This window comes from Pseudoalteromonas nigrifaciens (genome assembly GCF_002221505.1).
Taxonomy (GTDB): domain Bacteria; phylum Pseudomonadota; class Gammaproteobacteria; order Enterobacterales; family Alteromonadaceae; genus Pseudoalteromonas; species Pseudoalteromonas nigrifaciens.
The window spans coordinates 634,385-679,846 of the sequence record NZ_CP011037.1; the positions used below are offsets into that span (position 1 = coordinate 634,385).

Annotated in this window: 39 protein-coding genes (1 of these 39 running past the window's edge); 24 read left to right on the top strand and 15 right to left on the bottom strand. The window is 37.8% G+C overall.

Translation table 11 applies throughout. The features are described 5' to 3' along the window. From PNIG_RS19380 to PNIG_RS19395, 4 genes are all read left to right on the top strand, one after another. Window positions 1–1,074, top strand: the 3' portion of a protein-coding gene (locus PNIG_RS19380) for a tetratricopeptide repeat protein (RefSeq protein WP_089369296.1). Its footprint begins 252 nt before the window's first position; 1,074 of the gene's 1,326 nt are visible here — the last part of the coding sequence; its start codon lies off the left edge, out of view; the stop codon is at window positions 1,072–1,074. A gap of 309 nt (window positions 1,075–1,383) precedes the next feature. After that, on the top strand, window positions 1,384–2,991 hold the full coding sequence (locus PNIG_RS19385) for a hypothetical protein (RefSeq protein WP_089369297.1): 1,608 nt from the start codon (window positions 1,384–1,386) through the stop codon (window positions 2,989–2,991). A 72-nt stretch (window positions 2,992–3,063) separates the two neighbouring features. Beyond that, window positions 3,064–5,787, top strand: coding sequence for a TonB-dependent receptor domain-containing protein (locus PNIG_RS19390; RefSeq protein WP_089369298.1), 2,724 nt, complete (start codon window positions 3,064–3,066; stop codon window positions 5,785–5,787). A gap of 274 nt (window positions 5,788–6,061) precedes the next feature. Continuing rightward, entirely contained in the window at window positions 6,062–6,409 is a 348-nt protein-coding gene (locus PNIG_RS19395; RefSeq protein ID WP_089369299.1) for a hypothetical protein, read from the top strand. 275 nt (window positions 6,410–6,684) lie between these two features. Here PNIG_RS19395 and PNIG_RS20235 read toward each other — a convergent pair whose 3' ends face one another. Next, a complete protein-coding gene (locus tag PNIG_RS20235; protein WP_231618002.1) occupies window positions 6,685–6,882 on the bottom strand; it encodes a hypothetical protein in 198 nt (65 codons plus the stop codon). A gap of 267 nt (window positions 6,883–7,149) precedes the next feature. Here PNIG_RS20235 and asd point away from each other — a divergent pair, with 267 nt between their 5' ends. After that, window positions 7,150–8,289 carry an aspartate-semialdehyde dehydrogenase gene (asd, locus tag PNIG_RS19405; RefSeq protein ID WP_089369300.1) on the top strand — a complete coding sequence of 380 codons (1,140 nt, stop codon included), beginning with the start codon at window positions 7,150–7,152 and terminating at the stop codon, window positions 8,287–8,289. Window positions 8,290–8,440: 151 nt separating this feature from the next. Here asd and PNIG_RS19410 read toward each other — a convergent pair whose 3' ends face one another. Next, window positions 8,441–9,250: an ion transporter gene (locus PNIG_RS19410; RefSeq protein WP_172459253.1), complete on the bottom strand. Its 810-nt coding sequence runs from the start codon at window positions 9,248–9,250 to the stop codon at window positions 8,441–8,443. Window positions 9,251–9,330: 80 nt separating this feature from the next. On the opposite strand from PNIG_RS19410, the gene PNIG_RS19415 reads away from it, so the two are divergent. The 5 genes from PNIG_RS19415 (at window position 9,331) to PNIG_RS19435 (ending at window position 11,353) form a co-directional block, all read left to right on the top strand. Further along, window positions 9,331–9,543: a hypothetical protein gene (locus PNIG_RS19415; protein ID WP_011330154.1), complete on the top strand. Its 213-nt coding sequence runs from the start codon at window positions 9,331–9,333 to the stop codon at window positions 9,541–9,543. A 96-nt stretch (window positions 9,544–9,639) separates the two neighbouring features. Continuing rightward, the gene (locus PNIG_RS19420; RefSeq protein ID WP_011330155.1) at window positions 9,640–9,921 is read left to right on the top strand and encodes a hypothetical protein; all 282 of its coding nucleotides are present in this window, start codon (window positions 9,640–9,642) and stop codon (window positions 9,919–9,921) included. A 69-nt stretch (window positions 9,922–9,990) separates the two neighbouring features. Then, a complete protein-coding gene (locus PNIG_RS19425; RefSeq protein ID WP_011330156.1) occupies window positions 9,991–10,182 on the top strand; it encodes a YwbE family protein in 192 nt (63 codons plus the stop codon). After that, entirely contained in the window at window positions 10,182–10,700 is a 519-nt protein-coding gene (locus PNIG_RS19430; protein WP_086999126.1) for a DUF4240 domain-containing protein, read from the top strand. The genes PNIG_RS19425 and PNIG_RS19430 overlap by 1 nt, the downstream gene beginning before the upstream one ends. 191 nt (window positions 10,701–10,891) lie before the next feature. After that, a complete protein-coding gene (locus tag PNIG_RS19435; protein WP_089369301.1) occupies window positions 10,892–11,353 on the top strand; it encodes a hypothetical protein in 462 nt (153 codons plus the stop codon). An 18-nt stretch (window positions 11,354–11,371) separates the two neighbouring features. Here PNIG_RS19435 and PNIG_RS19440 read toward each other — a convergent pair whose 3' ends face one another. From PNIG_RS19440 to PNIG_RS19450, 3 genes are all read right to left on the bottom strand, one after another. After that, on the bottom strand, window positions 11,372–12,631 hold the full coding sequence (locus PNIG_RS19440; protein ID WP_089369302.1) for a Y-family DNA polymerase: 1,260 nt from the start codon (window positions 12,629–12,631) through the stop codon (window positions 11,372–11,374). Next, the gene (gene umuD, locus PNIG_RS19445; RefSeq protein ID WP_086999133.1) at window positions 12,619–13,032 is read right to left on the bottom strand and encodes a translesion error-prone DNA polymerase V autoproteolytic subunit; all 414 of its coding nucleotides are present in this window, start codon (window positions 13,030–13,032) and stop codon (window positions 12,619–12,621) included. Before umuD ends, PNIG_RS19440 begins: the two co-directional genes overlap by 13 nt. Window positions 13,033–13,114: 82 nt before the next feature. Beyond that, window positions 13,115–13,534: a MarR family winged helix-turn-helix transcriptional regulator gene (locus PNIG_RS19450; RefSeq protein WP_086999137.1), complete on the bottom strand. Its 420-nt coding sequence runs from the start codon at window positions 13,532–13,534 to the stop codon at window positions 13,115–13,117. Between the two features lie 120 nt (window positions 13,535–13,654). On the opposite strand from PNIG_RS19450, the gene PNIG_RS19455 reads away from it, so the two are divergent. The 3 genes from PNIG_RS19455 to PNIG_RS19465 all read left to right on the top strand — a co-directional run bounded on the left by PNIG_RS19455 (window position 13,655) and on the right by PNIG_RS19465 (window position 16,806). Continuing rightward, window positions 13,655–14,398, top strand: coding sequence for a siderophore-interacting protein (locus tag PNIG_RS19455; RefSeq protein WP_089369303.1), 744 nt, complete (start codon window positions 13,655–13,657; stop codon window positions 14,396–14,398). Between the two features lie 128 nt (window positions 14,399–14,526). Then, entirely contained in the window at window positions 14,527–15,516 is a 990-nt protein-coding gene (locus tag PNIG_RS19460) for an LLM class flavin-dependent oxidoreductase (RefSeq protein ID WP_089369338.1), read from the top strand. 270 nt (window positions 15,517–15,786) lie between these two features. Beyond that, a complete protein-coding gene (locus tag PNIG_RS19465) occupies window positions 15,787–16,806 on the top strand; it encodes a patatin-like phospholipase family protein (protein WP_089369304.1) in 1,020 nt (339 codons plus the stop codon). 93 nt (window positions 16,807–16,899) lie between these two features. Here PNIG_RS19465 and PNIG_RS19470 read toward each other — a convergent pair whose 3' ends face one another. After that, entirely contained in the window at window positions 16,900–17,331 is a 432-nt protein-coding gene (locus PNIG_RS19470) for an Lrp/AsnC family transcriptional regulator (RefSeq protein ID WP_089369305.1), read from the bottom strand. Between the two features lie 168 nt (window positions 17,332–17,499). Between PNIG_RS19470 and PNIG_RS19475 the strand changes: the two genes are divergently transcribed. From PNIG_RS19475 to PNIG_RS19490, 4 genes are all read left to right on the top strand, one after another. After that, on the top strand, window positions 17,500–18,570 hold the full coding sequence (locus PNIG_RS19475; protein ID WP_089369306.1) for an ornithine cyclodeaminase: 1,071 nt from the start codon (window positions 17,500–17,502) through the stop codon (window positions 18,568–18,570). Further along, on the top strand, window positions 18,567–19,478 hold the full coding sequence (ctlX, locus tag PNIG_RS19480) for a citrulline utilization hydrolase CtlX (RefSeq protein WP_089369307.1): 912 nt from the start codon (window positions 18,567–18,569) through the stop codon (window positions 19,476–19,478). The genes PNIG_RS19475 and ctlX overlap by 4 nt, the downstream gene beginning before the upstream one ends. A 112-nt stretch (window positions 19,479–19,590) precedes the next feature. After that, window positions 19,591–20,997 carry an alanine/glycine:cation symporter family protein gene (locus PNIG_RS19485; protein ID WP_011330168.1) on the top strand — a complete coding sequence of 469 codons (1,407 nt, stop codon included), beginning with the start codon at window positions 19,591–19,593 and terminating at the stop codon, window positions 20,995–20,997. 183 nt (window positions 20,998–21,180) lie between these two features. Next, window positions 21,181–22,224 (top strand): patatin-like phospholipase family protein, encoded by a 1,044-nt coding sequence (locus PNIG_RS19490; RefSeq protein ID WP_089369308.1) that lies wholly within the window; start codon window positions 21,181–21,183, stop codon window positions 22,222–22,224. Window positions 22,225–22,365: 141 nt separating this feature from the next. On the opposite strand, the gene PNIG_RS19495 is transcribed toward PNIG_RS19490, so the two are convergent. The 4 genes from PNIG_RS19495 to PNIG_RS19510 form a co-directional block, all read right to left on the bottom strand. Continuing rightward, window positions 22,366–23,982, bottom strand: coding sequence for a glycerol-3-phosphate dehydrogenase/oxidase (locus PNIG_RS19495; RefSeq protein WP_008468086.1), 1,617 nt, complete (start codon window positions 23,980–23,982; stop codon window positions 22,366–22,368). A 122-nt stretch (window positions 23,983–24,104) separates the two neighbouring features. After that, on the bottom strand, window positions 24,105–25,001 hold the full coding sequence (locus PNIG_RS19500; RefSeq protein ID WP_089369309.1) for a fructose bisphosphate aldolase: 897 nt from the start codon (window positions 24,999–25,001) through the stop codon (window positions 24,105–24,107). Between the two features lie 111 nt (window positions 25,002–25,112). Continuing rightward, window positions 25,113–26,081 carry a class 1 fructose-bisphosphatase gene (locus tag PNIG_RS19505; RefSeq protein WP_033103173.1) on the bottom strand — a complete coding sequence of 323 codons (969 nt, stop codon included), beginning with the start codon at window positions 26,079–26,081 and terminating at the stop codon, window positions 25,113–25,115. A 289-nt stretch (window positions 26,082–26,370) separates the two neighbouring features. After that, complete coding sequence (locus PNIG_RS19510; protein WP_011330173.1) at window positions 26,371–27,132, bottom strand: DeoR/GlpR family transcriptional regulator; 762 nt, start codon at window positions 27,130–27,132, stop codon at window positions 26,371–26,373. A gap of 186 nt (window positions 27,133–27,318) precedes the next feature. On the opposite strand from PNIG_RS19510, the gene glpK reads away from it, so the two are divergent. Then, window positions 27,319–28,803 (top strand): glycerol kinase GlpK, encoded by a 1,485-nt coding sequence (gene glpK, locus PNIG_RS19515; RefSeq protein ID WP_089369310.1) that lies wholly within the window; start codon window positions 27,319–27,321, stop codon window positions 28,801–28,803. Window positions 28,804–29,074: 271 nt separating this feature from the next. Then, a complete protein-coding gene (locus PNIG_RS19520) occupies window positions 29,075–29,806 on the top strand; it encodes an MIP/aquaporin family protein (RefSeq protein WP_089369311.1) in 732 nt (243 codons plus the stop codon). A 175-nt stretch (window positions 29,807–29,981) separates the two neighbouring features. Here PNIG_RS19520 and PNIG_RS19525 read toward each other — a convergent pair whose 3' ends face one another. Beyond that, a complete protein-coding gene (locus tag PNIG_RS19525) occupies window positions 29,982–30,545 on the bottom strand; it encodes a lipid-binding SYLF domain-containing protein (RefSeq protein ID WP_089369312.1) in 564 nt (187 codons plus the stop codon). A gap of 138 nt (window positions 30,546–30,683) precedes the next feature. Between PNIG_RS19525 and PNIG_RS19530 the strand changes: the two genes are divergently transcribed. After that, the gene (locus PNIG_RS19530; protein WP_011330177.1) at window positions 30,684–31,895 is read left to right on the top strand and encodes a tyrosine-type recombinase/integrase; all 1,212 of its coding nucleotides are present in this window, start codon (window positions 30,684–30,686) and stop codon (window positions 31,893–31,895) included. Further along, window positions 31,895–33,088: a cation:proton antiporter gene (locus PNIG_RS19535; protein ID WP_089369313.1), complete on the top strand. Its 1,194-nt coding sequence runs from the start codon at window positions 31,895–31,897 to the stop codon at window positions 33,086–33,088. The genes PNIG_RS19530 and PNIG_RS19535 overlap by 1 nt, the downstream gene beginning before the upstream one ends. Window positions 33,089–33,149: 61 nt before the next feature. On the opposite strand, the gene ydiJ is transcribed toward PNIG_RS19535, so the two are convergent. Next, the gene (gene ydiJ / locus PNIG_RS19540; protein ID WP_089369314.1) at window positions 33,150–36,206 is read right to left on the bottom strand and encodes a D-2-hydroxyglutarate dehydrogenase YdiJ; all 3,057 of its coding nucleotides are present in this window, start codon (window positions 36,204–36,206) and stop codon (window positions 33,150–33,152) included. Window positions 36,207–36,353: 147 nt separating this feature from the next. Between ydiJ and PNIG_RS19545 the strand changes: the two genes are divergently transcribed. After that, on the top strand, window positions 36,354–36,563 hold the full coding sequence (locus PNIG_RS19545; RefSeq protein WP_089369315.1) for a PGPGW domain-containing protein: 210 nt from the start codon (window positions 36,354–36,356) through the stop codon (window positions 36,561–36,563). 66 nt (window positions 36,564–36,629) lie between these two features. On the opposite strand, the gene ppsA is transcribed toward PNIG_RS19545, so the two are convergent. Continuing rightward, window positions 36,630–39,005, bottom strand: a complete 2,376-nt coding sequence (ppsA, locus tag PNIG_RS19550) for a phosphoenolpyruvate synthase (protein ID WP_089369316.1) — start codon at window positions 39,003–39,005, stop codon at window positions 36,630–36,632. Window positions 39,006–39,318: 313 nt separating this feature from the next. Here ppsA and ppsR point away from each other — a divergent pair, with 313 nt between their 5' ends. Further along, complete coding sequence (gene ppsR / locus PNIG_RS19555) at window positions 39,319–40,128, top strand: posphoenolpyruvate synthetase regulatory kinase/phosphorylase PpsR (protein WP_011330181.1); 810 nt, start codon at window positions 39,319–39,321, stop codon at window positions 40,126–40,128. An 82-nt stretch (window positions 40,129–40,210) separates the two neighbouring features. Here ppsR and PNIG_RS19560 read toward each other — a convergent pair whose 3' ends face one another. Beyond that, window positions 40,211–41,560, bottom strand: coding sequence for a class II 3-deoxy-7-phosphoheptulonate synthase (locus tag PNIG_RS19560; protein ID WP_172459254.1), 1,350 nt, complete (start codon window positions 41,558–41,560; stop codon window positions 40,211–40,213). A 1,140-nt stretch (window positions 41,561–42,700) separates the two neighbouring features. Here PNIG_RS19560 and PNIG_RS19565 point away from each other — a divergent pair. Next, a complete protein-coding gene (locus PNIG_RS19565; RefSeq protein WP_089369317.1) occupies window positions 42,701–43,576 on the top strand; it encodes a DNA replication terminus site-binding protein in 876 nt (291 codons plus the stop codon). Window positions 43,577–43,634: 58 nt separating this feature from the next. Here PNIG_RS19565 and PNIG_RS19570 read toward each other — a convergent pair whose 3' ends face one another. Continuing rightward, window positions 43,635–44,849, bottom strand: a complete 1,215-nt coding sequence (locus PNIG_RS19570) for a hypothetical protein (RefSeq protein WP_011330184.1) — start codon at window positions 44,847–44,849, stop codon at window positions 43,635–43,637. Between the last annotated feature and the right edge of the window lie 613 nt (window positions 44,850–45,462).

A 45,462-nucleotide genomic window follows, 5' to 3' on the forward strand; every position in this document is an offset into this window, starting at 1 on the left:
CAAGATCGCGCATCAAGCATGAACTCCTACGAAATTGCAATGATGCATAACTTTTATGGCTTTATTTATTACAACGAAAACGATTTACCCAAAGCAATAGCCGCGTTTGAAAAAGTAGTCGCTGAGGAGGGTATTCCAGAAACATTACGTTTAAGCACTACGTTTAGTTTGGCTCAATTGGCAATGGCTAACAGTGACTACAACAAAGTAATTACGTTTTTAGACCAATGGGATGCTATTAATACAAAAGATAAGCCAGAGAGCTACTATGTGTTAAGAGCGCAAACCTATTATCAGCTAAAAGACTACCAGCAAGGCCTTAACTATATAACGCAAGCTATTACACTAAGTGACAGCGAAGGCAAAGTACCAAAAGAGAACTGGCTAGTATTACAGCGTGCTATGTACTACTCACTTAATCAAACTGATAAAGTAGTAAAGGTACTAGAGCGCATGGTTAAGCTGTATAACAAACCAGAATACTGGGTGCAGTTAGCAGGTATGTATGGTGAAACAGGTCAAGAAAAACAACAACTAGCAATTATTGAAGCGGCATATCAGCAAGGCTTTTTAACCTCCAAGTCAGATTTACGCCAATTAGCCCAGGTGTATTTATACAATGGCTTGGCTTATAAAGCAGCCATAGTGATGAGTAAAGCAATTGAGGCAGGAATAGCAGAGCAAACCGCTAAAAACTATGCCTTTGTAGCTGAAGCCATGATCCAAGCTAAAGAAGATGCGCAATCGATTAAATACTTTGTAAAAGCGGCGCAGTTATCAAGCAGTGGTAACTACGATCAGCGCTTAGCACAAGTGTATGTAAATACAGAGCAATATGAAGAAGCTGCCGACTCTGCGCGTAAAGCACTTGATAAAGGCAACCTTGATTTTGAATCAAACGCATTTGTAGCTTTGGGCATGGCACAGTTCAATTTACAAAACTTTGATGCCTCTATTTTAGCGTTTGAACAAGCGCAAATACATAAAAAGTCGCAGCGCTTAGCCAAGCAATGGATTAAATATGTAAAGCGCGAAAAAATACATGCTGAAACCCTAAAAACAGCATTACTTTAATGTTTTACTTTTGCGCTAGGTGCTAAATTAATAGCGCATAAAAACAGTTTATAATCGCAACGCCAAACCGCACTAATATTAATTTAGTGCGGTTTTTTTACTTCTGTAAAGTTAACCATATGAATATATTTAATTTATTATTGTCACATAGTGTTTATTAAAATGTAACGGCACTGTCATATCTCTCCCGTATTGTACTCCTATTCGATAACTCAAGTGACCTTAATGCATGAGTGTCGTGCCTTAAAGTGACTTAAGTTATTACTTAATGCGCTAACAAAATAATTAAATACTTTAACGGAGTGAACAATGAAATTATCTGGCTTATTTACGGTTAGTCTAGTGGCTACTGCAATGACTTTAGCAGGCTGTGGCGGTGGTGATATTAACGTTACACCGACTACAGTTGATAACAGTGTAGACAATTCAGTGACTAACCCAGGTGGTGATAATGGTGGCGATACAATAAGTTGTGCCACATACACATTAGATGGAGCTACATTTACGGGTGAAGCAGAAGGCATTAACTGTTTATACAGCCAAGCATTTGCAAGTAATGCAAAAGAAATTACAAGCTCTTTTGTTATCCCTGCGCTAGACGATGGCGGTGCCCATGTATTTGAAGGTGCTTTATTTATTGGTGACGATGTAGACACATCTACTGGCGCCACTATTGATGTTAATGGCCCAACATTGTCTATTGAAGCAGGCGCTACCATTGCGTTTACCAAGCCAGAGAGTTTTATTCGTATTGCTCGCGGTGCAAATATTGAAGCAATTGGTGAAGTAGATAAGCCAATTATTTTCACAAGCATTAAAGAAGTTGATGGTGATGATTCTACCACCGCTCAAATTGGGGATTGGGGTGGTGTTCAGGTAAATGGACGTGGTCATTCTATTCGTTGTACAGCAACAGCTGCGGCACAAGACATGTGTAACCACTCAGCTGAAGGTATTGTATCTTATTACGGTGGTAATGATCCGCAAGATAGTAGCGGTATTCTAAAGCATATTGTTATTAAGTATGCAGGATTTGGTGTTGAAGGTGATGAGCTAAATGGTTTAACACTAAATGCTGTTGGCTCAGGCACAACAATTGATTATGTCCATGTACATAATGGTTTTGATGATGGTATAGAGCTCTTTGGTGGTAGTGTTAACCTTAAACACATCGTTGTTACTGATACAGGCGATGATGGTATTGACTGGGATGAGGGTTGGAAAGGCTATGGACAGTACATTCTTGTCCGTTCAAATGAATATGGAAATCATGGTTTTGAAACAGATGGCGCAAAAGTTGATCCATTATCTGCAGACGCACAAGATTTAGTAACGACTGTTTCTAATCCAACTATTGCTAATGCAACCGTTGTTACTACTGGTGACCAAGGTGCTGAAGGGCGTCGTACTGGTGCCGGTATGGAAATGAAAGAATGGGGTAAAGCGCAATTAGCTAATATGCTGTTTGTAAACTCATCATCTGTAGATGGTGCTGGCTGTTTTGATTTATATAATGAAAAAGATAAATCAGGAGATGCTGGTGTGCATACCAATGCAAACAACGGTGATATCGCATTTATGAGTTCAATATTTGCGTGTGGTAAGAATTTTGAAGACGTAAATACTCCTTTAACAGGCGCGTTAGCAAGCTTTGATATCAATACCTGGTTTACTGGTGGCGAAAATAACCAGCTGATTGGTTTTGCTGATTTTGCAAATGTGCTTGGTGCTGATGGTGTTTCAACTGCAGCAACTATTACAGATTCACAAGGTACTGCGGTAGCTACAACAGCTAAAGACATGAGTGAGGTTGACTCTTTCTTTACTAACGCAGGCTACATTGGTGCACTTAAAGAAGGTGAATCAAGTGAATGGGCTGATTTTGTAGCTGCATCTTTACAACGCGCTAGTAATTAATCTAGACCGGCTCTAATTATAAGGCGCTCTGGCGCCTTTTTTAAGGGAATTTTAGGTTTAGAGGATATAAATATGAAACATCAAAAGCAGTTTAAAACTAATCTAATAACGTTATCTCTGCTCTCCCTTTTTTCTTCATTTAATTCTTTTGCTGAACAGGCACAAGAAATAATCAATGAAGAAGCGATAGAAGAAGTTGTTGCAACAGGTACACGCCTTAAAGGCAGTGCTAGTGCCGTAATTGATGAACGTAAAAACCAGGCATTTGTTGCTGATATAATGGGTTCAGAGCAAATATCTAGAACAGGTGATAGCGATGCCGCTTCTGCACTTCGCCGTGTTACAGGCTTATCGTTAGTTAACGATAAGTTTATTTATGTACGCGGTTTAGGTGAGCGTTACTCAAGCGTGCGTTTAAATGGCGCGGTTGTTCCAAGCCCAGATCTGACTCGAAATGTAATTCCACTTGATATTTTCCCATCAAGTATTATTGAATCTTTAGCTGTTCAAAAAGCCTATTCGCCTAATATGCCTGCGGCTTTTGGTGGTGGTGACGTTAATATCAGGACGAAAAGCATTCCAAGTGATACTTTATTTAAAGTTGAGATTGGTGCTAGCTATAAAGATACAAACGATGAAGGCTACACATACAATGGCGGCAGTGACGACTGGTTAGGTAAAGATGATGGTACACGCGCATTACCTGGAGCCGTTAAAACGGCGCTAAATACCTATATCAATGGCTTGTCTGATATCTCATACAGAAATATAAGAGATGTCGAGTCAAGACGTCAGGGGACTGATATTGGTCAAGCAGCTGCAATAGACTTAAATAAAAGTTTATCAAAAGCACTACCAAGAGATTTTGGCTTAGAAAAAGAAAGCTTAAACCCTGATGCAGACATTAAAGCTGTTTATGGCGACCGATTTGATAACTTATTTGGCCTAGACGGATCTTTTGGTTTCTTAGCATCAGTTGCTTATGAAAATGAATGGTCTAATGCAGAGAAGTTTAGCGCAGTACTTTCTTCTGTTGACGCATCTGAATATGAATGTTCAAAAGATGATTTTACTTGTTACTCTGCCACAGAGAAAGAAGTATCAACCAAGCATAATATAAAATTAAATAGCTCTCTAAATTTAGGTTATAAAATTGGCGGCCATGATTTAACAGCTACCTATATGATGCTACGAGATACTGAAGATGAAGCTTCTGTTTCGCTTTACCAAGAGCCTTCAAAGTCATTAAGCATTGATGCTGGGCAATTACAGCGAAGCCACTTAACCTCTTTTGAGGAACGGGAACTTGAAATACTTCAACTTCGTGGAATGCACAATTTAGAGTGGAGTTTTCTTGAAGGTGTCGGTGTAGATTGGCAATACACTGATTCAACAGCGACGACGAGTATACCCGGCGAGCTTGAAGTAACGGTGCGTGATGAGTACGCCGATGGCGAATATCAACGTACTTTTTATAATGGTAGCTTAGGTGGCAACCCTTATTTGTATCGATTTGTTGAGCTAGAAGACGATGTTGAAAACTGGGGCGTTAATATTAATAAAGTTTTTTACTTTGAGAACGCCGAAGTTGAAATCGCGGGTGGCGGCTATTTTGTTGAAAAAACGCGTGATTACCGCACAGACTTTTTTAACTATCGTTTTAGCCAAACACAGTCTTTAGATTTAGCACAAAGTGAAGAAGAAGCACTGTCAATTGGTAGTTTCTTTGCAAATGATGCTGTGATCGATTCAACGGATTTAGAGTTATTGTTTCAAGAACCTACAGCCGATGATTACTTAGCAGCGCAAATGATTGATGCTTATTATGGCTCTTTTGATATCACTTTTGCTCAAGATTGGCGTTTAAGTGGTGGTGTGCGTTACGAGGATTTCCGCCAAGTTGCCCTCGCTTTTTCTCGCTCAGCATTCGATCCTGCTTTATTGGCAGATAAATTAAGTGCAGATGCAATAAAACAAGCAAGTGTGATGGAAGATGAGTATTTTACTTCATTATCCATGACATACAGTCAGCAGTCGTACCAGGTTCGTTTTGGCTATGGCAGCACGGTTGTTCGTCCTGACTTGCGTGAGTTAAGCCCTGTTCAATTCCAAGATCCGTTGACCGGTTATCGAACGCTTGGTAATCCATTCTTAGAATCTAGTTACCTAGATAACTTTGATGCACGTATCGAATTTTATATGGACAATGGTGATAACTACTCAGTTGGCGCATTCTATAAAGATATAGATAACCCAATCGAAGCATTATTAACCGAAAGTGACGGCCGTTTTACGCTGCAGTTTGACAATGCAGATACAGCCTATGTTTACGGTATAGAAGCAGAATGGTTAACTGAGTTGCATAGTGATTTATTAGGAGGTGCTTTTTTTACTTCTGGTAATTTAACAGTAAGTGATTCAGAAGTTGAAATTGCACAAGAGCAGCGCGCTGACCTTACTAATCTAAAGCGACGCATGACTGGCCACTCAAAGTATGTTGCCAACTTACAATTGAATTACGATTCGCATGATGGCATGCACCAAGCTTCAGTTATTTATAACGTATTTGGTGACCGTATTTTAGCTGCGGGTGTTAACAATTTTGATGACGCTTACGAACAACCTTTAAACTCGTTAGACATGGTTTATAGTTACTACCCAACGTTCAATACTACATTAACACTTAAAGTGAAAAATATGTTGGGACAAAACTTTGAAGTAGAACAAAATGATGTGCTAATTCGTTCTCAAGAAACGCCTAGAGAGCTGAGTTTAAGCTTTAGCTATGAGTTTTAAACCCCTTGAACGACTAAAATAAGCCGTTACAACCTAGCCCTGCCATATGTAGGGCTTTTTACTACCTCAGTTTTAAACGCAGTTATAGTTTAATATTGATTATATAAATGATGTTTTTATATCTCTTTTAACTTAAACATTATTCACTTCATACACACACTCTCTCTAAATCATTTAACTTTAATAACTCTTTAACAAATAACACATAATTGTTGTTTATATTTAACAGGCTGTAATTAAGTTTTATAATTTTATTTTAAAAGGAATAATATCCATGAATTTAATAAGAAAGGTTATTAGCTCAGTTGTTATAGTTGGTTCTTTTGGTTTTGCGAATGATGCTCTAGCTGCAAGATCATGTTCTGTTATTGTTGATGATATCCAGCTAAATCATTCTCAGGTAATTGTGAAAACAACTAATAGTATTACTCACATGGCTAATGACAAGTTAACTTTAGCTTATCAAGACACTCAATTTGGCCAGATCTTAGAAAAGCTTGCTGAAGCAAAAAGTTTAGAAACGCCTGTAAAAATTTATATACTTGAGGAGTTTAATGGTGATGATGCGCGCAGTTGTAGTGATAGCGTTACTGACTATATAGGATCAGTTCATCGCTTCTAATGTACTAAATTGTTTGTAGCCCCATAATTAGTATAGGGCTACAATTTTATATACTACTGACACTTTATAGTTGCATAAAGTTGATAGCATTGGTTTTTACTACCAGTGCTTTTCATTGTCCATAATTGGTTATACCAATCAAAGTTACCATAAGCGCTTTCATCCTCTCCGCAGGTAATTGTGCTTCCAGAAATTTCTTGATTGTGACCACGCTCTTCACAAAATTGATTTCCATTTGTAGAACCCACAAAAAACAGCTCTAAGCGCCCATTTATTCAAACCTTTGGTGCGTAATAGGTTGTTGCAGTATTTACCAATATGCCTTGTTGCTGTTCCATATTTATTTCTGCGCGCTCAAAGGATACTTTTTCATTTTCTTTTAGCGTTACTGTGCTTGCTGAAAGCGTAGTATCTGCAAATACATTAAGTGATACTGAACTTAAAGTAAGTAGAGCAAGAGTGAATGTCTTCATTATCTTTTCCTTAGTTAAATGTAGAATTACACAAAACATCTTTATTCAATGTGTCTATTAAGCGTGGTAAATATAAGTTTCAACAAGGTTAAGCTTTTATTAAAGTTTAAAATAAGCACTGCATGCCTTTGCATTTTTTACACTATGAAAAAAATTTGAGTTCTACTTTATTCACTAGTTTTAGCCGTCTACGAGTGTTAGTTTAGCGTTAATGAAAATTAAATCTCACGCAATGAATTTAATTTTTAATGTATTAAGGCATCTTTTATGAATCAAATAATGGAACTCACAATGAAAAAAGTAGGATTAGTCGGTTGGCGTGGCATGGTTGGCTCTGTGTTATTAGAGCGTATGAAGCAACAAAGTGATTTTGCACTTATCGACACCACCTTTTTCACCACCTCACAAGCGGGCCAATTAGGCCCAGATATTGCGGGCGAAGCAAAGCCGTTACTCGATGCCAGCAATATTACCGAACTGGCTAAAATGGACATTATTGTTACCTGCCAAGGTGGCGATTACACCAATGCGGTTTATCCACAATTGCGCGAGTCGGGTTGGGATGGTTATTGGATAGATGCAGCGTCGGCACTGCGTATGGCTAACGACAGCATTATAGTACTCGATCCGGTCAATAAAGACGTTATTGAGCAAGGTTTATCACAAGGTGTTAAAACCTTTGTAGGCGGTAACTGTACGGTTTCTCTTATGTTGCTTGCACTGGGCGGTTTATTTGAGCAAGACTTAATAGAATGGGTAAGCCCCATGACCTACCAAGCCGCGTCGGGCGCGGGTGCGCGCAACATGAAAGAGTTAATTGCACAAATGGGCGCAATTCATCAAAGTGTTGCCGAGCAACTTGCAAATCCAAGTGCTGCTATTTTAGAAATAGATAAAATAGTCAGTGAAAAAATGGCCTCGAACCAATTGCCACAGGATCAGTTTGGTGTGCCACTCGCGGGAAGTTTAATTCCGTGGATTGATGTGCCTATGCCAAGTGGTCAAAGTAAAGAAGAGTGGAAAGCGCAAGTTGAAGCGAATAAAATTTTAGGCTCGGCTAAACAACCTATTCCAATAGATGGTTTATGTGTACGTATTGGTGCTATGCGTTGTCATTCACAAGCAATGACTATTAAATTACGCGAAGATATTAGCGTTGCCAAAATAGAGCAAATTTTAGAATCGCATAACGAGTGGGTAAACGTTATTCCTAATGAGCGCGATATTAGCACTACCGACTTAACCCCAGTTAAGGTCACCGGTACACTGAGCATTCCAATTGGGCGTATTCGTAAATTAGCCATGGGGCCTAAATATATTAGCGCCTTTACCGTTGGCGATCAGCTGTTATGGGGTGCTGCAGAGCCGCTACGTCGTATGCTTCGCATAATTGTTGACAGCGAATAATAGCAATTTAATGTAACCGTATAAACGCTCACATTGTTTTATAAAAAGGGTTAGCCATCGGCTAACCCTTTTTTATTTTAAATGCTAAATTAATTATTCTTCAACTTAGGGCTATTAAGCTGGTGGCTGTGAATAATTAATAGCCTTTTTATTAATACTCTTTTTCTTTGAGTAGTGATTTTAGATCAGCAATTTGTGCTTGCAAGGCGTTTACTTGCCCTTGTGTCGCGGGCAGTGAATCGTTATCGGCCAGCTCATCGCGGGCATTTTTATGCTCTTGCGACATCACTTCTAAAATGGCGCCAACCATCATATTTAAAAATACAAACGCGGTTAAAAATATAAAGGTTAAGTAGTAAATCCAGCTAAGTTTATAAACTAGCATGGTTTCGTACATTACGTCGGTCCAATCTTCAAACGTGGCAATTCTGAACAAGGTCAACATAGATATTGATACATCACCCCACAATACTGGGTTTATATGTGCAAACATCATACTGCCTATAGCGGCGTAAATATAAAAAATAACAAACATCAGCAGGGCTATGTAACCCATTTGCGGAATAGCTTTAAGTAAAGCGTTAACTAATAAACGCAGCTCGGGGACCATAGACACCAGCCGCAATACACGAAATATTCGCAATAGGCGTGCAATTAGCATACTTGAGCCAGCCGCGGGGTATAAGCTACCTAGTACAATAAGGGTGTCGAAAATATTCCAACCTTTGGAAAAAAAATCTTTGATACCTTTACTGGCAATAAAGCGAATTACGAGCTCAATTAAAAAGAACGCCGTAATGCCTATATCCATCCAGTTAAGGACAATTTCTACCGTTGGCGGAAGTGAATAGGTGTGAGCACCTACGGTAAGAGCAGAAACAACAATTACAGCAATAACAAATGATTGAAATAGTTTGCTTTTATCTATACGCTGAAACTGCTTTTGCAACTGCGGCAACATCATAATAAGTCCTGTACAAAGTAAGGTTTTTTGAGGCGCTTAATATACAGTTTTTACCTTCTAAAGTGTAAGGAATTTTAATGATTATCAATAAACTAAACGCGAGTTTACTGTTTGTAGCCGGTTTGAGTTTGCTCGCTGGCTGCAGCTCTGATGCACGCTTTCATGAAATACAATCTGCACGTCTTGATGAGTGTAACTACAAAGCAGACAAAGAATATTACGAATGCCTTAAATTACAAGAGGCTAATTTTGAAGAGTTTAAAAAACAACGAGCCGAAAACACTCAGTAACGCTTATTTAATCACTCTTATTAAATAACGGCTATTAAGCGTTATTACTATTTAATTTCAAATATTAATAAATTAAGAGGCTATGGCTAACACATTATGACAAAAACTCAAAAACAGCGTGATAAACAAATACGCCAAGTACTGACAATTGCCTGTGAAAATATAAAACAAACCGATTTTGGCTTTGCTTATTTAACACATACCGTTGATTTAAATAACGAAGCTAACACCTTAAAAGTTCAATGCTATTTTAACGATGACCTAGCGTATCAAAAAAGCGAGTTACATTTTGACGCGCTTAAAAATGAGATCACACAACAGCTTGCAACAATTGGTTTGGCTATTAAAGCAGCGAACATTTCGTTTTTAGTCGATTAACCTTTGTTAGGTTGGTTTGTGTATGCTTGAAGGCTATAATTGGCCAAATTTTTTTTTAGAGTATAAATTATGGCTGTTCCTACTCGTTCGCAAATCTCCCCTGGTACAAAAGTAAATATCGTATTAAAAGAAGATCAACGCAGTGGCACATTAACGCAAGGTGTGGTTGAGCGTTTATTAACAAAGTCACCAAACCATCCTCATGGTATTAAAGTACGTTTAGACGATGGCCAAGTAGGCCGAGTGAAAGAGATCTTATAATGAGCACTTTAACAGAACAGGCTTTTTGGGATTTAGTAACCGCCCCCGATTTAGGGCTCGATCCGCAAAATGTGAGTGATAACTTAAAGCTTAAACTGCACGATTTAACCGATCAGCAGTTAATTGAGTTTGATAAATTCTTTGGTATTTGTATGCGTAAATGCTACACCTGGGATTTATTTGGCGCAGCATTTGTAATGGCCGGTTGTAACGACGAATATGGTTTTAGTGAGTTTAGATGCTGGTTAATATCGCGCGGCGCAGACGTGTTCGAAAACGCTTTACTAAACCCAGATTCAATTGCCGCCTGTACGCCTGTGTATCATGTTAACGAGCAGCCTTATCCGTACATTGATGAATACGACTTAATTGCTGGTTTACTTTACGAGGAGCGTAACGATGACGAACTGCCATTTATTCCCTCAGGAAGTGACGAGCCAAGAGGCAAACGCTTTAAAGACAAAGCTAAGTTTTTAAAGCAAAGCTATCCGCTGTTATTTGCTAAGTACTGGCAGTAATATTTTCACGCCCTAATCGTTTTATTTTTTACTGCGTATAAAAACGCTTAGGGTGTGTAGCGCCTTTTTAAAGCAATACGACTTCTCTCCTTTTAAAGTAAATCTCTGTTATAGTTATAAAAGTTATAAAAATTAAGCAACCAAGCATTTCGCTATTATTTAACCCACTAATTCGAGGATACAACCACTTAATGAAATACTTAACACTTGCTTTATTAGCTATTGCTTTTACCAGCGCTCATGCAGTTGCAACCCCAAGTAATAAAAGCCGTTTTATTCCGCTTTTAAAAACAAAACTGGGTGCCTATGAGGTGGTGTCGGCTAATTCAGCGTTATGCGTTAATAGCCAATTGAGTTTAGTAAATCCAGATAATGAAGATGCCGGTTTTACTTTAGGTGAGCAAATTATTTTTGACTCATTACATAACGGAACACAAACGGTTAAAAAGCCCGATTTTTGTTTTGTTACTAGCTCATTAAAATACAAAATCGACGGCATTGAAAACGGCTTAAGAATGAGTCGCTGCGAAAATCCAGCTAACGAAAAAATAATTAGCCAAAGCATTTACTTTTTAGCTAACGACACACTTAAATATACTTTAAGCCAGCCAAGCGTTGCATGCACTTTTAAAAAAGTGCCCGACAGTCAGTAACGCATAGGTAAGCTATACTTACTCACAATATATTTTGGGTATATCACGCCAGCGCGTGGTGTACTGCGGGGATAAAAAATTCCTGTTCATATGCCAACCTTCATTTAATTTACTGCTTGCTAAACTTAGCATTCCTTTACCATAGCGTTTATTTATTGCATCAAGACAATTCATTAATGGTGGATTGTCGGTGCGTTTATTAAATAAATCGTCTTGTTGAAATTGCTGCGCAATAAGCTCTAAAGCACCTACACCACATTTATAATAGCGAATACCCGGCTGGTATATTTGCTCAAACACTTGCGATACAGCACTAGCCATTACGCAGGTGTCGTTAGTGGGGCTGGCAAATGTATACATATACGACTTTTTATAAAAAACGTTTTCGTGAGACGAGCTCGCCGCAAAAATATAAAGTTGTTTGGTAAGCGATTTTTGCTTTCTTAATTTACTAGCAACCACAGTAACGTGATTAATTAACGCGGTTTTAAGTGCCGTTGGCTCGTATATACGCTCACCAAAGCTTCGGGTCGAAAATATCTCGCGCTTATCTTGGCGTACGTCGTCCCAATTTAAGCAAGGTATGCCATTAAGCTCATTTACAGTGCGCTCTACCACCACACTAAATGCACGGCGCATACTGTTAGGGTTTTGCTGCGCTAATTGCCATGCAGTGTGTATGTTCATTACTTTTAATTTTTTGGCTAAACGCTTACCAATACCCCATATATCTTGGCAACTCATTCTTTGTAAAATAGCTTTACGGCTTGCTTCGCAGTTAATAACAGCAACGCCATTAAATCCGGATAATTTTTTAGCGGCATGGTTTGCCGCTTTTGCTAAAGTAGCCGTAGAGCCAAAGCCAACACCAACGGGGAGCTTAGTTTCGCGCCATACGGTGCGCCTAATAGTGTGCCCGTATGCAAACCAGTCATTAATAATAGGGGGGTAACCGTTAAAGTGTAAAAATGATTCGTCGATACTGTATACGTGTTGCACGTCGCAAAAGCGGCCAATAACGTTCATCATTTTGTCGCTTAAATCTGCATATAATTCATAATTACTAGAGCGAATTACTACGTTATTTTGCGCAAGTAACTGCTTAACTTTAAAGTAAGGCGCAAATTTAGGAATGTTTAAACGCCGAGCAATGGGGCACACCGCGCATATGCAACCGTCGTTATTGGTAAGCACTACCACAGGTTTTGAGCGAATAGCCGGGTCGAATACTTTTTCGGCACTGGCATAAAAAGCCACTGCGTCTACTAGGGCATACATAGCTGTAACTCAGGGCTTTGGCGATGCAGACGAATTGAGCGTGTAACTACGCCCTCAAGCTGAAACTCATCGCAGGATGTTAGTTGTACTGGTTTATACAAAGGTGATGCTGAGAGCAGCCGGGCATTGGTTTTATCAAGTAGCTTACACACAAATAAGCCATTTAAATTAGCAACTATAACGTCGCCATTTTTAGCCTGTTCTGCGCGGTCTACTATTAGCAAGTCGCCTTCAAAAATACCCACATCTTGCATTGAACTGCCAGAGGCAACGCCAATAAAAGTGGCGTCGGGGTGCTTTATTAATAGCTCATCAAGCGATACACCAAGCTCGCTATATGGCGCAGCAGGCGATTCAAACCCGCACACACCCGCTTCTATATAAATGGGAATAACAAACATAAAGATCAACCAAAACGCATATGCTGTACAAGTATACAGTATATGCGTTTTGTTTTACTTTTGCCAAGTAATGAATGAAAGATCACTGCATGTTTTTGATCATTGTTTGTGCGGTATTTAAGAAGTCGTTGATTTGCGTCGAGTTTAAATTTTTACACATTTGCTCGTTAACCTGGCGCTCGGCACTTAGTAATTTGTTAAAAAGCGCAGTGCCAGAGGCAGTAAAAGAAACAATAAAACAGCGTTTATCGTGCTCACTGGCACATTTGTTGATTAAATTTAACGCTAAAAGTTCTTTAATTAAACGGGCAATTTGTGCTTTGTCGCGTTGAGTTTGGGTCACAATATCGTTAGCAGTACACTGCGGCGTTGCTGCAATAATATGCAAGCAACGCACATGCATAGCGTTTAAACCAAGGTCGTTTGCATTAATCGCATCACGCGTTGTTACGCGGTAGCTTTGCATTAGCATAAAGAGTGTATTAGGCAGAGATGATTTCATAGTAGTTACCAAGTAGTTGACAATGTCAATTAAATTGCTATAGTTGATTTTATCAACCAATGGGGCGTTGTGCAAATGTTGCTGCATGCAATTTAAACTTTTTGTAAAACGAGGTAATACATGAGTAGACAAATACGCAAAGCACAGGTGCTAAGTACGAAGCAAATTACACCGCACTTACAACGCATTGTGGTGGGCTCTGATGAATTTAAAGATCTTACGCCAAGTTACATAGGCCACTATGTAAAAGTGTTACTGCCCCATAATGGTGAACTCGATTTAAACATAAAAACGGCGCTTATGCGCTCCTATACAATTAACCATGTTAATGAGCAAACGGGGGCGCTCACGCTCGACTTTGTAATTAATATGCACCAAGGTCCTGCTACAAATTGGGCGCAAACAGCAAAAGTGGGAGACAGCTTAGCCATAGCTGGCCCGGGCCCTAAAAAGCTCGATAATTTTAGCCATTCGCACTACGTACTCCTTGGCGACTTAACCTCAGTTAATGCAGTGAAAGGTTATGCTCAGCAGTTACCGCATAGCGCGAAAATTGATATGTTTATTCATGCTCCTAGCAAGCAAGACATTATTAGTTTAGATACGCCGCGCACTGTAAATTGGCTAGTTACCAATAGCCCAGATGAAAGCATGCTAACGGCATTAAACAATTTAAAAGTAGGCGCACAACCTCCAATTGTTTTTATGGCGCTAGAGGCAGGCTTAGTGCGCAAAGTAAAAACTAAACTTAATGAGCTATACGCCATACCACGTGCGCATATTGTGGCATCGGGTTATTGGAAAAAAGGGTTAAATTCAGAGAGCTATAAACAGCAACGCCAACAAGCGGCACAACCCGCTTAAATATGTTCAGGTTATTTAGTGTTTAGCATTTTTTGTATCTTGAATTACAGGTAACGCACACCCATCTCTAGTTTTTATGCTTGTGGTTATAGCACACCATAAGCATGCCATTTATAGGAGCTGCTATTTTGTTATATAATATTCCTTTTTCGTTATTAGAGCTTGCCCCGATGCCCAAAGGGGCAACGGTATCCGAAACGCTACATAAAAGTACTAAATACGCTCAAAGAGCCGACGAGCTAGGTTTTAATCGCTTTTGGTTAGCAGAGCACCATAATATGCCAGGCATTATATGTGCAGCTACCTCTATTTTAGTGGGCCATATAGCCAGTAAAACCGATCGTATACGTGTAGGTTCGGGGGGGATTATGCTGCCAAATCACTCGCCATTAGTTGTAGCCGAACAATTTGGTACATTAGAGAGCTTATACCCAGGGCGTATTGATTTAGGGCTTGGCCGTGCACCAGGAAGCGATCCTATTACGAGTAGAGCTTTAAACTCAGACATGAGCCGAGCAGAGCGCTTCCCTCAAGAAGTAACCGAACTGCAAACCTTATTAGGGCCGTATAATGGCACTCACCCAATACGCGCTATACCCGGTGAGGACACCAATATACCTATTTGGTTATTAGGCTCAAGCTTGTTTAGCGCGCAACTGGCAGCGCAAAAAGGGTTACCGTATGTGTTTGCAGGGCACTTTGCTCCGCGCTTTTTGTACGATGCCATAGAGCTGTATAAGCGCGAATTTAAACCTTCAAAGGTGCTTGATAAGCCATACATAATGCTGGCATTACCGCTGGTGGCTGCCGATACCGACGAAGAAGCACAATACCTATCGACCACTTCGCAACAACGGGTACTTGCGTTAATGCGTGGCAGCGAATTATGGCTGCAACCACCTGTTGACTCTATGGATGGCCTATGGAGTGAGCAAGAACGCGTACAAGTGGAAAACTTTTTAAGTTTAAGTGTAATAGGTGGGCATGTAAGTATAAGACACAAGTTAGAAATGATAGTAAAAGAGCTGGGCGTTGATGAATTTATATTTACCAACGATTTATACGACAGCGAAAAACGCCATAGAGCTATCGAAATTTTAATGGAATTAAAACGTTAAGTTTCATTTAGTTAAGCAGGCGTACACCTTGCGCCTGCTATATTATAAGCGAAATCTAAACTAGTTTTGCTTATAGGCAACATCAATCTGTATTTTGGGAACTCATCTAAGCCACTCCCAAATAACAGCAAATAAATTACCCTAGCGCATTCGCTTTAAGCGATTAAACTAATAGATTTAATCAAATTTTATAGTGATTAATTACCCACTATAATTAAAACCACAAAACGTTATAACCCTATAACGCTACTTTTTACAGAAAGGTGCACCGTGAACTCGCTAAATAATGTAATCCCTAATTCAGTTAACAAAGCTGCGCAGCCAAAAATTGCGCTGATTGCTGAAGGTGGCGGACAGCGAGGTATATTTACAGCCGGTGTACTCGATGCGTGGTTAGAGCAAGACTACGACCCATTTGATTTATTTATTGGTACTTCTGCGGGCTCGCAAAACTTAACTAGTTTTTTAGCAAGGCAAAAAGGCTATGCAAAGCGTTTGATCAGAGGGCTGTCGCGTAATAAAAACTTTTTTCAATTAGGCCGTGGTTTAATTGGTAAGCACATAATGGACTTAGACTGGTACTTTGATAAAACCACTGAGGTGAATCGGAGTTTAGATTTTAAAACAGCCAAAAATAACTTAGGGGATCGTGAACTGCTTATTACAGCAACTAACTCACGAGATCGCAAACCGTACTTTTTAGCGCCTACAGGCGAGAGCAAGCAATGGCGTGAGCTATTAAAAGCATCAAGTGCGTTACCATTTTTGTATAAGCAAGGTGTAAAACTAACACCTTGGATGAATACTTTAGCAGCTAACGAAGCCGAGCTTGCCTTAGAGCAAGTAGAGCCAGCAGTAGCCGACTTTTACTTAGATGGCGGCCTTGCAGCACCTTTACCTGTACGTGAAGCCTATAACCGAGGCGCACGTAAAATAGTGGTGATCCGCACGGTCGATATTAACTTTCAAGTACAATCGGCATGGGTAAATAAACTAAGAGCATTTGTGTGCGCGTCAGGCTATTGTCCTAAAACCATAGATTATTTACTACAGCACGAACAAGCATACCAAGAAGAGTTGGAGTTTATTGCAAACCCACCAGAGGATGTTGAAATTATACAAATTTTTGCAACCGAAAAACTGCATAGCAAATTACTTGGCAGTTCAGATAACGATTTACGTTTTGATCACAAACTTGGTTTACAGGCAGGGCGTGCTTATTTAGCAGAGCAAAACCCGCAAATTTGGGATCATAGCCATAATCAAGCATTGCAGTACTGTTATAACTAAATATAACTAAATTAAGGGGGTTATTTACTCAATTGAATTGAGGTAATAAATAACCTCTTTGCTGGCGTATGTAATGCACGCCAGCATTTTATTTTAAGTAGACGAAAGCAAAATACTGGTTTCGCTATTTAAAATACCGTCTATTTCCCTTACTTGCCTAAGCACCCCATCAAATTCACTTAAGTTAGCAGCTTGAATTTCGGCTACTAAATCCCATGCACCGTTAGTGGTGTGCAATTTAGTTAGCTCAGGAATACCGCGCATCGTTTTTATAACTTGCGAGGTCGACTTACCTACCACTTCTACCATCATAATTGCTCTGACTGCTTCGGTTTCAATGTGCTGATGTACACGCACGGTAAAACCTAAAATTGCCCCTGATGAAAGTAATCTGTCTAACCTATTTTGTACTGTGCCCCGCGACACGTTTAATGTAGTGGCTAAGGTTGAAATAGAAGCGCGGCCGTCTTTTCTAAGTTCGGCTATTAATGCTTTGTCGAGGACGTCGTAAATATAGGGAGTCATAGGGTACGCCATAGGTAAATTTTGATCAAAATACTAAATTTAATCATTACTGCCTAGCAAAATGATAAAAAACAATGCTATTTGTATAACTAATTGCCATTTTAACTGGCGCACCAGAGCGATAAACTGCCTATAAATAATTGCACACACTTACTTATAGAGGTTTTAATGACGCATTTTATAGCACAGCCAAAACAAGGCGTTCCTTTTGTTAGCGTACAAACAATGGCACAGCTTATAAATAAACTCGGCATAGAAAATGTTTTACAACAGCTAACAAAGCGACTAGAAACAGACTTTGCTCGTTGGCAGCAGTTTGATAAATCCCCGCGTTATGCAGCGCATTCACCAGAGGGCGTAATAGAGCTTATGCCAGTGAGCGATGGCGAACTATTTAGCTGTAAGTATGTAAATGGGCATCCTAAAAATACCTTTAGAGAGCTGCAAACCGTTGCTGCATTTGGTATTTTAGCCGATGTAGATAGCGGTTATCCGGTTATGATCAGCGAAATGTGCCTACTTACCGCACTAAGAACTGCAGCCACTTCAGCATTAGTCGCCAAATATTTAGCCCCTGAAAATGCAACCACACTAACGCTAATTGGTAACGGTGCGCAGTCTGAGTTTCAGGCGTTGGCATTTAAAAGTGTACTGGGTATTACTCATATTCGTTTATACGATATAGACCCAAGTGCGTCGCAAAAAGCCTTTAATAACCTCACTGCCTATGGCTTAAACGTCACTATTTGTAACAGTGCTGCAGAGGCTGTAAAAGGCGCGCACATAATAACAACCTGCACTGCGGATAAAACCAATGCCACAATTTTAACCAGCGAGATGATCCCACAAGGCGTGCATATAAATGCCATTGGTGGCGACTGCCCAGGTAAAACAGAGTTAGATGCAAAGCTGTTGGAACGCGCCGCTGTATTTGTAGAGTACGAGCCACAAACACGCATTGAAGGTGAAATTCAACAAATGAGTGCAGATTTTGCTGTAACCGAATTTCATCAAGTTATTAATGGGCAAGCTTGCGGGCGTGAAAGCCAGCAACAACTAACTATTTTTGATGGCGTGGGCTTTGCCAGCGAAGACTTTACGGCATTAGCGTTTATTCGCGATCAGCTCATTGCAACGGGGCAGTACAGTTTGCTTGATTTAATTACCCAGCAAGCCGATCCGCGTAATTTGTTTTCGGTTTTAACCACTGAGCATACGCAGCAAGAGAGTGTGGCATAAGTATGGTAAACCAAGCCCCTAATAGTATTGTGATGGTTCGCCCACATCATTTTACCTCTAACCCGCAAACTATGCGTGATAACACATTTCAGCGAAGTTGTTTAACAACAGATCAAAGCTTACATGCGTATAACGAAGTAACCAATGCAGTAGAAGTGTTAAAGCAAGAAGGGATCCTCGTTCACCTTTTTGAAGACCAGCATAAAGATACGCCCGACTCGGTATTTCCTAATAATTGGTTTACTACTCACCAAAATGGCGAAATACTAACCTATCCAATGTACGCAAAAAGCAGAAGAGCAGAATATCGCAAAGATATTATTGATTTTTTAACGGATCAATATAAAGTGTCTTCAGTGACTGATTATTCATTTTTAGCGAAAGAAAATTCATTCTTAGAAGGCACTGGTTCACTGGTTATTGATCATCAATATAAGTTTGCTTATGCGGTTGAATCAAAGCGAACGACACAGTCAGTTGTTAACACAGTATGCGAGCAATTAAAGCTAACCCCGGTGGTTTTTAATGCCTACGATATGCAAGGCACAGCGGTTTACCATACCAATGTATTAATGTGTGTTGCTACAGAGTTTGCCATGATTGGCTTAGACATGGTGCCAAACGAACAGCGCAGGCAGCTAGTAAGCCATTTATTGCAAAGCTATCATCAAGTCATTGAGTTATCGGGCGATCAAATTAATAACTTTTGCGGCAATGCCATTGAGTTACAGGGTAAAAGCGGACGGATTTTAGCGTTATCAGCAACGGCTTTTAAAGCACTTACTGCAGCGCAAATTAAGGTAATAGAAAAAAGTGCCAAATTGGTGCCTTTACCTATTCCTACCATTGAATCTGCTGGTGGCTCAGTAAGGTGTATGATCGCTGGCATTCATTTACCAACAAAGTAAATGTATAAAATTTAATAGTATAAGGCAGTGTTACTGCCTTTATTATTTTATAACGTATATTTGTGTCGCTTGCAGTGCCTATTTAAATAAGAAATATAACAAGGAATTAGCAATGTTCGATACCGTAGTAAAAAGTGTAAATGGTATTTTATGGGGAGAGGGCCAAGTCCTCATTTACATTTTATTGTTTGCTGGTATTTGGTTTTCGGTGCGTTTAAAAGCCATTCAAATACTTAAATTTAAACATATGTTTAGTTTACTAAAAGGCAGCAGCAAATGTAAAAAAGGCGACATATCATCATTTCAAGCGCTGTGTACTGGTTTATGTGCGCGGGTAGGCACGGGTAACTTAGCAGGTGTTGCCGTTGCTATATCATTGGGTGGCAGTGGTGCCATTTTTTGGATGTGGGTTATTGCCATATTAGGCATGGCCACAGGCTTTGCCGAAAGTGTATTAGGTCAAGTATATAAAGTGCGCGACAGCCAAGGCGAGTTTAGAGGCGGCCCTGCGTATTATATTCAACAAGGATTAGGCAATCGAGCCTTCGCTATTACTTTTGCACTGTGCTTATTTTTAGGTTACGGCTTTACCTTTAGCGCCATGCAAACCAACACCATTACCGATGCACTTAATTTTGCCTTCGAAATTCCAACCTTTTACTCTGGATTAGTGATCACTGTGTTAGCCGGCTCTATTATTGTGGGTGGTTTTAAAGCAATCGCTCGCTTTGCTGAGCGCGTAGTACCGGTAATGGGCATAGTGTTTGTGCTTGTTGCAGTTATTATTACTTTAATAAACTTCACCCAAGTGCCTGCTATGCTTAAAGATATATTTTTATCAGCATTTGGGCTGCAAGAAGCAGGTGCAGGCGCGATGGGCGCAGCAATAAAAAATGGTATTCAACGTGGCCTTTATTCAAACGAAGCGGGCGCGGGCAGTGTGCCACATGCTTCAGCCAGTGCAAGCCCACTGCCTAATCATCCGGTAACACAGGGCTACATTCAAATGTTAGGGGTGTTTTTCGACACCATAGTATTGTGTAGTTGTACTGCGGTTATTATTTTACTTGCCGATATAGACATAAGCGGCGAAATGGAAGGTATACGTTTAACGCAAAGCGCCATGACCGCTCATTTAGCGCAAGGGGGTGTGTACTTTGTAGCAGCCGCCATTACCTTGTTTGCCTTTACGTCTGTAGTAGCCAACTACGCTTACGCAGAAAGTAACTTGCACTTATTTAAACTCGATAACAAAATGGGCCGTGGTATTTATACTTTGCTTTATTTATCAATGATGTTGTGGGGCGCGTCGGCCACATTAAAGCAAGTATGGGATTTAGCCGATATTGCTTTAGGTTTAATGACAGTGGTTAACGTTATCGCTATTATATTGCTAACCCCAACAATATTAGCAGTTACTCGCGATTATCATACGCAACGCGAAAAAGGCTTAGAGCCCGAATTTAAAGTAAATGATGTAAAAGTACAGGGTAAATGCGAAACCGGCATTTGGGACTAGTTAACGTATATTAAGTCACTTTTAGCATTAATAAACGGTTTTATGGCAGCATAAAATCGTTTTTATTTTTGCATAACTATTCTATTTTTAGCCTGGTTATATACAAAGTAATTAACAAGTATATGCCATTAAATAGAAATAAGCAGCGCAATTAAACACAGATTTTATAGGCTAAATTTTTAGATGATCAACATTTACGCAGGTAAAACTGCTGCAAAAATAATAAACGAACAGGGGCTTAAACCCGAATTATTCAGCTCATTTTTAGGTGCCAGCGGCGGGCCAAAATGGTTTACCTTGTTTGGCTTAGACAAGTATATATTTGGTGAGTTTTTTAAAAACCATAGCCAATCGCTTAACTTAATTGGTTCATCGGCCGGTGCATTTCGCTCAGCGTGTTTTGCCCAAAACGATCCGGTTGCAGCAATTGAACGTTTAGCCACATCGTATTCGCAAACGCGCTATTCTAGTAATAAACCTACCCCCGCAGAAATAACATTAAAAGCCCGCGCACTGCTTGAAGATGTTTTTGGCAATAATGGCGTGGCCGAAATTATAAACAACCCCGTATTTAAAGCACATTTTATAGTGGCAAAATCGAATGGATTTATAGCCAGTGAAAATAAATTATTACAGCTTATGGGTTTATCAAAAAGTTATATGCTTAATCGAGTAAACCGAAAATATTTAGGATCGCAATATGAGCGTTTTATATTTGGCCCCGCAACAAGCGACTTATCAATTACCGACAGCTATAATTTTAAAACACAAAAAATAGCGCTTAACCAAAATAATTTAAAAGATGCATTACTTGCATCGGGTTCTATACCTTTAGTTATGCAAGGGATTAAAAATATTGCAGGAACACCCGCAGGCATGTATCGCGATGGCGGAATTATTGACTACCACTTTGATTTAAAAATTAACAACCCAGGACTCATTTTATATCCACACTTTAATAGCGACCCAAAAGCAGGGTGGTTTGATAAAAATTTAAAACGTAAAGTATCACCACTTAATTACGATAACGTGGTGATGATCACGCCATCAAAAGAATTTATAGCAGGCTTACCCTACGGGAAAATTCCAGATAGAAATGATTTTACAGATCTAGATGCCGACACACGTATTAAATATTGGAATACAGTATTTAGTGAAACAGAAAGATTAGCAGAGGCGTTTGATGAGAAGTTATATAATAATTTTAAAATAATACCAGTTGAATAAATAGCCAGTTTTGCTGATGCAATGAAGCATTTATTGTTATATAAAAGGGCTAGTTTACATCGCGATTATATAGTGATGTAAATTAGCCCTATGGTTGGTTTTGATTGCTGTGTATTTAAATAAAATCACGGAATCGATGGGTTATTGGGATATTTCCTCTATATATTCTTGAAGCCTGGCTTGCGCATTTTCTTCACCAAATAGAATATGACATACCTCTTGTAGCCCCGGATCAGAGAGGATATCTTCTTTACGTACAACCAGTGATATTTTAGAGCGGCGACGTAAAAAATCACTTAGTTTAGTTACCATTTCTCGTTCGGCAGCATGTTCAATTTCAACACGTAAATACTCTGAATTTTTAATTAGAAGCTCAGCTTTTTCAGGAACTTCTCGAATTTTTTCTAACATGTTAATTGCATTTCTTCCGTAACGTCTCCAAAAGCGTTTGCTGAGTACTTCAGTAGATGTTTTGGGAGTTAAGCCGTCTAAATTCATTAGCTTAGCACGATGCATAAATTCATTTTTGACAGTATCGTCAGGCTCGCCGTACCATTTGTAATCCTCGTAAGGAAGGTTAATACCAAGCTTTTTGATTAACTCAGCAACTTCATCACCGACATTGATACAATCAGTTAATTTCCCACCAAATATAGAAAGGTATTTTTTCTCATAGTTAGTGTCGATTGCGTGTTTGCGCGATAATTGCACCCAGTCAGCCTTACCATTACCATCTTTTTTAATTGCTAATGGCCTTACACCACATCGTTCAGCTATTATATCGTCTTTTGTGAGCTGTTTATCCAGTTCTAGTAACTTGTTCGCATTATCTAACACAAACTTTCTATCTTCATCAGTAACATGCGAATGTGGGCTTTCAACTTGTGTATCAGTTGTACCAATACAAGTTTTAGGTCCCATAGGGATCACGAAGAATAGTCTGCCATCGTCAGCAAAAAATGTAAGTACTTTATTACTGCTAGTAATTTTATCAACAATAAGGTGAATACCTTTTGAAAATAAATGGTGATGTGCTGTAGTTTGACTGTTAGTAATATTAATAGGATCAACAAAAGGGCCTGCGGCGTTTATAATTACTTTAGAACGTATCGAAAATTGTTCTTTCGTTATTTCGTCCATTGCATTTGTTGTCCAAATATCATCTGTACGGTTTGAGCCTTGTGCACTTACATAGTTAGCACCGATACAGCCATGGCTCATACTAGAGCGAATAAAGTTAAAAACAAACCGGGCATCGTTGTCTAATAAAAAGCTGTCTGAATACTCAAAACCGGCTTCTACATTTGTAGTGTTGACGACTGGCTCTAATGATTTAATTTTTTTTGCATTAAGGTAGCGAGGCGATTGTGTAAAAAATCGGCCCATAAACCAATAGACGATTGTTCCTAAATAGACAAAGAAAGCTGGGAATCTAAAGCCTTTTTGAATACTGGTAAAAAAACGAATTTCTTTAACTGTCGATGGGTAGCTGCGCATTAAATGGTTTCTACTTTTACATAGTTTATTTACCAAGTTATATTCATGGCTTTCTAAATACTTTATGCCGCCCCAGGCCAAGTTAGATGAGTTTGAACTAGTGAAACCAGCGAAATCTCCTTTATCGATTAATGCAACTTTGGCGCCTTTTGCAGCTAATGCTGCAGCTGATACTGCACCATTAATACCCCCTCCAATTATCAATACATCGAATATATCTTGAGGAAGTTTTTTTATATTATTCTTTCTCAGTTGGCTCATTTTTTGGATTACCTATTATTAATTACTAGCCTTTTATATCTACTTGGTTAGGTTATTTTCGTACAAGCTAGAGCTATAAAAGATTACGTATAAAGTTTTTATGCTTATGAAAGTTGGATTACTTATAATTTATATATTGAAGCTTCATAAATGGCTTCTATAGAATTATTTAATTTTTCATCAAACTTTTTATCAGACATGTCATGATGTAGGCCAATCAATAATGCTCTTGAAAAACTAGCAATAATACCAGTATTTCTTTTTAGCTTTTCATTGGCTTGTGTAATAGAGTAACCACCAGATAGAGCAACTAATTTTAAAACTTTTGGGTGTGTTGCAAGATCTTTATATAAATTAGGCACTTCAGGTAACGTGAGTTTTAATATTACTTGCTGTCCATCTTCAAGGTTATTCAGCTCTTCAATAATTACATCATGCAACATGAGTTCTGCAGATTGCTTTTCTTCGCAATAAATATCAACTTCAGGCTCAATAATAGGCATTAGCCCTGAATTTATTACCTCTTTTGCAATTTCAAATTGCTGTTTAACAACATTTTGGATACCAATACGACTAGCTTGTTTTATAACAGACCGCATTTTTGTGCCAAAAACAAAATTAGTATCAACCGTTAGTATTGAACCAAGGTTTTTAATGGGTTTCATTAACTGTACACCGTCAGATTCAGGCATTAAACCTTCATCTATTTTTAAAAATGGTACAATTTCTTTATGTTTCCACAAATATTCAGCTGTTGGAATATTTTCAATGTAACGATTTAAAGTATCTTTAAATAGAATTGCGCCCAATATTTTTTGTGAATTAAATGGACTACTTGAAATTATTCGTGCTCGCATAGAATGTATATATTTAAACATCTCCTCATCAGATGAAATCTCACTAGATGAGATACCATACTGCTCTAAAGCTTTTGGTGAACTCCCACCACTTTGATCTAGTGCAGCTATAAAGCCTTGATTATTTTTTATTTTTTCTAGCATGTTAAGTCTTATTGACATGATTTTAACCTTTAAATAATTGAAAGCAGATATGTTTCTTAACAAAAGTAAAGTTAGATACAATTTCTATATAAATACAGATGTCACTCTTAAAGTAATAATGTATGTTTTTTATTTTCCTAAAGCATACTTTTCTATAAGTAGAACTTCATTCTTAGAACCAATAAATACAGGGATCCGTTGATGTATACTTGAAGGCACAGTGTCTAAAATAGAAGTAGTCCCATTACTTGCTAAACCATTTGCTTGCTCTACTAAAAATGCAATTGGGTTTGCTTCATAAAGTAATCTTAATTTACCGTATTTAAAGTTTTTTTCTTCAGGGTACCCAAATATACCTCCCTTACATAGAATTCTATGCATATCACCTACCATGGCTCCCAACCATCTCATATTAAAGTTTTTCTTTCGGATACCATCGGTACCAAGCTGTAAATCAACAATATATTTTTGTACATTTTCAGGCCACTTAAACTGGTTTGATAAATTAAATGAAAATTCATTCGTATCTTCTGGAATGTTTAAATTAGGATGTGTGAGCATAAAGTTATTATTTGAGGGATCTAATGTATAAATATGTGTTCCTGAACCTGTTGATAAGGCGAGCATAAGCGATGGGCCATATAGAACATAGCCTGCAGCGATAATTGATCTTCCTGTAGAAAAAAAGTCTTCTTCACTAACTTCTGTTTGGGCAGGAGAAGCTGAAGATATAGAAAAAATAGTACCTAATGAACCATTTACATCAGTATTAGATGAACCATCTAATGGGTCGAAACAAATAAGGTATTTGCCAAAACTATTACATAATATAATGTCTTCTACTTCTTCAGATGCGACAGCTCTAACCTGCTTATTCTTTTTTAGAGATTCAATCAAAATATTATTAGCGATAACATCTAACTTCTTTTGTACCTCTCCTTGTACATTGTGATCAGGCAATGAGCCAAGCACATCAGATAATGCACCATGATTAATACGAGTAGCTATTTCTGTGCATGCACCAACTATGCTTTGGATCAGCAGTGTGAGTGTTTTTGGAACGTTATCCTGCTCTAATTGTGTATATAGGTTTTTCATTGGTGCCTTATCGATAACATTAATACTAAAGAGTAATACATGGTTTTAATTTGCTTTTATGTTCATTTTTAAAAGTACCACTTATTTGCGAACATTTGCAAACATTAAAGTACATAAAAGAAAATAAATTCTGGTATACAGGAGTGAAATAGAGGAGGGAATTACAAAGTTATATATTAATTTAACCAATTTATTATTTAATTATTAAGTACATTAACAACGAAATTCATGGTATCTACTTGAAATTATTTGAATTGTTCTGTATGTATTAGATGGTTTTGATTGACTACTATCGTGCTATATGAAGCTTAACGTCATGTTCGGAAAGTAAGGTTAGAATACTCTTAGGTGGTTTAGCATCAGTAATAAAGTCATCTGCTTGACTAATGTTACCTAAACGAACCATAGCGCACCTACCAAATTTTGAATTATCAGCGGCGAGTAAAACTTTACGTGAATTTTTGATGATTGCTTGAGCAACACGAACTTCACGATAATCGAAATCAAGTAGAGAACCATTTTCTTCTATCCCACTTATGCCGATAATGCCGAAGTCCATACGAAACTGATTGATAAAATCTTCAGTTGTTTCACCAATAATACCACCATCTCTATGTCTAACTTCTCCTCCTGCTATAAGAACTGAAAAATCCTTTTTAACGCCTAATATAGCAGCAACATTTAAATTGTTAGTTACAACTTTAAGGTTTTCATGCGATAGAAGTGCTTTAGCTATAGTCTCAGTCGTTGTTCCTATATTTATAAATAAAGAAGAACCATTTGGTATCATACTAACTAAATGTTGCGCTATTTTTTGTTTAGCTTCTAAATCCATGATTTTTCTAGTTTGATACGCCATATTTTGAATGCTTGAGACTACACTAGCGCCTCCATGATGACGCCTTAATTTGTTTAACTTTGCAAGATGGGTAAGGTCGCGTCTTATCGTCTGTGGAGTGACTTTATAGTGCTCAACTAATTCTTCAATAGAAATGGAATCTCTTTCTTTTAATAGTTTTAATATAGATTCGTGTCTCTGATCTTGGGTCATTTTTATTTAGCATAATTTTAATTTTAATTAGTAAACTATTATAAGTGAAAAAGAAGTAAATGAGAATTTTATAGAAATTATTTCATTAAATAATTGTATATAAAAGTTTGATATTTGTTGTATGTTACATTTAATTCATGTAATAGTACAAAAACGAAAATAACCGAATGTTAAAGTGTAAAAATAATGAATAATTATATCCTTTCAATTGATCAAGGTACGACTAGCTCTCGCAGTGTTTTATTCGATTTAAATGGCAAAGTTGCATATATAGAACAACAAGAATTTGAACAACATTTTCCAAAAGATGGTTATGTTGAGCATAAGCCTGAGGACATATGGGAGTCTGTTCTTCATACCATTAATGCTGTTATGAAGAACCTAGATCCTGAGCATGATAAAGTTATTGCTATTGGTATTACTAATCAACGCGAAACTACAATCGTTTGGGATAAAGTAACCGGTGAACCCATTTATAATGCGATAGTCTGGCAAGATAGGCGTACAACAGAACTATGCGATAGTTTAAGGCTTGCAGGAAAAGAAGAACTAATTATGCAAAAAACGGGGTTATTAATCGATCCGTATTTTTCTGCGACTAAAATAAATTGGATTTTAGAAAGTTGTCCAGGCGCTCGTGAAAAAGCAGAAAATGGTGATTTAATTTTTGGTACGGTCGATACTTATTTGTTATGGAAGTTGACAGGCGGAAAAGAACATCGCACAGATGCAACTAATGCATCGAGAACTATGCTATTTAATATTCATACGCAAGAATGGGATGCCGAACTACTTGAATTACTTGATGTTCCATTAAATATGCTACCAGAAGTAATGGATTCATCAGATGACTTTGGTATGGCGAGTGAAAAATATTTAGGTTACGAAGTGCCTATTTTAGGTATTGCAGGTGATCAACAGTCAGCACTGTTTGGCCAAACATGCTTTCAAGCAGGTATGGCTAAAAGTACCTATGGAACAGGGTGCTTTATGATGGTTAATACAGGTGAGCAAGTTCTTCAATCTAAAAATAGACTTCTTAGTACTGTCGCCTATCGTTTGAATGGCAAACCAACCTATGCATTAGAGGGCAGTATTTTTATAGCTGGCGCAGCAATTCAATGGCTTAGAGATGGCTTACAGTTAATTGAAAAAGCAGATGAAACAGAATTACTCGCTATCAATACCTCCCTAGATCATGGAATATATATGGTTCCTGCATTTACTGGTTTGGGTGCACCATATTGGGATCCAAATGCTCGTGGGGCTATATTTGGATTAACTAGAGATACGGGTATTAAAGAGATAGTAACAGCAGGATTACAGTCTGTTTGTTTTCAAACTAAAGATCTTCAAAAGGCTATGGAATCAGACGGCGTAAGGCCTCAGGTACTTAGAGTTGATGGTGGTATGGTCATAAATGGATGGCTTATGCAGTTTTTGTCAGACGTTTTAGGTGCAGAGGTTGACCGTTCAACTATTAGTGAAACGACTGCTTTAGGTGTAGCTTATCTTGCAGGACTCAGGGCTGGTGTATTCTCATCACTTGAGTCATTGGCAACTAATTGGAATTGTGAAAGACGATTCGAACCTGGCATGACCAAAACAAAACGTGATGAGCTTTATGATGGCTGGTGTAAATCAGTTAAAAAAGTACAAAGTGAAGGATAAGTTACTAATTTACCTTTAAATATAAATTCATACCAAACTTGTTTGATTAGAGTTTATGGATGTAAGTAAAGTTATTCAAACTCGCAATCATAAACTCTAAGCTCAATAGGATAGTTTTATTAGTGACCATTATAGATGCTTTTAAGGATATCAAGCACTTTGAATTACAACATTTAAACAAAAATAGTTTCATAGTGTAGATAGTATTCGCTTATAAAAAGACATGTTCATTAAGGTAGATTTAATTTTAGCTTTTAGCAAGGAATATAAAATGACACCATTTATAGCAGAAATATTAGGAACGGCCCTCTTAATTTTAATTGGAGGAGGTGTAGTTGCTAATAATATTTTAAAAAAAACAATAGGTGAAGGAGGAGGGTGGATGGCTGTTACTACAGCTTGGGGTCTTGCTGTATTTATTGGTGTGGTTGTCGCTGGCCCTTATAGTGGAGCACATCTAAACCCAGCTGTAACATTTAGCTTAGCAGTAGCTGAAAAATTTTCTTGGACTGAAGTCCCTGCTTACATTGCTGCACAATTTATTGGTGCAATGATTGGAGCTTTTTTAGTTTATGTAATATATAAAGATCACTTTGATGCTACAGATGATGCAGAATTAAAACGAGCAGTCTTTTGTACAGCACCAGCAATACCAAATACATTTAGAAATATAATTAGTGAAATTGTAGGTACTTTTGTTTTATTGATTTGTGTATTTTATTTTTCGGCGGCTGAAATCGACAATGGTACTGGGACTAAAATTGGTTTGGGCTCTATAGGTGCAATTCCAGTTGCTTTTGTTGTGTGGGGAATTGGGCTTTCATTGGGTGGTACAACAGGATATGCAATAAATCCAGCTAGAGATTTAGGGCCTAGAATTGTACATGCTTTGTTACCGATCAAAGGTAAGATAGATAGTAATTGGAGGTATTCATGGATTCCAGTGTTAGGTCCGACTATAGGTGGTACTTTAGCTGCGTTACTTTACACTATTCTTAGTTAATAAAAGTTATAATTAAGATCCAGATGCTCTGTATAATACAGGGCATCTGGATCTTATACTTATTTATTGCATAGTTATTACAGCCCATAAATTGCGTTATGTTAAATTAGCTTGTTTAAAAGAAAGCGAGGGTGATTATTCAAATCAGCTCGCTTTTAGGAGAGTAATTTAGGGGTTAATTAAGCTCGGAGTCGACCCAAAACTTAGTACCTTTTAATACTGCTTGTAGTGCAAGGCCGCTTTCGGTCAAAGAATACACAGTAACTTGGTCTGCTATTGCTTCGGCAACTAATGCACCGCCTTTTTCTTTATATTTAGCTGCTGCATCTGCGTTTCCGCCAAATGCCCAACCGTGTTCAATAAATCTGTTTAGTGCCGCTTGGTTATGAAAAACCATAACAACGTTAAAGTCTTTAACACCTAAACCTAGGCCTAAACCGGCTTCGCCCATATTCATGTATGTAGATTTACCCGTTAGGTTATTTTTAATAACACCATAACCACCACCAAAACTAGCTAAAACAACATTGACGTTGGCATTATCAAAAACAGCATAACCTGCAGAGTTAGCAATTTGCTTTTTAACATCTGGTTTTATCGTGTAAAGTTTACTTAATGTATTTGATTCCATGCTATGCACTAATGCACGTTTTTCGCTTGGTGAGGCGCTGCCTGTTGTTGCACAACCTGTGAGCGCAAGTGTAAATACGACCATACTTAGCAAAATAAATCTTTTCATGAATTTTCCTTAAATAACATTTATAACTAGCAAGTATATAATTACAAAATAATAGAATCTATTTATGTCCAATACTAGACAGTATCGGACTTTATGGTTAATCTATAAGTCTATTATTTTATTGAATATTTTATTACTATGCTAGTTGCTTTGGTTGATACGTTAAAACAATTGAGATATCAAATTGCTCATCTTGAAGATAATACTTTAAATTCAGAATATCCAGAACTGGCTACCTTTATACAGCAAGTTGGCTTGACTGTAACTGAATCAAAACAAGATCTTACCTTCTTATACCAGTTTTTATATGTTTATGGTCGCAAATCGGAAGCAACCTATAGTCGGTTTAGAAGTGAGCTTGAACGTTTTTATTTATGGGCATGGTTAGTGGCTGAAAAATCAGTATTTGATTTAAAGCGCGAAGATATTGAAGGTTATGTAGATTTTGTTGTTGAACCAGATAAAGCTTGGGCTACAACATCAGTACAATGGCGTTATAAAGACGAGCAAGGTATTCGTCGTTTAAATACAAATTGGCGCCCTTTCATCCAAAAAGAATCAATTGCTAGCCAACAAACATTATCGGCAATGTTTACTGCACTTAACGTATTTTATAAATTTGCTATTTTAGAAGAAAAAACCTTTGCCAATTTTGTGCCTGTAGTAAAAAAGAATAGTCCCTATTTAGTGGTTCAATCGCAAATACAGATCCCCGATACGCTAAGCGATATACAATGGGAATATGTGTTTGGGGTAACGCGCGACTTATGTGAGCAACAACCGGATCTAGAAAGAAATTTATTTACTCTGGCATGTTTAAAAGGATTATATTTACGGATCTCCGAATTGTCAGAGCGGCCACAATGGTCGCCCGTTATGTCGCATTTTTGGCAAGACAACGATGGCTTTTGGTTTTTGCGTATTATGGGTAAAGGTAATAAATTACGAGATGTAACTCTAAGCGATGATTTTGTTGAATATTTAAAACGCTACCGACTTTATCGTGGTTTACCTGCCCTACCACGCGTTGATGAATCTGAACCTTTGGTGCATAAAATCCGTGGCCAAGGTGGCATGACAGTTAGGCAAATACGACGTTTGGTACAACAAAGTTTTGATTTAGCTCAGCAATCTTTACTTGATGATGGTTTTAAAGATGACTCTGAACAACTTGAAGCAGCAACCGCACATTGGCTTAGACATACAGGTGCAACACACGATGCGCAAACACGACCACTCAAACATTTATCTGAAGATTTAGGACACGCAAAAATAGCAACTACAGACCAAATTTATATTCAAACAAATATAAAAGAACGTGCAAAATCTGGTTTAAAAAGGAAAATATAATGGAATATTTAGTTATTACTTTTATTGGCAGTTTGTTTTTAATTTATTCATTAACAATCCGGCAATTAGAAAGAACCGAAATCACTGGCCCAATGTTTTTTGTGATTGGAGGAATAGCACTTGCCTGTTTTATACCTGAGGAAGTTGAACAATTAAAAAATGGTGGAGCTTATATATTACCTTTAATTGAATTAACTTTAAGTTTGTTTTTATTTACCGACGCTACAAAAACAAAACTAAGCGTTTTAAAACATAGTTATCAGTACCCAAGTTTATTATTATTTGTTGCCCTACCCCTTACCTTGTTGTTAGGTATTGGTACTGCATTATTTTTATTTGCAGAGTTAACACTTATTCAAGCTGCATTATTAGCAATTATTTTAACACCAACCGATGCAGCACTCAGTAAAGGACTATTAGAAAGTACACAAGTGCCCGAAAATATCCGCGAAGGAATAAATACTGAAAGTGGTTTAAATGATGGTTTATGTGTACCTGTATTTTTAATTTTTTTGTTATTAGCTAATAACCCCGAGCTTGGGATCACAGCTTCACAAACTATGATTATTTTTACTCGGGAACTTGGTATAGCGCTATTAATTGCAATTGCGAGTGTTGCGATATTTATTCCTACTTTAAACTTTGCTATGCAACGCCATTATTTTGCACAAAAAACCAGTCCTTTTTTGCTGGTAGGTTTTGCAATGGCGATATTTTCTATTACACAGTATTTTCATAGTAGTGGTTTTATTGCCGTGTTTGTAGCAGGTTTATTGTTTGACCGGTTTTCTCCAGAATCGATACGTTGTGAAATTGTTGAAGACTCAGAGCACATAGCCGATTTTGCTGCATTATTAATTTGGTGTTTATTTGGTTTTGTAAGTGCCTATTTGGTTTTACCAAAACTCAGTTTTGAAATAATCATTTATGCTTTACTTAGTGCAACTTTGATCAGAATAATTCCGGTTATGTTGTCACTGCAATTTACTGCACTGAATATAAAAGAGCGATTTACTTTTGCTTGGTTTGGACCAAGAGGACTCGCATCGATAGTATTTACGTTAATGGTAATTGATACTCAAATAGAAAATAAATATCAGATTGCAACTATTGCTATGACCACTATTTTATTTAGTGTATTTATTCATGGTATAACTACTAAGCCAATTGCAGATAGTTTTGCTAGAAAGTAAAAAGTAAAAATGCGTAATTTTATTTATAAAGTTACGCATTTTTTAATCAGCCTAATAAAGTTTAATTGCTAAGTAGGTGTGCAAGTAACTCAATTGGATGTTTAGGTTTAAATTTTTCATATCGTTTAACTTGGCTACGACAAGAAAATCCTGTTGATAACAGTTGCTCGGGTTTATTTTTATCTACAATAGGTTTCCAACTCATTTCGTATAGTGCGCGCGAGTTGTTTTGGTTTTGTGCTTCATGACCATAAGTACCCGCCATGCCGCAACAACCAGTACTGGTTGTTTTTAATGTTAAGCCAATATCGCTAAAAATATTTTGCCAAACACTCGCAGCTTTTGGTAAGGCAGTAGTTTCGGTACAGTGGCTTAATAAAGTAAATTCAGTATTAGTATTAGTATTTTGTTTTGTTTTTAATTGCGTAAACGACTGAGTTTGTAACCACTCGTGAGCAAGTTGCACATGGAAATCACCACGATTATTTTCTAAAATTGTATTGTACTCATCGCGGTAACACATAACTAATGAAGCATCTAAACCAACCAGTGGCGCATTAATATCGTTAAGTTTATTTAAAAACTCCGCAGCGTTTTTTGCTGTTACTTTAAACTCATGCAAAAACCCTTTTACATGTTGTGGTTTTCCATTGGGTTTAAAAGGTAATAACATTGGCTTTTTGCCGAGCTGAGTAATAAGCGTAATAAAACTCTCTACTAATTCTGCTTCATAAAAACTAGTGAATGGGTCTTGTACTATTAATACATATTCGTTTTGTTGCTCAGCACTTAATTTATTTAGTAATTCAAAATTAAAAGTATGAGCTTTGTTTACTCGACTAGTTAGTGCGGGAATACTTAATTGTGGTGTATTTACATAACCCACGGTTTTTTTAATTATGTTACTAACTAGGTCTGTACTTACTATAGGATTAATAATACGTGCAAATTTAGCCATTAATGGCGCACTAACTTCTATATTACCCACTAGGTAATCTTTGAGTGGACGTGCGTAGTAACTATGATAATAATTTAAAAAACGCGAACGAAAAGTAGGTACATCTACTTTAATTGGGCAAGCAGTAGTACATGCTTTACAGGCTAAGCACTCGTCCATCGAAGCTTTAACTTCGTGAGAAAAGTCGTAAATGCCTTTGTTTTTTTCACGGCTGTGAACAAAACGTTCCCACCAGGTAATTACTTCGCCTTTATTAAGTTGCTTTTCGACCTCAAGTAAATCTACATTTTTTGCTTCTTGCAGGCGCAACCATTCGCGCATTAAACTTGCGCGGCCTTTAGGTGAATGTCGGCGATCGCCGGTTACTTTATACGACGGACACATTGGTGAGTTTTCATCGTAGTTAAAGCATATTCCGTTACCGTTACAAGTCATGGCATTATTAAAACTTGTTTTTACATCAATAGATATTTGTTTATCGAACCATGAACGTTTTTGTCCATCAACACTAACTAGTGAGTCTTCACTATCGATAGGTGTGCATATTTTACCTGGGTTTATTCGGTTGTTTGGATCAAATGCAGTTTTTATTTTACGTAACTGAGTAAATAAGTGTTCGCCAAAAAACGCTGGGCCATATTCGCTACGATACCCTTTACCGTGTTCGCCCCACATTAAACCACCGTATTTAGCGGTGAGTTTTACCACTTCATCTGAAATAACACGCAACAGTTTTTCTTGTTCTGGGTCACACATATCGAGCGCGGGCCTAACATGTAAAACTCCAGCGTCAACATGGCCAAACATTCCATATTGTAAATTATGGCTGTCGAGTAATGCTCTAAACTCTACTATATAATCAGCTAAGTTTTCAGGTGGTACCGCGGTGTCTTCTGCAAAGGCGAGTGGTTTTTGGCTGCCTTTTACATTACCTAAAAGCCCGACTGACTTTTTACGCATGGCGTAAATTTTTAAAATATCACTTTTATTACTGGTTAGCTGGTAACCAATAACACCATTAGTTTGCTGTGCCACGCACTGATCTAATAGTTTGCACAAAGTGTCTACTTTGTCTTTTATATCCTCTGGTGATACAGCATTAAACTCAACCATGTTGAGCCCTTGCATATCTTTATTAGGAATATCGGTTATTAAGTCCGATACTGAATGCCAAATAATATCTTGGCGTGCTAAGTTTAAAACTTTGCTATCGACAGTTTCAACTGAGGTTGCTCTCGCAGCTACCAAAAATGGTGAATGACGTAGTGCAGAATCAAAACTATCATACTTAATATTAATTAAAGTTTTAAATTCAGCAATGGGGGTTAGCTTTAATTTAGCCTCGGTAACTATACCTAATGATCCTTCAGAGCCGGTAATTAAACGGCTCATATCAAAAGTTTGTAAGTCATCACTTAGCACATGCTCTAGGTCATATCCGGTTAAAAAGCGGTTTAATCTAGGGAATTTAGCTAATACCGCTTCTCGCTCATTTAGTGCAATATCTAAAACGGTTTTGTATAAATGACCAACTAATGTGTCTTGCTCTGCGATTACCTTTGCTTTCTCTGTATCAATAGCTGCAGTACACATAGGTGTGCCATCGACCAAATAAGTTGTTAGCCCTAAAACATGGTCACTCGTTTTACCGTAAACTAGCGAGCCTTGACCCGAAGCATCAGTGCTGATCATACCGCCAATGGTTGCTCTATTACTGGTAGATAAGTCGGGTGAAAAGAAAAACCCATAAGGTTTTAAAAAGTCATTAAGCTGATCTTTTATTACCCCAGTTTGTACACGCACCCAGCCTTCTTGCGTGTTTATTTCGAGTATTTCACGCATGTATCGTGATATATCGACAATAATACCAGGGGTTAATGATTGCCCGTTAGTCCCAGTGCCGCCGCCGCGCGGACCAAATGTTAACGATAAAAAGGGGGCGCGAGATGCTGTTTGCAACGCAAGTTGAATATCTTTTTCGGTTTTAGGAAAGATAACACCTTGCGGTAGCTCTTGGTAAATACTGTTATCGGTTGAAGCTGTTATGCGGGTTGCATAACTTGCGTCAGTGTCTCCAGTAAATCCTTGATTTTTAATGGTACTTAAGTAATTTGCGACAACTTCTGTCGCGGCATCTTGCTGTGTAATAGTTGCTATCATGACGGCGATATTTTAAGGCATTTGATTAATTATATCATGCTGCGGGGTAATAGAAATTGAAGATTTTACAGTTTGTAACACTCTTTTAATCGATTTTATTCGCACTGCAATTATACTCAAGTTAACAGTTACTAGGGGGCTTTAACTATGAAAAAAATACTATTACTTTTAGCCGGTGTATTGTGCATGTTACTGGGTTTATTTTTTGCGATTGTACCTGGACCATCGTTAATATTTTTTATGGCGGGGTTATTGTGTTTTTCTTTTGACTACCCAAAAGCAAGGCATTATTTGAGACTTTGTCAAAAAGCGTTAACAAAATCGTGCCGATATTTAGATAAAAAATTAGCTCGTTAAAACTTTGTTTTAAATTACACAAACAAAAATGCCAGCAAAAGCTGGCATTTTTATTAAACAAAGTAATTATTTAGCTAGTTTTTCAGCTAAGTATAACCATGTTTCTAGTACTGTATCTGGGTTTAATGAAACAGAGTCGATGCCCTGCTCTACTAACCATGCTGCAAAATCTTCATGATCAGAAGGACCTTGACCACAAATACCTACATACTTGCCTTTTTCTTTAGCTGTTTTAATTGCCATAGAAAGTAGCTTTTTGATTGCAGGGTCGCGTTCATCAAATAGATGTGCGATTAAACCTGAGTCACGATCTAAACCAAGCGTTAGCTGAGTTAAGTCGTTTGAACCGATAGAAAAACCATCAAAATGCTCTAAAAACTCTTCAGCTAATAGTGCGTTTGAAGGCAGTTCACACATCATAATTACTTTTAGACCATTATCGCCACGTTTAAGGCCATGCTCTTCAAGTAGTTCAATAACACGTTTACCTTCTTCAACGGTACGTACGAATGGGATCATGATTTCGATATTGGTCATGTCCATGCCGTTTCTTACGCGTTTAATTGCTTCACACTCTAGAGCAAAACAGTCGCGGAAAGCTTCTGACACATAACGAGCGGCGCCACGAAAACCTATCATAGGGTTTTCTTCTTCCGGTTCGTATTGTTGGCCGCCAACTAAGTTTGCGTACTCGTTTGATTTAAAATCAGACATACGAACAATTACACGCTCTGGTGCAAATGCACACGCCAGAGTAGAAATACCTTCAACCAATTTAGAGATATAAAACTCTACCGGAGATTCATAACCGGCCATCATGTCGGTAATCTCTGCTTTTAACGCATCACTTTGTGCATCAAAATTAAGTAGTGCTTTAGGGTGAACGCCAATCATACGGTTGATAATAAATTCAACACGGGCTAGGCCAACACCTGAATGCGGTAAACGAGCAAAATCGAATGCACGATCTGGATTACCTACGTTCATCATTACTTTCATTGGTAACTCAGGCATTTCGTCAACACGTGAAGTAAGTACTTCAAAGTCTAAAATACCCTCGTAGATGAAACCTGTATCACCTTCGGCACATGATACGGTAACTTCTTGACCAGCTGTAATTAAATCAGTTGCGTTACCACAGCCAACAACGGCTGGAATACCAAGTTCACGTGCAATAATTGCAGCATGACAAGTACGGCCACCACGATTTGTAACAATCGCTGCAGCACGTTTCATGATAGGTTCCCAATCTGGGTCGGTCATGTCGGTAACTAAAATGTCGCCTACTTGAACCTGATCCATCTCTTTGATTGAGTTAAGAACACGAACAACACCGCTACCAATTTTATGACCAATTGCACGGCCTTCAACAACAACCTTGCTGGTGCCATTTAATTGAAAACGTTCCATTACGTTGGCATCTTCGTTTGAGCGAACCGTTTCTGGACGAGCTTGAACTATATATAGTTTGCCGTCGTTACCGTCTTTTGCCCATTCGATGTCCATTGGACGACCGTAATGTTTTTCGATGATTACAGCTTGCTTGGCAAGTTCTTGCACTTCTTCATCTGTAATCGAAAATTTATTTGAAAGCTCAGGGGCAACATCAACGATGTCTACTTGCTTACCATGTGCTTTGTCTTCTGAGTAAATCATTTGAATGGCTTTAGAGCCAATGTTACGACGTACTACTGAAGGTTTGTTTTTAAGTAATGTTGGTTTATGAACATAAAATTCATCAGGGTTTACTGCGCCCTGTACAACCATTTCTCCTAGCCCGTAGCTTGATGTGATAAATACAACATCTTCAAAACCAGACTCGGTATCAATACTAAACATAACGCCAGATGCTGACTTATCTGAACGAACCATGCGTTGTATACCAGCAGACAGTGCAACACCACGGTGATCGTACCCTTGATGAACACGGTAAGAGATAGCGCGGTCGTTAAATAATGAAGCAAATACGTGTTTAATAGCGACCATTACTGAGTCGATACCAACAACGTTTAGGAAAGTTTCTTGCTGGCCTGCGAATGATGCGTCTGGCATGTCTTCAGCAGTAGCTGATGAACGTACTGCAAATGAAACATCGGCTGCTGTGTCGCCGTGGAGTTGGCTGTATGCTTCGCGAATGGCTTTATCTAGATTAGGTTGGAATGGTGTATCGATTATCCATTGGCGGATATCGGCACCGACTTTAGCGAGTGTATTCACATCTTCAACATCAAGTGTATCTAGAATATCGTGAATTTTTGCGGTGAGTCCTGATTGATCTAAAAACTCATTAAAAGCATCAGCGGTAGTTGCAAAACCACCCGGCACTTGTACACCTGCGTTTGCTAGGTTTGAAATCATTTCGCCAAGTGAAGCGTTTTTACCGCCAACACGAGGAACATCTTGCATACCAAGCTCTTGATACCAGAGAACGTATTCTTGCACGGATCTTTCTCCAAAAAAACAAATTGTAGTACTAAATACCAACTAATTAACATTTAATCATTTTAGCGAGTTAGACATTGTATTAACAAGTTAAAAATTTTCATGTAGAACAACTACCTGTTAATTTTTATGTTGCTAATAAAGCGCTTCCTATCGCTATAATTGACTATTTACTTAATACAATCGATATAACTGTGAGAGTTAAGAAAGAAAACCTTTTATAAAGGTCACACCCATTCTACACTGGCAACAGTCCTCACGTAAACCGTGAGAAACTTAATTTTAAAATTAAAAGTAATAAAAAAGAGGATTTATGAGAACTGCTTTTTATATTTCAGATGGCACAGCAATTACTTCTGAGGTTTTTGGCCATGCTACTTTGTCACTGTTCCCTGTTGAATTTAATCATAAAACCATTCCCTTTGTAGAAACAGAAGAGAAAGCGCATCAAATTAAAGAGTTAATTAATGCAACGGCTAAAAGAGACGGTGAAAAGCCTTTAATATTTTTTACCTTTGTAAATTACAACTTAACTGAAATTATTAGCTCTGCTAATGCAGTGTGTTATGACTTTTTGACAACCTATAGCGAAAAAATAGAAAAAGAACTAAATGTGGCGCCAGTACCAAAAATTCATCGAACTCACTCTATTCATGAAAAAAGCTATGATTTTAGAATTGATGCGGTTAACTACGCGCTGATGAATGATGATGGCGGTAATATTAAAAACTATGGAGAGGCCGATATTATTTTAATCGGTGTGAGCCGCAGTGGTAAAACCCCAACGAGTTTATATTTAGCACTACAATATGGTATTAAAGCCGCTAACTACCCAATCACCGAAGACGACCTTGAAACTGAAGGCCTGCCTAAATGCTTAATACCTTTTAAACATAAATTATTTGGCTTAACTATTGATCCTGAGCGCCTTGCTGCCATTAGAGATAGGCGTATGGCTAATTCTAAATACGCATCTATTCGTCAATGTCGTATAGAAGTGCGCGAAGTAGAAATGCTGTATAAGCGTAATAGAATTCCATTTTTAAACTCTACTCATCACTCAGTTGAAGAAATATCAGCGAAGATTATATCTGATACCGATCTTGAGCGCCGTAAGTACTAACTTACTTAGCGGTTAACTTAACTAAAAAGTATAAAAAACGCCGCTTAATTAGCGGCGTTTGTATTTAGGGTAGTTATTTTATTTATTTACGTGCGTCTTTTAATAAATCGGCAACTAAAAAGCCTAACTCTAATACTTGATCGGCATTTAAACGTGGGTCGCACTGGGTTTTATAGCGCTGTGCTAAATCGTCGTCAGACAGTCCGTACGCACCGCCAGTACACTCAGTAACATGTTGGCCTGTCATTTCTAAATGCACGCCGCCTGCATAGCTGCCCTCGGCTTTATGCACTGCAAAAAACTGGCTGATCTCACGCATGATGTTATCAAAGCTACGTGTTTTGTATCCTGAACTCGCCTTTTCGGTGTTACCGTGCATTGGATCAGAACTCCAAATTACTTTACGGCCTTCTTGTTGTACTTTGCGTACCAATGCCGGCAGTTTTTCAGGGAGTATATCTGCGCCCATACGGGTAATTAATGTTAATCGACCTGGAATGTTATCTGGATTTAATGCATCAATTAAACGTATTAAATCATCAGGGTCCATACCTGGACCAACTTTAACCCCAATTGGGTTTTTAATTCCTTTAAAAAATTCAATGTGCGCGTGGTCTAGTTGACGCGTACGCTCGCCAATCCATACAAAGTGCGCAGAACAATCGTACCAATCGCCAGATAAATGGTCGCGGCGAGTTAGTGCTTCTTCGTAGCCTAGTAATAGCGCCTCGTGAGAGGTGTATAAATCGGTTTCTTTTAAGCTTGGTGCAATAGTAGAATTAATACCACACACTTCCATAAACTCAAGCGCATCTTGAATTTTATCAGCTAGCTGTTGATACTTTTCTTTTTGTGGATTGGCCGCAACAAAGCCCATATTCCAACGGTTTACTTGGTGTAAGTCAGCAAGGCCACCTTGTGCAAATGCACGCAGTAAGTTTAACGTAGCGGCACTGTGATGATACGCTGTCATTAGGCGTTGTGGATCTGGAATACGCGCTTGTTCGGTAAACTCAAAATTGTTAACAATGTCGCCACGGTATGACGGTAGTGATACGCCATCAATCGTTTCTAAATCTGCTGAACGTGGTTTTGCATACTGCCCTGCCATACGCGCTATTTTAACTACTGGGCATTTACCGCCGTAAGTTAATACCACGGCCATTTGTAAAATTGTTTTAAAAGTATCGCGAATGTTAGCGGCATTAAAGTCACTAAACGACTCAGCACAATCACCACCTTGTAGTAAAAAAGCGCGCCCTTCGCATACATCTTCTAGCTGCTTAAATAAACTTCTGGTCTCTTCAGCGAATACTAAAGGCGGAGCACTCTTTAATTGCGCTTCTACTGATTTAAGTGATTCTTGATCTGGGTAGTTTGGCTGCTGCAATATTGGCAGTTCTCTCCAGCTATTTGGGTTCCACGTTTGCATATTCATTCCTCATTCCTATTTACCTGATACAACGAAATTAACGTATGCAGGGCTGTTTGTTCAAGGACTAAATTCACTATTTACTAATTATTTAGTTATGGGTTAGGTAATTAATATATTTAGCCATATATGTTGGGCCCTTAGCGCAAATATAAAATGATAAATAGAAAGAATATAACTGATTAAAAACATAAAGTTAAGATTAATCATGGTTACTTTTTAGTTGTTGACCTACATTCAATCTGAGTTAATTATTATAACAGGTCGAGCTGGGAACACATCATACTTAAATTGCACCATGTGTATTCTTAACTTTACAGTTAATATAAACAATAATTGACCAATAACTATGCACTTTTAAAAATACATGCTAAGGCGAGTTTTATTTACCACCGCAACATATACTAGATGTTTATAAACAGTGGGTTTATTAGGCTAAAGCTCTCCCTGATTAAGGTTAAAATACAAAGACTTATTTGGTCTCAGTACTAAGTTTTTATAAAAATGTGAATAGTGGCAGTTATTACTGAGGTTAAAACTTATTTTAATATGTATAAGTTTTACGCTTTGCAGCATCTTATGCTGTAGTGTAAATAGACATGACAACGTATTGTATTTCACCCAGGCATAATAGAATACTCTGCAATATATTAAGTTACTCTTTGTATGAACGTTTGGATCGGCACTAATTAACAGCACTAGCTAGCTGCTTAATTAGTTAAGCTACAGGGAACTCAAAATGGTTTGCCCTGCCCGGTACTAATAAATGTATATTCAGTTCTCACAAGCTAAACATTTTAAGTATCCCAAAGTATGAGCCGGTTAATTATATCAACCTCATTTTAAAGCCTCACTACAAATCATGGCTAAAGTTAAATTGCACTCAGAAGCTAGTAGGCCGTTATTAGCTGTAACCTATAACGGTATACAAATGTGAGTATTGGGGAATTATTATTAAGAGCTAAGCTACTCAAATGCATAAGCACGAGATTTAAAATTAACCAAAGCCGCAAAGAACACATCATACTTAAATTAGATTATTAGATAAACTTAGCCCCGAGTAAACTAGAATTATTTGCTAAACAAAGATAAGGTTATGTGCGATAATTAGTTAGGTAAGATGTGTTCTTTGGAGGTTGCATGGTAACTAAAGTACAAATAAGAAGTCAGTTTGATTTAATGAGCGAACTAACATTAAGGCTAATAGAAGAGCTTAATCTATGTGAATATACAAAAGCCGAATATTATCAACTTCCTGATATAAGCACTGTTGATGAAGATAAAGTGGCCGAATCGATTAAAGTTACTAAAATATCAGGCGAACTAGCACATAAAGCTATATTAAATTCCTTTACTGACATTTATAAAAAACAAGGGCTAAGTAGCCGAGTTTTAAAGCGTCATCCTGGCCTATTAGTTATAAAAAATGCTGACAAACAAGCACTAATTAATCGAATTGCTCAAGTAAATAAGGCAAAAGCAGCGTTTAAAGAGTGTATTTTAGCTATTGATAACAACGATGCTCGTTTTGAAGCGGTGCATAATGCAGTACCCAACTTAATTACTTTGGCTGCTTATCGAAAAATTCATAGTGAACATGAATCGCCTTTTTCAGTACGATTTACCTGGATGCACAAACATGCAACTAAAACACTGACCAAAAAAATGGCCCTCGAAATGTTACAAAAGTCAGCTAGTTATAGAAACCCCAGAATGATCGACCAGCAAAAATGGCAGGCGCTAGTAGCACAAGAGCAATTACGGGTAGCAAGTTTAGGTGAAAAAGAAAAACTTAGAATTAGGCGCCCTACTCGAGTTAGCCCTCAGGTAAATGTGCGTTATACCGCGCAAAACCGTTATCACGTCAGTGCGGCGCTACCTTTTATTTTAATAAACCCAGAACCAGACGTAAAACTTGGGGTATTACCAAATTACGAAAAACCATTAAGTCATCCACGAAAACGTGACTATGATTTTTTAGTAGATCGACTTTATTTAGAACAAGTAGAAAAGTGATTATGTTAAAAAGGTCACGCTAGGTGACCTTTGTTATTATTGGACTCTGCAATAAAAATTACTTATCTACTATTTCAACAAGTTTGTCTTCATCAATAAGCACAGCATTTTCTACAATACGCTTACCGCCTTGTATTTCAATTCGTTTATTGTGTTTATTCAGAGTAAGTATCTCATCACAAAATTGGTCTGATGGATGCATTTCGTAAGTGTAGTCAATAATATTACCGGTTTTATCGTCTTTAACATTGGTAATACTGTACTCAGAGATAGCTCCTTTCTCGATCAAATCTTTCATTGTTGTGGTCATATCACGACGCAGCGCTTTTAATTTATTTTCGGTAATATTATCCGTTGAATAAATTGAGCCGTACTTTTCCATAATAGACAGTAATCTAAAATGGTATGTTTTACCCGGCGCTGCATAACGCCAAAGATGATATAAGCGCAGCATCATCCAACGCGATAATCCGCGTTTTAATTCTTGGGCGCTGTTAAAGTAATATCCTTTGTATTCAAGGTTATCAATCATGTTATGCACAAATGCATTTAAACACGCAACACATTTAACATTTCCGCCTTGACCTTTTTTTCCACTAAAATGCAGTGACGATAAAAAGTTCATGTTCGACTCGTAAAATGAATCATCAATATTTGTATTTTTGGTGTCTGTTGCTGAATATTTAAACGAAAGTTTCGAGCCTTGTAATGCTTCAAGTGATTCTTTAATTTGTGGATATGGCATAGATTGGCCAACGGTTTTCAGCTCTTGTGCTAATTCGTTCATTGAAAAAACAACAGCATATTGAATACCGGACTTAAAATTTATTTTTACTATTTTACCTTTAGAAGCTAAACGGATCAGCGCACGTTCTACTTTTTCTTCTCGATCTGATGGCCAAACCAAATATTCTACGTCTTCACCATCTTTGCGTGTGCTAACAACCGCCGGCGTTATTTTTAATTCACCGTCGTACAAAATACCATCTATTTTTTCAGATATTTTGCGTGTAATTATTGTTTTTTTAGGTGCTTCTTCTAATGGTAATTTTTTATGCCCCGAACGGACAAAGCGTCCCCATAAATCATAATGGTTAAAAGTATTCGAATAAGCACGTAATCCATGAGCTGCATTTTCTATCGAAATCCGCACATCTTTATTATCTGTAAACAGTGCTAAGCTTTCATTATCAATTGCACTTTCCACCCCGTGAATTTGGCCCCTTAGTGTATCGGGCAAGTTATCTACCGAGATGTTGACCTTTCGGCTCATTGTTGTTATTTCCATTTTTATTGCGACAGCTAATAACAACACATAAAGACAAAAAAGTTAAATGTTTAAGTTAGTATAAAAGTGATCTGAGCTAAAATAAAACCTTCGGATCACTATTATACTAAGCGGATGCTAATTAACTCAATTTCAGATCATTATTTTACTAACTAGGCAGTTACAAATCTCATTTTTACTAACTCAGTGAGATTTTTGTCCATTACAAAGCTAAATTTTTAATATTTAACACGACAAATTAACTAAAAAACTAAAAGCCCTGTGGATAAGCACATATTGAGTTAGCATAGATCTGATCTGTACCTACTACAGATCAGATCTATACTAATTAAAAGCCTTCTTTTACTACAGAATCGGTGTATAACTTTATAATTTACTTAGTATAAAACTGATCTAACAGACCTTTTTTGTGCACAACTTAATGATTAACCTGTGTGTAACTATTATTTTAATTTTCAGCTTAGTAAAAAGCTGATCTGCTAGTAGATAAAGATCTGATCTTAACCAAGTATAAAGCTGATCTGCTTATTTTATTATTATTCATATAAATCATGTGTTTATGACCTTTATTTAAGCCTCTATCCCTTAATACCTTATA

What these genes read in the sequence shown, in the direction of transcription:
- PNIG_RS19560 (WP_172459254.1), bottom strand. Translation starts at nt 41,560, where the DNA reads ATGCAAACGTGGAACCCAAATAGCTGGAGAGAACTGCCAATATTGCAG.
- PNIG_RS19385 (WP_089369297.1), top strand. Translation starts at nt 1,384, where the DNA reads ATGAAATTATCTGGCTTATTTACGGTTAGTCTAGTGGCTACTGCAATG.
- PNIG_RS19390 (WP_089369298.1), top strand. Translation starts at nt 3,064, where the DNA reads ATGAAACATCAAAAGCAGTTTAAAACTAATCTAATAACGTTATCTCTG.
- PNIG_RS19425 (WP_011330156.1), top strand. Translation starts at nt 9,991, where the DNA reads ATGGCTGTTCCTACTCGTTCGCAAATCTCCCCTGGTACAAAAGTAAAT.
- PNIG_RS19565 (WP_089369317.1), top strand. Translation starts at nt 42,701, where the DNA reads ATGGTAACTAAAGTACAAATAAGAAGTCAGTTTGATTTAATGAGCGAA.
- PNIG_RS19500 (WP_089369309.1), bottom strand. Translation starts at nt 25,001, where the DNA reads ATGTCAATAAGACTTAACATGCTAGAAAAAATAAAAAATAATCAAGGC.
- ydiJ (WP_089369314.1), bottom strand. Translation starts at nt 36,206, where the DNA reads ATGATAGCAACTATTACACAGCAAGATGCCGCGACAGAAGTTGTCGCA.
- PNIG_RS19520 (WP_089369311.1), top strand. Translation starts at nt 29,075, where the DNA reads ATGACACCATTTATAGCAGAAATATTAGGAACGGCCCTCTTAATTTTA.
- asd (WP_089369300.1), top strand. Translation starts at nt 7,150, where the DNA reads ATGAATCAAATAATGGAACTCACAATGAAAAAAGTAGGATTAGTCGGT.
- PNIG_RS19430 (WP_086999126.1), top strand. Translation starts at nt 10,182, where the DNA reads ATGAGCACTTTAACAGAACAGGCTTTTTGGGATTTAGTAACCGCCCCC.
- PNIG_RS19525 (WP_089369312.1), bottom strand. Translation starts at nt 30,545, where the DNA reads ATGAAAAGATTTATTTTGCTAAGTATGGTCGTATTTACACTTGCGCTC.
- PNIG_RS19545 (WP_089369315.1), top strand. Translation starts at nt 36,354, where the DNA reads ATGAAAAAAATACTATTACTTTTAGCCGGTGTATTGTGCATGTTACTG.
- PNIG_RS19505 (WP_033103173.1), bottom strand. Translation starts at nt 26,081, where the DNA reads ATGAAAAACCTATATACACAATTAGAGCAGGATAACGTTCCAAAAACA.
- PNIG_RS19415 (WP_011330154.1), top strand. Translation starts at nt 9,331, where the DNA reads ATGATTATCAATAAACTAAACGCGAGTTTACTGTTTGTAGCCGGTTTG.
- PNIG_RS19535 (WP_089369313.1), top strand. Translation starts at nt 31,895, where the DNA reads ATGGAATATTTAGTTATTACTTTTATTGGCAGTTTGTTTTTAATTTAT.
- PNIG_RS19485 (WP_011330168.1), top strand. Translation starts at nt 19,591, where the DNA reads ATGTTCGATACCGTAGTAAAAAGTGTAAATGGTATTTTATGGGGAGAG.
- ppsR (WP_011330181.1), top strand. Translation starts at nt 39,319, where the DNA reads ATGAGAACTGCTTTTTATATTTCAGATGGCACAGCAATTACTTCTGAG.
- PNIG_RS19530 (WP_011330177.1), top strand. Translation starts at nt 30,684, where the DNA reads ATGCTAGTTGCTTTGGTTGATACGTTAAAACAATTGAGATATCAAATT.
- PNIG_RS19475 (WP_089369306.1), top strand. Translation starts at nt 17,500, where the DNA reads ATGACGCATTTTATAGCACAGCCAAAACAAGGCGTTCCTTTTGTTAGC.
- umuD (WP_086999133.1), bottom strand. Translation starts at nt 13,032, where the DNA reads ATGTTTGTTATTCCCATTTATATAGAAGCGGGTGTGTGCGGGTTTGAA.
- PNIG_RS19570 (WP_011330184.1), bottom strand. Translation starts at nt 44,849, where the DNA reads ATGAGCCGAAAGGTCAACATCTCGGTAGATAACTTGCCCGATACACTA.
- PNIG_RS19395 (WP_089369299.1), top strand. Translation starts at nt 6,062, where the DNA reads ATGAATTTAATAAGAAAGGTTATTAGCTCAGTTGTTATAGTTGGTTCT.
- PNIG_RS19410 (WP_172459253.1), bottom strand. Translation starts at nt 9,250, where the DNA reads ATGTTGCCGCAGTTGCAAAAGCAGTTTCAGCGTATAGATAAAAGCAAA.
- PNIG_RS19435 (WP_089369301.1), top strand. Translation starts at nt 10,892, where the DNA reads ATGAAATACTTAACACTTGCTTTATTAGCTATTGCTTTTACCAGCGCT.
- PNIG_RS19450 (WP_086999137.1), bottom strand. Translation starts at nt 13,534, where the DNA reads ATGAAATCATCTCTGCCTAATACACTCTTTATGCTAATGCAAAGCTAC.
- PNIG_RS19490 (WP_089369308.1), top strand. Translation starts at nt 21,181, where the DNA reads ATGATCAACATTTACGCAGGTAAAACTGCTGCAAAAATAATAAACGAA.
- PNIG_RS19455 (WP_089369303.1), top strand. Translation starts at nt 13,655, where the DNA reads ATGAGTAGACAAATACGCAAAGCACAGGTGCTAAGTACGAAGCAAATT.
- PNIG_RS19420 (WP_011330155.1), top strand. Translation starts at nt 9,640, where the DNA reads ATGACAAAAACTCAAAAACAGCGTGATAAACAAATACGCCAAGTACTG.
- PNIG_RS19440 (WP_089369302.1), bottom strand. Translation starts at nt 12,631, where the DNA reads ATGTATGCCCTAGTAGACGCAGTGGCTTTTTATGCCAGTGCCGAAAAA.
- PNIG_RS19470 (WP_089369305.1), bottom strand. Translation starts at nt 17,331, where the DNA reads ATGACTCCCTATATTTACGACGTCCTCGACAAAGCATTAATAGCCGAA.
- glpK (WP_089369310.1), top strand. Translation starts at nt 27,319, where the DNA reads ATGAATAATTATATCCTTTCAATTGATCAAGGTACGACTAGCTCTCGC.
- PNIG_RS19510 (WP_011330173.1), bottom strand. Translation starts at nt 27,132, where the DNA reads ATGACCCAAGATCAGAGACACGAATCTATATTAAAACTATTAAAAGAA.
- PNIG_RS19495 (WP_008468086.1), bottom strand. Translation starts at nt 23,982, where the DNA reads ATGAGCCAACTGAGAAAGAATAATATAAAAAAACTTCCTCAAGATATA.
- PNIG_RS20235 (WP_231618002.1), bottom strand. Translation starts at nt 6,882, where the DNA reads ATGAAGACATTCACTCTTGCTCTACTTACTTTAAGTTCAGTATCACTT.